The organism is Pseudomonas sp. SZ57, from assembly GCF_009495975.1.
Classification (GTDB): Bacteria; Pseudomonadota; Gammaproteobacteria; order Pseudomonadales; family Pseudomonadaceae; genus Aquipseudomonas; species Aquipseudomonas syringae.
This window is the reverse complement of the sequence record NZ_WIBD01000027.1, coordinates 55477-100080: the sequence shown is the minus strand read 5'-3', so window position 1 is coordinate 100080 and position 44604 is coordinate 55477. Positions and strand designations below refer to the sequence as shown.

Sequence of the window (44604 nt, the reverse complement as noted above, 5' to 3'; positions counted from 1 at the left end):
CCGTTCGGGACGCTCTGCGTCCGGTCTTCTTTGTTGCAGCCGGGTATCAGGACTGAATCGCGGTTTTTTCCGATGCGGCCGGCGTAGAAGGCTTGGGAGCAGGTTTGGCGGCCGGCTTTCTTGCCGCTGTTTTTTTCGCAGCGGCAGGCTTTTTGGCAGCCTCGACGGGCCTGGCCGCTGCTTTCTTGACAGCTGGCTTGGCCGCCACGCTCTTGTCCGCCGCTTTGGTGACAGGCTTGGCCGCCGCCTTGACCAACGGTTTCGCCGCGCTTTTCGGCGCTGCAGGTTTGGCCGCCAACGTGCGTGAGGCAGCCGGTTTGGCTTTCGCGCCCACCAACAGCTCGATCTGCCGGGTCAGCTGGTCGACCTTGCTGTGCAGCGCCTGTACTTCACTGCGGCTCGGCACACCCAGACGCGAGATGGCGCCATTCAGACGCTTGTCGAAAGCCTCTTCCAGCTCGTTCCACTTGCCAACCGCGAGGTCTTTGACATCGTCTACGCGAGACTTGGCCGACTTGCTGGTGTTCTTGACGTCATCGAGCTGCTTCTGCGCTTCGACCTTGGTCAGCTTCTCGGCCTTCTCGCCGTCCTTCACCAGGCTCTCGAAAAGCCTGCTGCCGTCATTGCTGACTTTGGAATACGCGCCCAAACCCGCCAGCCAGATCTGACGAGAGTACTTCTCAACCTCGCCCATCCAGGAGCTGCCATCTTTGTCGGTTTTTTTCTTGCCAGCCATCCTGTTCTCCTTATCGTCCAGACTTGGAACGCCCGAGTCGTTTCGGCACGCAGCGTTCGAGCTTTTATCGGCCCGACACGCTCAAGCAACGCCGTCAGCTCATCGAGCCTGGCAAAGAGCGTGTCTACATCATGTTTAGACGGGATACCGACCCGGTTCAAGGCCTTTGCGACTCGAACGTCGAAAGCACGCTCGATTCTGTCGATTTGCGCGCATAAAAGAGCGCATGGGCACACGGCGGCGAAGAAAAATCAGCAGGTCTGCATACGGCGTTCAGGCAGCGAGCGCCTTGTCGAGAACGCGCTCGACTTCTGTCTTGATCGAACCGCTCATGGCCGACAGGATGAAGTTCAGCTCGATGTTCACGCGGATCAAAGCCTCTTCGACCTCGACCTCGCCCTTGGCGCCCTTGCCCTCCAGTTTTACGGTATCGCCAGCCCATTCGTGAGCCAGTCCGTATCGGGTGGACAGCTTCTCGACCAGTTGCTCGGCCTTTTCGCGAGCCTTCTCGAGGCCCAGGGCGTGCGGGCGTTCAACGGTTATCTTGGCCATCGGAGGCTTCCTTGATCGTCATATGAAATGCGGCGCAACTATATACACCCGCCCGCATCCAAGAAAGCGTTGCAGGTGAGCCTTGTCAAGACAAAGCCGGCCTTGGCGATTAGAATGACCCGCACTCTATTCCGGTGAAGCGATATGAACGATCAGCGCAAAGGCAGCGATGCCGAACCTACGACTCACTTCGGTTACAAAAATGTACCGGAAAGCCAGAAGGCAGAAAAAGTCGCTGAGGTTTTCCATTCGGTGGCGGCCAAGTACGACCTGATGAACGACCTACTGTCCGGCGGCATGCATCGCCTGTGGAAGCGTTTCGCGATCGAGCTGTCCGGCGTCCGCACCGGTAACCGCGTGCTGGACATTGCTGGCGGCACGGGTGACCTGACCCGCAAATTCTCCAACCTGGTCGGCCCGACCGGCCAGGTGGTCCTGGCTGACATCAACGCTTCCATGCTCAAGGTCGGCCGTGATCGCCTGCTGGACCTGGGTGTGGCGGGCAACGTCGAGTTCGTCCAGGCCGACGCCGAAAAACTGCCATTCCCGGACAACCATTTCGACTGCGTGACCATCGCGTTCGGCCTGCGCAACGTGACGCACAAGGAAGACGCCCTGCGTTCCATGCTGCGCGTGCTCAAGCCGGGTGGTCGCCTGCTGGTGCTGGAGTTCTCCAAGCCGACCAACAAGCTGATGTCCAAGGCCTACGACGCCTACTCGTTCGCGTTCATGCCGTTGATGGGCAAGCTGGTCACCAATGACTCGGAAAGCTACCGCTATCTGGCCGAATCGATCCGCATGCACCCCAACCAGGAAACCCTCAAGTCGATGATGGTAGAAGCCGGTTTTGACCGCGTGACCTATCACAACATGACTGCCGGCGTCGTGGCCCTGCATCGCGGTATCAAACCCTGATGTTGCTCCGGGGGCTGCTCGCCAGTATCGAGCACGGCATCAATCGGGTGCTGCGCCTGGACAGCACCGCGCTGCCACGCATGGCGCGTCTGTCCGGGCGTGTCATTGCGGTGGACTGTCGCGATCCGTCCCTGAAGCTGTTCATCCTGCCCAGCGACGAAGGCTTGCTGCTCGCCGCTGACTGGGCTGCCGAGGCTGACTGCACCCTGCGCGCGCCGGCTTCCAGCCTGGTGCGCCTGGCCCTCAGCAAGGACAAGACCGCTGTGCTGCACGGCCCGGACGTCGAACTCGACGGTGACAGCGGCGCGCTGCTGGAACTGGTCGGCATTCTTCAGGACCTGGAGCTGGACTGGGAGCACGAGCTGTCCAACTGGATCGGCCCTGTGGCCAGCCAGTTGTTCAGCAACCAGCTGCGCAACAGTGGGCGCTGGACCTGGGAAAGCTTCAACAGCCTCAGCCAGAACGTTGCCGACTACCTCAGCGAAGAATCGCGCACCCTTGTAGGCAAGCACGAAGCCGAAGCACGATTTGCCGAACTCGATCAGATCAAGCTCGATCTGGAACGCCTCGAGGCGCGCTTTGCCCGCCTTGCCCACTCCCTCAATACCAGCGATAACGCATGAAGCTGCTTGCCGTCCGCCGTCTGTTTCGCATTCAACGTGTCGTTATCCGCTATCGCCTTGATGACCTGTTGTTCGCCCTGCCCCTGCCGTGGTGGATGCTCGCGCTGCGTTTCGTGCTGCCCTGGCGCTGGCTGCCACGGCGTAAATCCGAGCTGAGCCGGGGCGTACGCTTTCGTCTGGCGCTCCAGGACCTGGGGCCGATTTTCATCAAGTTCGGGCAACTGCTGTCTACACGGCGCGATCTGCTGCCCGAGGACATCGCCGACGAGCTGATGCTGCTGCAGGACCGCGTGCCGCCGTTCGATCAGCAACTGGCGATCAAGCTGATCGAAGAACAGCTCGGCGCGCGCATCTGTGACGTGTTCAGCCGCTTCGACGAGAAGCCGCTGGCGTCCGCTTCGGTCGCTCAGGTGCATGCCGCCTGCCTGAAGACCGGCGAAGAAGTCGTGGTCAAAGTGGTACGCCCCGGCCTCAAGCCGATCATCGGTCAGGACCTGGCGTGGCTGTTCATTCTGGCCCGCACCGCCGAGCGCGTGTCTGCCGATGCCCGCCTGCTGCACCCGGTGCAGGTGGTGATGGATTATGAAAAGACCATCTACGACGAACTCGACCTGCTGCGTGAAGCGGCCAACGCCAGCCAGTTGCGACGCAACTTCGAAGGCTCCGACCTGCTTTACGTGCCACAAGTCTACTGGGACTGGTGCCGCCCGAAAGTGCTGGTCATGGAGCGTATCTACGGCCTGCAGGTCACCGACATGGCCGGGCTGGCCGATCAGCGCACCGACATGAAACTGCTCGCCGAGCGCGGCGTGGAAATCTTCTTCACGCAGATTTTTCGCGACAGCTTCTTCCATGCCGACATGCACCCCGGCAACATTTTCGTCAGCACGGTCAACCCGTGGGCGCCGAAGTACATTGCCATCGACTGCGGCATCGTCGGCAGCCTGACCCCGGAAGATCAGGATTATCTGGCGCGTAACCTGTTTGCCTTTTTCAAACGTGATTATCGTCGCGTTGCGCAACTGCACATCGATTCGGGCTGGGTGCCGGCAGAGACCAAGCTCAATGAATTCGAAGCGGCCATCCGTACGGTCTGCGAGCCGATTTTCGAGAAGCCGCTCAAGGATATTTCCTTTGGTCAGGTGCTGATGCGCCTGTTCCAGACCGCACGCCGCTTCAATATGGAAGTCCAGCCGCAACTGGTTCTGCTGCAAAAGACCCTGCTCAACATCGAGGGGCTGGGTCGTCAGCTGTACCCTGAACTGGACCTGTGGAGCACCGCGCAGCCTTATCTGGAGCGCTGGATGCGTGAACGGGTCAGCCCGAAAACCCTGCTGGGCAATCTGCAATCACAGGTCGAGCAACTGCCGCATATCGCAGGCATGACCCGTGATCTGCTGGAGCGCATGTCCCGCCCGCACGCCTCTGATCCGCCGCGCCCATGGCACGATCGCAAGGACGAGCCGGTCCTGCGGCTGATCGGTGCGGCATTGCTGGTCGGCGGCGCGATACAGGGCTGGGTGATGAGCGAGGCTGCTACCCAGTTGCTGACGCTCACCGCGTGGCCGGCGGCGATCATGCTCATCGCCGGGCTGTATCTGATCGTTCGCCGATAGCCAGCAGCGGATGGCGCTGGCACACTGTTCAATCCGCCGGGCATGAAAGCCGGCTGCCGGAGTAGATATGAAAGACTGGCTGGACGAGATTCACTGGAACAGCGACGGTCTGGTGCCTGCAATCGCTCAGGATCACAAGACCGGCCGGGTGTTGATGATGGCCTGGATGAACCGCGAGGCCCTGAGCCTGACGGCGTCCGAGAACCGTGCCATCTATTGGTCGCGTTCGCGTGGCAAACTCTGGCGCAAAGGTGAAGAATCGGGTCATGTGCAAAAGCTGCATGAACTGCGCCTGGACTGTGACGCCGACGTCATTATCCTGATGGTCGAGCAGATCGGTGGCATCGCTTGCCATACCGGCCGCGAAAGTTGCTTCTACCGAGTGTATGAAAATTCAGGCTGGAAGACCGTAGACCCGGTTCTGAAAGATCCTGATGCTATTTACCAGGCAGGCCATTGAACATGACTGATACGTTGTCCCGTCTGGCCGATGTGCTGGAATCCCGCAAGGACGCCGCTGCCGACAGCTCCTATGTCGCAAGCCTGTATCACAAGGGCCTGAACAAGATTCTGGAAAAGCTCGGCGAAGAGTCGATCGAGACCATCATCGCTGCCAAGGACGCTGCGGTCAGCGGTGATTGCAGTGACGTGATTTATGAAACCGCTGACCTGTGGTTTCACAGCATGGTGATGCTCGCCGCGCTGGGTCAGCACCCGCAGGCCGTGCTCGATGAACTGGACCGCCGATTCGGCTTGTCCGGCCACGCGGAAAAAGCCGCTCGCTCGGCAGAGTAACGCTCTCCCCTTTCAAGCTTGAAATCTTTTACGAGGACTGTTTCATGGGTATTTTTGACTGGAAACACTGGATCGTCATCCTGATCGTCGTTGTACTGGTTTTCGGGACCAAGAAACTCAAGGGCCTGGGCAGCGACGTCGGCGAATCGATCAAAGGCTTTCGCAAGGCAATGAATGACGATGACAAGCCAACCGAACAGCCTGCACCTCAACCACAGCAGGCCCAGCCAGCCCCACAGGGCTCGCCGCTGAACCAGCCACACACCATCGACGCTCAGGCGCACAAAGTCGACGAGCCGATCCGCAAAGACCAGGTTTAAGCCCATGTTCGGTATCAGCTTCTCTGAACTGCTGCTTGTCGGCCTGGTTGCCTTGCTGGTACTGGGTCCCGAGCGCCTGCCGGGTGCTGCACGCACCGCAGGCTTATGGATCGGCCGGTTGAAGCGCAGCTTCAATGCGATCAAACAGGAAGTTGAACGTGAAATCGGGGCTGACGAGATTCGTCGGCAGCTACACAACGAGCACATTCTTTCGATGGAAGACGAAGCGCGCAAAATGTTCGCGCCCAATCAACCGCCCGAGAACAGCTCCGAGCCGGTGAATCCGTCGCCAGCACCGGCAGCGGACCAAGCTGCAAGCCCCGTGCACGACCAAGCCGCGCACCACGAAATCGGTCCTGCACAACCTGCGGCACCGAAGACCGAGCTGTCGCTGGAGAAAACCGCGAAACCGGCTGACGCCGGCACACCGGTCCCGACGCCTCCCGCCCACGATTCGTCATTGCCACCGCGAGCACCATGAGCGCTGATACCCCGGAAAACGATCAGCAAATGCCGCTGATCTCGCACCTCACCGAGTTGCGTACACGTCTGTTGCGCTGCGTTGCGGCAGTCTTCCTGATTTTCGCCGGCCTGTTCTACTTCACGCAGAAGATCTACACACTGGTCTCGGCGCCGCTGCGAGTCTATCTGCCTGAAGGCGCAACGATGATCGCCACCGATGTGGCTTCGCCGTTCATCACGCCGTTCAAGCTGACCATGATGGTCGCGCTGTTTCTGTCCATGCCGGTGATCCTGCATCAGATCTGGGGCTTCATCGCGCCGGGCCTGTACAAGCACGAGAAGCGTGTCGCGGTGCCACTGCTGGTGTCGAGCATCATCCTGTTCTACGCAGGTATGGCGTTTGCCTACTTTCTGGTCTTCCCGCTGATTTTCCACTTCTTCGCCAGCGTGACGCCGGAAGGCGTGTCGATGATGACCGACATCGCCAGCTATCTGGACTTCGTGATGACGTTGTTCTTCGCCTTTGGCGTGGCCTTCGAAATCCCGGTGGCCGTGGTGTTGCTGGTATGGATCGGCATCGTCGACGTCAAGTACCTGAAGAAGATCCGCCCTTACGTGATCATCGGCTGCTTCGTGGTCGGCATGATCCTCACCCCGCCGGACATCTTCTCGCAGACGCTGCTGGCGGTGCCGATGTGGCTGCTCTTCGAGCTGGGCGTACTGTGCAGCACGATGATCAAGAAGCGTGGCGAACATCCGGACGATGAGACCGAGGACGCTGACAAGCAAGACCAGCCGCCCGCGACCACACCGTGAACCTGCTGCTGCTTGAGGAAGCCGATTTCATTGCGGCTGACCGGGTGGTCCTGCGTGACCGCCGCCTGAAGCACATGCAGGAGGTGCATCGCGCAGAGGTCGGCGACAGCTTGCGGGTGGGCCGGGTCAATGGCCTGCTGGGCAATGCCGAACTGCTGCGCCTTGAACCCCATGAAGCAGAGCTGCGTGTCGAGCTGCAGAGTGCGCCGCCGGCCAAACTGCCGCTTACCCTGTTGCTGGCGTTGCCACGCCCCAAGATGTTACGCCGGGTGTTTCAGACCGTTGCGACCATGGGCGTGCCGAAAGTCATCCTGCTGAACAGTTACAGGGTGGAAAAAAGCTTCTGGCAAACGCCATTTCTCGAGCCTGAAGCCATCCGCGAGCAGCTGATTCTGGGCTTGGAACAGGCACGCGATTCGGTGCTGCCTGAAATCGTGATCGAAAAGCGCTTCAAGCCTTTCGTTGAAGATCGCTTGCCACAGATCGCGCTCGATACACTGGGCCTGGTTGGCCATCCCGGTGATTTCCCGGCCTGCCCGCGTGCGGTCACAGAGCCAGTCACACTGGCCATCGGCCCTGAAGGTGGCTGGATACCCTACGAAATCGATCTGTTGCGCCAGTCGGGTTTGCAACCCGTGCAACTGGGCGAACGCATCCTGCGCGTCGAAACCGCTGTAACGGCCCTTCTCGCTCGCTTGTTCTAAGCTGTCAGTGTCGACTCAATCGCTTCAGTTAACCGATAACTGGCCGATGCAGTCGGATACTTAGGACAAAAGACGTCAAGGAGTGATCATGTCTCGTGGGTTATCCAAAAGCCTCGCCAATGCGAGTGTCAGCCTGAAACTGGCGATAGGCTTTGGCCTGGTGCTGTTGATGACGCTGATGATTTCGGCCACCGGCTGGTTCAGCAATCAGGCCCTGATCGATCGTGGGGACCGTGTCACTGCGATTGCAGAGGTCAATGAGCTGACCCTTCAGTTGCGCATCAACCGTATGAGCTACGAGGCGCTGTACAACGCAGAGACCGCAGCGAAGGTCAGAAGTACACTCGATGAGCTCGACGCTGCACTGCAAACCGCCAGAAACCTGCTGCGATCCCCCGAGAACCTGCAATTGCTGGATGTTCAGATTCAGGCGACCCGCGACTACCGCCAGTCGTTCGAGGACATGAGCAAGGCGATCGAAACCCGCGAAGCGAGCCGCAGCCAGATGGGCGAAAACGCCGACAAAGCGGTGGATCAGGCCGACAGGATCGAAGCCGAACTGCTCAAGGAAGATAACATCCTGGCCTTCAATGGCATCGTCGGCGTCAGCAAGCTGATTCAGCAGGCGCGTTTTCAGGTACGTGGTTACACCTACAGCGGCCGTCCCGATTTCGAAAAAGACGCCAATAAGGCCATCGATGACGCGGTGACCGGGATCAACACGCTGGCTGGCGACATTTCTTCCACTTATTCGCCCATGCTGCAACAGGCCATCGCCGGGCTGAATGGCTACCGCGCGGCTGTGGGCCGCTACCGCGATGCCCAGGCCGCATCCAAGGCCGCACTGGATAAAATGACCACGCTGGGCGTCAGCATGCTCGCCACCAGCAACGACCTGATTACCCGACAGAACAAGAGCCGCGATGCAGACAGCGCCAAGTCGGTGACGATGATCGCCGCAGCGACTGCGTTGGCGCTGGTGCTGAGCATTCTCGCGGCCTGGGTCATCACTCGCCAGATCACCACCCCGCTGCAGGAGACCCTTGAGGTCGTAGAGCGGGTGGCCTCGGGCGACCTGAGCCGCAACCTCAAGGTCGATCGCAAGGACGAACTGGGCAAGCTGCAGGCCACGATTCAGCGCATGACGGTGAGCCTGCGCGAACTGGTCGGCGGGATTCGCGATGGTGTCACCCAGATTGCCAGTGCAGCCGAAGAGCTGTCGGCAGTTACTGAGCAGACCAGCGCCGGGGTCAACAGCCAGAAGGTCGAGACCGATCAGGTCGCCACTGCCATGCATGAAATGACGGCGACCGTTCAGGAGGTCGCACGCAACGCCGAGGAAGCTTCGGAAGCAGCGGTGACGGCAGACCGCCAGGCCCGCGATGGCGAACGAGTGGTCAACGAGGCCATTGCGCAAATCGAACGCCTCGCCTCTGCGGTGAGCAATTCCAGCGAAGCGATGGGCGCGCTGAAACAGGAAAGCGACAAGATCGGCAGCGTGCTGGACGTCATCAAATCGGTCGCCGAGCAGACCAACCTGCTGGCCTTGAACGCCGCTATCGAGGCAGCACGCGCCGGTGAGGCCGGTCGCGGCTTTGCGGTGGTTGCCGATGAAGTACGCAGCCTGGCGCAGCGCACGCAAAAATCCACCGAAGAGATCGAAGCGCTGATCGCCCGTCTGCAAAGCGGTACACAGCAGGCCACAACCGTCATGGACAGCAGCCGCGAACTGAGCACCAGCAGCGTGGAGCTGACCCGCAGGGCCGGTGGATCGCTGGAGAGCATCACCAAAACCGTCTCGGCAATCCAGGCGATGAACCAGCAGATTGCCGCTGCCGCTGAAGAACAGAGCGCGACCGCCGAAGAGATCAACCGCAGCATCATCAATGTCCGTGACGTGTCCGAACAGACCTCTGCGGCCAGTGAAGAAACCGCAGCGTCCAGCGTGGAACTGGCCAGACTGGGCAACCACCTTCAGGTCCTGGTGAGCCGCTTCACCGTCTGATCTGTCAGCGCACAGCCCGCGCCAGCAAACGGCGCGGGCCATTTTTTTCGACAAAATGTGACACCCTTCACCCCTCCTTCGTGCTCGGAAATCTCCTACGGCCTTCTCAGGTCACGCAATGAATCGCCACGCCGATGCGCTCACAACGCACGTCCCGACGAGTTGGGAACGTGCTTTTGTTCGCTCATTGCAGGAGATTCAAATGTTCCGACTGATCAATCAAGCGCTCGGCAACATGAACGTCAGATTCAAGCTGTCCCTGGGTTTCGGCCTGGTGCTGCTATTGACGCTGATCATCACACTGACGGGCTGGCATGGCCTGTACACCATGATCGACCGCTCGGAGTCGCTCTCGGACATCGCCCAGCTCAACGGTCTGACCAAAGACCTGCGCGCCGAGCGAATCACCGACCGCGTCCAGAAAACGCCGGAGAGCACGGCGCTGGTTACAGAAAAGCTCAATGAAATGAAAGCCCAGCTCACCCTGCTGCACAAACAGAGTGAGGAGCAGGCAACCATCAAGCTGCTCAACGGCCAGTTCGAGATGCTGAACAGGCTGGAAAAGACCTTTGCGGACGTTCGCATCAACCGACAAACCCGCAACCAGATACGCGCGCGCCTGGAGCAGACGTCCGAACAGGCCTTGCAGGCCATCGCGCAGGTTGAAGTAGAGGTACTCAAAAGCGTCAGCCAGGAACAGGACAGCAGCGAGCGGATGGAGGAGTTCACCAACATTTCGCAATTGAGACAGCAGGTCCAGACCGCTCGTTATCAGGTGCAGACGTATACCTTCACCACCCGTGACGCAGATGAAAGCGCAGCCATAGCAGCCATTGACGAAGCGCTCAAGGAAGTCGGACAGATCGCTCAGGATCAGGGCAACGAAAGCCTTCAGGGCCTGACAACCGCGACCGCCGCCCTGCAGAGTTATCGGGAACGGCTCGGCGAGTTCAAGCAGATCCAGACCAAGGCCGAAGCGGATCAGGAAATCATGGAGGGTCTTGGCGCAGCGCTGCTGGACTCCGTCGCGGCGCTGAACCGCCTGCAGACTGAGCAGCGCGACAGCGAGGCGGCCAACTCCAGCGCCATGCTGAGCAGTGTTGCAGGCCTGGCACTGCTGATCGGATTGCTTGCCGCCTGGATCATGACCCGACAGATCACCGTGCCGTTGCAACAGACACTCATTGCCGCAGCACGCGTCGCTCAGGGCGATCTGAGCCGGGATATATCGGTCACGCGCCGTGACGAAATGGGTCAGTTACAAGGAAGCATGCAGACCATGACCGTCAGCCTGCGCGAACTGGTCGGCGGCATCAGCGAGGGCGTATCGCAGATCGCCAGCGCGGCCGAGCAGTTGTCAGCGGTGACCAAGCAGACCTGCACCGGGGTCACCAGTCAGAAAGACGAAACAGACCAAGTGGCGACGGCCATGAATGAAATGGCCGCAACCGTGCAGGAAGTCGCGCGCAATGCGCAGGAAGCGTCGCAGGCGGCCGCTCAGGCGGATCAACAGGCGCGCAGTGGCGATGAAGTGGTCGGGCAGGCGATCATTCAGATCGAGCAGCTGGCTCGCGAGGTGCTGAACTCCACGCAGTCGATGAGCGCGCTCAAGCAGGAAAGCAACAAGATCGTCGGCGTTCTCGACGTGATCAAGTCTGTTTCACAGCAGACCAACCTGCTGGCCCTCAATGCGGCCATTGAAGCAGCCCGCGCGGGAGAGGCCGGGCGCGGTTTCGCGGTGGTTGCCGATGAAGTTCGGGGGCTGGCGCAACGCACGCAAAAGTCTACCGAGGAAATCGAAGAGCTGATCGCCGCCCTGCAAACCGGCACTCAACAGGTCGCAACCACGCTGGATAACAGCCGTACCCTGACCGACAACACGGTTGAACTGAGCCGTCGCGCGGGTGGCGCGCTGGAGCAGATCACCCGCACCGTGGCGACGATCCAGCACATGAACGAACAGATCGCCACCGCCAGCGAGGAACAGAGCGTGGTCGCCGAACAGATCAACCGTAACGTCATCAGCGTACGCGACATCTCCGAACAGACCGCCGCAGCCAGCGAACAAACCGCCGCCTCCAGCGTCGAACTCGCCAGACTGGGAACGCACCTGCAGACACTGGTGGGGAAATTCAGGGTGGGTTGATAGATCTGCGACGCAAGGATTCCGACGCTGGAACGCTTGGCGTTATACACCAGCCTGCTTTTGATTCTGCCCAACGGGCGTAGGAGCGGACTTGTCCGCGAAGGGGTCGCCAAGCTTTCCGAACATGCATCGCCTGAGCGAGCGTCTTCGCGAACAAGTTCGCTCCTACCCCTCAGGCAGAAGGCTGTTTTTGATTCTGCCCAACGGGCGTAGGAGCGGACTTGTCCACGAAGGGGCCGTTAAGGTTTCCAAAAATGTATCGCCTGAACAACCGTCTTCGCGGACAAGTTCGCTCCTACCCCTCGGGCAGAAGGCCGTTTTTGATTCTGCCCAACGGGCGTAGGAGCGGACTTGTCCGCGAAGGGGCTGTTAAGGTTTCCAAAAATGTATCGCCTGAGCGAATGTCTTCGCGAACAAGTTCGCTCCTACCCCTCGGGCAGAAGGCCGTTTTTGATTCTGCCCAACGGGCGTAGGAGCGGACTTGTCCGCGAAGGGGTCGCCAAGCCTTCCGAACATGCATCGCCTGAACGACCGTCTTCGCGAACAAGTTCGCTCCTACCCCTCGGGCAGGAGGCCGTTGATTCTGCCCAACGGGCGTAGGAGCGGACTTGTCCGCGAAGGGGCCGCCAAGCTTCCCGAACATGCATCGCCTGAGCGAGCGTCTTCGCGAACAAGTTCGCTCCTACCCCTCGCTTGCGCGGGTCTTTACCACTAGACGCAATAAAAAAGCCCCCGACGCGCTAAGCGTCGGGGGCTCTTTTCGTAGCCGGGCGGTTTAGACCGGGACCGGCTCCGATGCTTTACCTACAGGTTGCAAAGGCAGCAAAGGCGCATGCGGATCGGCTTCGATGGAAGCTCTCCACGCGGCCAGCCACTCTTCGTGACCTTCGCTCCAGACGCGCTCGTGCAAGCGGCCAAGGGCGACCGGGTCGCTCAGCAGCATCAGGCGTTCCTGATTGCCGAGTTTTGCCGGACCAACCTTGAGTGCCTGATCGACACGCTCCATACGCACCACTTCAATCGGTTGAGCCTGACGGTGACGCGACGTCGCCAGGGCGCAGGCCAGGGCGTTCTGTCGCGGGTCGACTACTGCGCGGATGAAGCCCTGTTTCAGCGCATGCCAGCGGTTCTCGTAGGTGTACTGATCCGTCGAGATCAGCTCTTGCGGCGGCTCGAACTCTTCAGGAATCAGGAAGAACTTCTCGTCACGCGCCTTGACGCCCAGATTGGTACGGCTGGAAATCACCGACACCGGAATCGACAGCATCAACGACACCACGATCGGTGCAAGCCACCACAGGAAGCTCGGGTTCAGCCAGAACACCAGCAAGGCCCAGCACGCGCCCAGCAGGGTTTGCGGACCGTGGCGCTTCACTGCTTCGATCCACGGCGTGGAGTCATCGTCGCGTTGCGGCGAGTTCCAGGTCGCGGCCCAGCCCAGGAAAGCGGCCAGTACGAAGCGGGTGTGGAACAGCATGCGCACCGGAGCCAGCAGCACCGAGAAGAGCATTTCCAGCAGCATCGAAATGGTGACCTTGAACTTGCCACCGAAGCCTTTCGCGCCCTTGGCCCAGATCAGAATGACGCTGAGCAGTTTAGGCAGGAACAGCAGGACAATGGTGGTCGAGAACAACGCAACGGCTTTTTCCGGGTGCCATTGTGGCCACAGCGGATACAGCTGACGCGGTTCCAGGAAGTAGGTCGGCTCCATCAGCGTGTTCACTGCCAGCAAGGCCGTGGACAGCACGAGGAAGAAGAACCACAACGGCGCCGACAGGTAAGACATCACGCCGGTCAGGAACACCGCACGGTGAACCGGGTGCATGCCCTTGACCAGGAACAGCCTGAAGTTCATCAGGTTGCCGTGGCACCAGCGACGGTCACGCTTGAGTTCGTCCAGCAGGTTGGGCGGCAACTCTTCGTAGCTGCCTGGCAGGTCGTAGGCAATCCACACGCCCCAGCCGGCACGGCGCATCAGCGCAGCTTCGACGAAGTCGTGGGAGAGGATCGCACCGGCGAACGCGCCTTTGCCGGGCAACGGCGCCAGGGCGCAGTGCTCGATGAAGGGTTTCATGCGGATGATCGCGTTGTGACCCCAATAGTGGGATTCACCCAACTGCCAGAAGTGCAGACCGGCGGTGAACAGCGGACCATAGACCCGGGTAGCGAACTGCTGCATGCGTGCATACAGCGTGTCCATGCCCGACGCACGTGGCGCGGTCTGGATGATACCGGCGTCCGGCGTGGCTTCCATCAGGCGAACCAGACTGGTCAGACACTCACCGCTCATGACGCTGTCGGCGTCCAGCACGACCATGTAGCGGTAGTCACCGCCCCAGCGACGGCAGAAGTCGTCGAGGTTGCCGCTTTTGCGTTTTACGCGGCGGCGACGGCGACGATAGAAGATCTTGCCGAAGCCTTTGGTCTCGCGGCACACGTCCAGCCACGCCTGTTGCTCGGCAACGGCGATGTCGGTTTCGTTGGTGTCACTGAGCACGAAGAAATCGAAACGATCCAGGTCACCCGTGGCAGCTACCGATTCGAACGTAGCACGCAGACCGGCGAAAACCCGTGGCACGTCTTCGTTGCAGATCGGCATGACCAGCGCAGTACGTGCGCCCTTTTCGATCGGCTCGTTGCCAGCACTGGCACCCGAGATGCGGTATTTGTCGCGACCGGTGAGCAGCTCGAGGAAGCCCATCAGCGCGGTCCAGAAACCGGCCGACACCCAACAGAACAGAATCCCGAACAACAACAGAATACTGGTCTGCAAGGCATAAGGCATGACCTGCAAGGCGGTCTGCACAAAGGTCTGACGGGTGATTTCGTCGAGCGAAACCAGCGACCAGCCCTGATACGGCAGGATGCCCTTCATGTACCAGCCAGCCACGATCGTCTGACCCAGCATGAGGATCAGCAGGATGTAGCGACGGATCGAACCGACGGTGCGCCAGCGCGCCTTCGGCAGATCCCGCGGCAGGTCATCATGCTCGGGCTTGGGCGGATTGCCCTTGCCGGTCAGACGACGCCAGCCGCGCACCAGGATGTTGGTGCGCCATGGCTCTGGCACGACCTTGGTCCGGCGAATCGGCGGTGTAGCCTTCAGGCACAGGCGACCACTGGCGTCGACGCCGAGCATCTCGGCGTCCTCCAGCTGATCTGCGGTGGTCAGCGTCAGACGGCGACCCACCGAAGCCTGAGCGGCCTCGGCAGGGTCAGTGACCGGCTGCGCGGACAGTCGCTCATGCAATTCGGCGAAGGTCGTGCAGCCGGCAAGTTCTGCCCGCTGCTCGTCGCTCATCGGTAAATGCGCCAGGTACTCGTTCAGAGACATTGGCACCGGTAGAGAATTACTCATCGCTCGGCAACTGATAGCTCCAGGTCTCGGTCATGACTTGCAACGTCTTGGCCGGTTCCGGATGGGTGGGCGCTGCCTCGGTTTCAGGCTGCTGAATTTCCTTACCGTCCTTGTCCTTGGCTACGTCAGCCTTGGATGCGTCGGCTTTGCCTGCATCGGCCTTGGCGACTTCGCCTTTGCCTTTGGCTGCGTCAGCTTTTGCTGCGTCAGCCTTGCCAGCTTCAGACTTGGCAGTCTCAGGCTTGGCAGCTTCAGGCTTCGGCGCGTCGGCCTTGGCGATTTCTACTTGGTCGTTGGCGGACTCCTTGGCGACTGCCGGCTTGGCAGCTTCCTTGGCGGCGGCCTTCTTCTCTTCGGCCTTGTCAGCCACGAGCAGCGCAGGTTCCTTGCCCGGTTCGGCAGGGATTTCACGCAACAGGTAAGCGCGCATTTCGGTCGGCTTGCTGGAGTCCTTGACCTTCACCCGCAGGGTCAGGCGGTAACCTTTGGTGACCGGGTTGTAGCGCAGGTTGTTTTCCACCAGCTCGACGTTGTCGTCAGTCGTCACCTGGCTGCGAATGGTCTTGTCTTCCGGCAGTGCGGCCAGCACCGGGCCCACGAAGTCGACCAGGAAGGCAAGGCTGCCGTCCGGCTGACGAATCAGGTTGGACTGACGCACGTCACCGATGGAGCGTTGAGTCTGCTTGACCCAGCCCAGATCCGGCGAGTGAATCGAGTTTTCCTGCATGGTCCAGTGCAGACGGTAATCGAACGCCATTTCCTGGCCAGGCTCTGCCAGCGTTTCAGGCTTCCAGTAGGCCACGATGTTGTCGTTGGTCTCGTCGGCAGTCGGAATTTCGACCAGCTCGACAGTCCCTTTGCCCCAATCGCCCTTCGGCTCGATCCAGGCACTTGGACGCTTGTCGTAACGGTCATCCAGGTCTTCGTACTGGCTGAAGTCGCGGCCACGTTGCAGCAGACCGAAACCACGCGGGTTCTCGACCGAGAAGCTGCTGATGGACAGATGTTTAGGGTTGTTCAGCGGACGCCACAGCCACTCACCGTTGGCCGCCTGAATCGACAGACCGCTGGAATCGTGCAGTTCACGACGGTAGTTAGGCACACGCGAAGGCTGGTTGGCGCCGAACAGGAACATGCTGGTCAGCGGAGCAACGCCCAGCTTGTTGACCTTATCACGCAGGAACATGCGCGACTTCACGTCAACCAGGGTGTTGGTACCCGGACGCAGGGTCAGCTGATAGGCACCGGTGGCACGCGGCGAGTCGAGCAGTGCGAAGATCACCAGATGGTTGTCATCCGGGCCTGGCTTCTCGATCCAGAATTCCTTGAAGCGCGGAAATTCTTCACCGGACGGCGAGGCAGTGTCGATCGCCATGCCGCGCGCGGAAAGGCCATAAACCTGACCCTTGCCGATCACGCGGAAGTAGCTCGCGCCCAGCATGGTCATGATTTCGTCCTGTTTGTCATCCTTGTTGATCGGATACAGGACACGGAAACCGGCATAACCCAGTTTCTCGGTGGATTTCGGGTCGATCTTCAGATCGCCGAAGTCAAAGCGATTCGGGTCGTATTTGATCTCGTCGACGCTGGTCGCGGTCACTTCGTTGATCTTGACCGGCGTATCGAAGTGCATGCCCTGGTGGTAGAAAGACACTTTGAACGGAGTCTTTTCACCCGCCCATTCGGCCTTGTCATCACGGAAGCGGATCTTCTGATAATCGGCAAACTTCATGTCGCGCAGCTCGTTCGGCAGATTGCTCCTCGGAGCCTCGAACTTCTGCCCGGCCATTTCTTTGGCCTTAGCCGCTACATCATCAAGGTTGAACGCCCACAGTTGACCTGCACTGAACAGGCATACAAGGGCCGAGCTTGCCAGAAGTGCACTACGCAACCGCTTGACAGGTGTCTTTGGAGCATCACAGGGACTAACAATCACGAGCAACCCTCGCCGAAAAACAGATGAAAAAACCAACGGCCAGCTATCAATGCCGGGTTGGCGAGCATTGTTCCGACTCCGAATGGGCTTAATGATTCCCCAACCAGGTGTCAGAACCGCTTTTGTCATACCAAATGGACCAACTGCGTCGATCCCCGTAGCGCGCGATTATCCAGTAGCGCGCGCCACAACGCATCAGGTATGACAAAGAAATTTATTCCCGCAAGACAGATGAATTCAGGGGGATAAAGTGAAATCGTAGCTTATGTATCAAATAAAAATGTCACGGGGCCATCATTTATCAGGTGCACCTGCATGTCTGCACCAAACTGGCCCGCCGCTACCGTGGGATGCGCGATTCTGGCCTGGCTCAACAGATAGTCGAACAACTCGGCACCCAGCGCCGGAGGAGCGGCTTTAGAGAAGCCCGCACGCAACCCGCTTTTGGTGTCCGCAGCCAGCGTGAACTGGGAAACCAGCAACAAGCCGCCACTCACCTCGCGCAAAGACAGATTCATCTTGCCCTCGGCATCGCTGAACACTCGATAATTGAGCAACTTGTGCAGCAACTTATCGGCACTGGCGCGGGTGTCTTGAGGCTCTATTCCCACCAACACCAATATGCCCTGTTCAATGGCACCCACGACCTCGGTGCCGACCTCGACGCGCGCACTTCGCACGCGCTGCAACAAACCTTTCATAGATGCCTTTCCAGACTCAAAACCAATACCGGATGACTGTCACGCTTCTTCGGGCGGCAGGTCTAGCAGGTTGCGTGCAACTTCTGCTGCGGCCCGCACCAGCGCATCGGCGATACCCGGTTCGGCTGCCGAATGCCCGGCCTCGCGAATCACCTGCAGCTCACTGCCAGGCCAGTTCTGGTGCAGCTCCCATGCATTATCCAGCGGACAGATGACATCGTAACGACCGTGGACAATGATTGCCGGCAGATGGGCGATCTTCGGCATGTCGCGAATCAACTGGTTGTCTTCGAGGAAGGCGTTGTTCGTGAAGTAGTGGCATTCGATGCGCGCGATAGACAGCGCACGGTGCGGCTCGGCGAAGCGATCGACCACTTGCGGATTGGGGCGCAAGGTTGCGCAGCGCCCTTCCCAGGTCGACCAGGCCTTGGCGGCGTGCATCTGGGCGATCTGATCCGGACCGGTGAGTCGCTTGTGGAAAGCGGCCAGAATATTGTCACGCTCGTCCAGCGGGATCGGCGCGACATAATCCTGCCAATAGTCGGGGAACAGACGACTGGCGCCCGCCTGATAGAACCAGTCGATTTCCTGCTGACGGGCAAGGAATACGCCACGCAGGATCATCGCGTGCACGCGGTCTGGATGGGTCTGTGCATAGGCCAGAGCGAGGGTCGAACCCCACGAGCCGCCGAACAATACCCATTTGTCGATGCCGAGGTGCTCGCGAATCGCTTCAAGGTCTTCTACGAGTTTCCAGGTGGTGTTGTTTTCAAGGCTCGCATGCGGTGTGGAACGACCGCAGCCGCGCTGGTCGAAGGTGACGATGCGGTACAGGTTGGGATCGAAATAGCAGCGGCTGTGCGCATCGCATCCCGAACCCGGGCCGCCATGGATGAACACCACTGGCAACCCTTCTGGCGAGCCACTTTCATCGACGTAAAGCACATGCGGTTGTTCCACGGCCAGATCGTGCCGGGCGTAGGGTTTGATCTGCGGGTACAAAGTCTGCATAAGTGCTCCATAAGTCCAGTTCAGAGGCTTCTATTATTCTGCCGTGGGGCATCATAAACCCGAAACGAAGAATCAGCATGCTGCACGTCATTGATCAGGATGGAACGAACGATGCAAGCGTTTTGCCAATTTCACCGGTGCGCGAACCAGAGCCGTCGCGCTGGGTCGAAGCGAGAGCTATGCCATGAATTATTTCGCTTTTTTTCAGGAAATAATTGACGACACGCCTACAGTCTAAGAATCCCGCTTTCCATTCGTCAGACTACTTGAGGTTTTACCGATGTCTCAGGAACCACTTGTTCGTGACGCTGATGTGGCCGCTTTTCGCGCCGCTGTGCTCGCCAAACTCACCTACTCGGTGGGCAAGGACCCCGACCATGCGTTTGAGCATGACTGGTTTGAAGCTGTCGCCCTTGCCGCCCGCGACCATATGGTCGAACACTGGATGGACCATACGCGGCAGATCTATCGCAAGGTTCAGAAACGCGTTTACTACCTGTCTCTCGAATTCCTGATAGGCAGGCTGCTGTACGACAGCCTGAGTAACCTGGGCCTGCTCGAAGTCGCTCGCGAGGCGCTGACCGAGCTGGGTGTGGACATCGAGCGTATCCGCCTGCTTGAACCGGATGCGGCGCTGGGTAACGGCGGCCTCGGTCGTCTGGCGGCGTGCTTCATGGAAAGCATGTCGACCCTGGGCATCGCGGGTCATGGTTACGGCATTCGTTACGAGCACGGCCTGTTTCGTCAGGGCATCGTCGATGGCTGGCAGCAGGAACAGACCGAGAACTGGCTGGACTTCGGTAACCCATGGGAATTCGAACGCCCTGAGGTGGTGTACTCCATCGGCTTCGGCGGCAGTGTCGACACCGTCCCGACCGAGGCGGGCGATTCGCGTCAGGTGTGGCGTCCGGGCGAGACCGTTCGGGCCATCGCCTATGACACCCCGGTGGTTGGCTGGCGCGGCAAGAGCGTCAACACCCTGCGTTTGTGGCGCGCCCGTGCAGTAGAAGACCTGCACCTGGAACGCTTCAACGCTGGCGATCACTTTGGCGCGGTGGCCGAAGTGGTGCGCGCCGAAAGCATTTCCCGCGTGCTTTACCCGAACGATGCGACCGAAGCCGGTCAGGAACTGCGTCTGCGCCAGGAATACTTTTTCGTTTCCGCATCGCTGCAGGACTTGCTGCGCCGCCATCTGAACCAGCACGCCACACTGACGGATCTGTCCGAGCACGCGGCGATTCAGATGAACGACACGCACCCCTCGATCGCCGTGGCCGAGCTGATGCGTCAGTTGATCGACAACCACAACATCCCATGGGACACCGCCTGGAAAATCACCGTCGGCACCCTCGGCTACACCAACCACACTCTGCTGCCTGAAGCACTGGAAACCTGGTCGGTCGGCCTGATGGAGCGGATGCTGCCGCGTCACATGCAGATCATCTACCTGATCAACGCGCAGCACATCGACACACTGCGCGCCAAGGGCGTCGACGACGTCAACGTGCTGCGTGCCGTGTCGCTGATCGAAGAAGACAACGGTCGTCGGGTACGCATGGGCAACCTGGCATTCCTCGGCTCGCACAGCGTCAACGGCGTTTCGGCGCTGCACACGCAACTGATGCGCAAGACCGTGTTCGCCGAGCTGCACAAGATCTATCCGGAGCGGATCAACAACAAGACCAACGGCATCACCTTCCGCCGCTGGCTGTTCCAGGCCAACCCGAAACTGACCGAGATGCTTGTCGAGTCGCTCGGCGAGGATGTTCTGGACAACGCCGAGACGCGCCTCAAGGAGCTCGAGCCGTTCGCCGAGAAATCGTCGTTCCGCAAGCAGATGGCCGATCAACGCCTGCACAGCAAGCGTGCGCTGGCGGCAATCATTCATGAACGCCTGGGCATCGCCGTCAATCCTGCCGCGATGTTCGACGTTCAGGTCAAGCGGATCCACGAGTACAAGCGCCAGCTGCTGAACCTGTTCCACACCGTCGCCCTGTATCAGGCCATTCGGGCCGAGCCGGGGACCGATTGGGTGCCACGGGTGAAGATCTTCGCCGGCAAGGCGGCGGCCAGCTATCACTCGGCCAAACTGATCATCAAGCTGACCAACGACATCGCGCGGACCGTGAACAACGATCCGACCGTACGCGGTCTGCTGAAAGTGGTGTTCATGCCCAACTACAACGTCAGCCTGGCGGAGAGCATCATTCCGGCGGCCGACCTGTCCGAGCAGATTTCCACCGCAGGCCTGGAAGCATCCGGGACCAGCAACATGAAGTTCGGCCTCAACGGCGCACTGACCATCGGTACGCTGGACGGTGCCAACGTAGAAATGAGCGAGCAGGTCGGGCTGGAGCACATGTTCATCTTCGGTATGTCTTCGCAACAGGTCGAAGCCCGCAAGCAGGCAGGTGAATTCAGCGCGCATGACGACGTGGCCGCTTCCGGACGCTTGAACGATGTGCTGCAGGCGATCCGTGGCGGTGTGTTCTCGCCGGATGATCCGAACCGTTATGTGGGTCTGATCGATCAGCTGCTGGCGTATGACCGGTTCCTGGTCTGCGCTGACTTCGACTCGTACTGGGCAGCCCAGGCCAAGGTCGAAGAGCGCTGGCACGACTCCAAGGAATGGTGGCGCTCGGCGGTCCTCAACACCGCACGCATGGGCTGGTTCTCCTCGGACCGGACCATCCGCGAGTACGCCGGAGACATCTGGAAGGCGCTGGAGTGACGTCATAGCCTGAACAGACTCACAACCCCAGTGGGAGCGAGCCGGGCGACGCTTCGCTTGCTCGCGAAGAGGCCATTAAGGTCTGCGCAAAGAAGGCGCTCGAAACGACGCCTTCGTGAGCAAGCTCACTCCCACAAGCGCCACAAGGATCTGCCTCAGTCCTGCAGAGACTCTGGTGCCCCCGGCTCAAAACATTACAAGCGATGTCCGCCCGCCCCTATATACTGCGCCTGATGAACCTTCACACATCGAAAAGGATGTCGTCGCGTGCTTTGGATTTGTCTGGTGGTGGGCGGTGCGCTATTGGGCTACTCGCTCAGTTATGACGAGTGGGCCGGTACGCTGATGGGTACAGTCATGGGCTGGGTTTTCTGGGCCGGCATTCGCGTGCGTCTGCTTGGCAGGCAATCCGCTGATCAGCTGCAGCAACTGCTCGCAACCCGCGAATCCCTCGATGCCCTTCAACAGCGCCTGAGCGCACTCGAACGTCAGTCCGCGCCCGGCGTGCCGCCTGCGCAGGCCCCTGCACCGCTTCCACTCGATGCGATCATTGTCGAAGCACCCACCGACGGCCCCGAACTGATCTGGGACCTGCCGGACGAAGCGCCGCAGGCAGCAACGCCTGTCGAGCCCGCCCCGCAGAACCTGCAGCCAACCAGGGCAGCAAAAGCCAATCCGCTGGACAGCGCGATCAACGCCGCAAAAGACTGGCTGCTGGGCGGTAATACCGTGCTGCGCGTGGGTGTCGTGGTGCTGTTCCTCGGCCTGGCGTTTCTGCTGCGCTATGCCACCGAAGGCATGGTCGTACCGATTGAAGCGCGCTACGCCGCAGTGGCCGCGAGCGCCATGGCTTTGCTCGGTCTGGGCTGGTGGCTGCGGATGCGCAACGGTCCTTACGCCTTGATGCTGCAAGGCGCCGGTGTGGGGGTGCTGTACCTGACTGTCTTCGCCGCGATGAAACTGCACACCCTGCTGGACCCGACGCTGGGCTTCGCGCTGCTGGTCGCAATCACCAGCTTCTCAGCCATTCTGGCGCTGACACAGAACTCGCTGGCCCTCGCCTGCGCCGGTGCGCTGGGCGGCTTTGCGGCACCGTTGCTGGCTTCGACCGGGCAAGGCAGCCATATCTCGCTGTTCAGTTACTTTGCCCTGCTCAATGCAGGCATCATCGCCATCGCCTGGTTCAAGGCCTGGCGCATTCTCAACCTGATCGGCTTCTTCGGCACCTTCGGCATCGGCTTCGCCTGGGGCCTGCAGGCTTACACACCGGCATTGTTCTGGAGCACCGAGCCCTTTCTGATGGTGTTCTTCCTGATGTATCTGGCCATCGGTCTGCTGTTTGCCCGCCGCAAACTGCTGGAGCTGGACAGCGCGCCATCCGACCACACTCGCGACGCCATGCTGCGCTGGGCTGCGCGCCAGGGCGATTACGTCGACGGCACGTTGTTGCTGGGCACGCCGATAGTCGGCTTCGGCCTGCAATATGCGCTGGTCGAGCATCTGGAGTTCGGCGCTGCGTTCAGCGCGCTTGCGTTGGGCTTGATCTACATGGCGCTGGCACGCTGGCTGGCAGCACGTGCGCCAGGCCAAACCGCTTTGCTGATGGAAACCTGCCTGGCGCTGGGCGTGGTGTTTGCCACGCTGGCGATCCCGCTGGGCCTGGGTTCGCAGTGGACAACCAGCGCGTGGGCCGTGGAAGGCGCGGCGATTTTCTGGCTGGGCTTGCGTCAGCAGCGCAGGCTGGCACAGGCTTTCGGCCTGCTGCTGCAACTGGGCGCCAGCGCGATTCTGATCAGCGGCGGCACCGACAGCTCGCCGCAAGCCTTTGCCAATGATTACTGGACGCCGATGATCCTGGCCATCGCAGCCATGGTCAGTGCCTGGTGCGTGTTCCGCCTCAATTCGCTGACCCTCATCGATCAGCGCACCGCTCGAACACTGCTGGTCATCTGGGGCGCGTTCTGGTGGATGGTCTCGCTGACCAGCGCTGTGATGCTGCACGCGCCAGAGGCCTATCTGGCTGCAGCGTTTTTGCTAGCCCTTGCGCTCAGCGTGGCGCTCTGGGCCGCACTCGCCATCCGCTTGCGCTGGGAGGATCTGGCCGCGCTGTGCAGCGCACTGACACCAATCAGCGCAGCCTTGCTGATGATCTCGATGGACCTGCGAAACAATCCGGCAGGCGACCTGGGCTGGCTGGCCTGGATGGCGGTGTTCGCCGTGCATCTGCTGACCCTGCGCCATTTGACCGGCATGCAATCCATCCTCGCCCGACGCGTCGCTCACACCGTGGGCTGCCTGCTGATCATCGCCGTGCTGGCACTGGAACTGCGCTTCGGCCTGCTGCAACTGTCCGAACATTACAACGCCTGGCGCTGGCTGGGCTGGGCGATTGTGCCGAGCCTGTTCCTCCTGGCGATGAGCTCGACGCGCCAATGGCCGTGGCCGGTAAAAGCCTGCCCCGAGGCCTATCACCTCGGGGCCGCTGCACCGCTGGCGGTGTTGATGCTGGCGTGGTTCTGGCTGGCGAATACCTTCAGCGACGGCGCGGCGGATCCACTGCCGTATATTCCGCTGCTCAACCCGCTGGAAATCGGTTTGCTGTTGTCACTGGCCGGGGTCTGCCTGTGGCTGCGCAAACACGTCATGCGCCTTGGTGACGCTGCCTTGCTGGTGGCTGGCGCGTCACTCTTCGCGCTGGTTACGGCAATGGTCATGCGCACGGCGCATCATTGGGCTGATGTGCCATGGAACACCGGGGCGCTGCTCGACTCGATGCGCGTCCAGGCCGGGTTGTCGATAGTCTGGACGCTGATGGCACTGGCCTTGATGATCGGCGGTCACATGCGCTCCAACCGCCAGCTGTGGCTGGGCGGCGCAGCGTTGATCGGGGTGGTGGTGGTCAAGCTGTTCTTCGTCGAGCTGAGCAACCGCGGCGGCATGGAGCGCATCGTCTCGTTCATCGGTGTTGGCATTTTGCTATTGGTGGTGGGATATTTCGCACCTTTACCGCCGAAACACTCTGTCACAGAGGTCGGCGAAGAACCCGGCCCAGGCCCGACTGCCGCACCGGACACGCTATGAGGAAACCGTTCTTGAGTCATCCTGCCATGAAGATCGCCGTGCTTGGCCTGGCCTTGTGCACGGCGATAACCGCCCTCGCCCAGGACAAACCGGCGGACTTCGCCAGCCAGACGCCGCTGAGCCTGAGCGGCGAAGGACCGTGGTATCGCATCGAGTTGCCGCTTGCCGTCCAGTTGAATGCCCGGCAGACCGATCTGAGCGATGTACGCGTGTTCAATGCCGAGGGCCAGCCGCAGGCTTACTCGATCACGCCGCGCCAGCCCGCGCCCGAACAGGAGCCGACGCCGATCGAAGTCAACTGGTTCGCCCTGTACAGCACACAGGAGGCGGGCGACACCGCACCGGTCATCCGTATCGAGCGCTCCAGCAACGGCAGCGTGATCGAGGTCCAGCCACAAAGCGATATCGAAGCAGGCGAAGAAGTGCTGCGCGGCTGGTTGCTGGACACCAGCGCAATCAAGGCACCGCTGGAACAACTGGTCATCGACTGGAGCACCGAGCGGGAGGGCTTCCAGAACTTCAGCATCGAAGCCAGTGACGACCTGCAGCACTGGCGCAACTGGGGCGAGGGGCAGGTTGCACGGCTGTCGTTTGCCGACGAAGTGGTCGAACAGCGCGAAGTCGGCCTGCCCGGCCAGAGCGCGCGCTATCTGCGCCTGCTGTGGCGCTCCCCGCACAGTGCGCCGCTGCTGATCTCTGCGCACCTGCTGAGTGCCAGCAGCGACACTCCGGCCACGCCGCTGACCTGGTCGCCACCGGTCAAGGGCAGCGTCGAAAGCCCCAACGAGTATGTCTGGCAACTGCCCACCGGCTTGCCGATAGGCCGCGTCAAGATCGACATCACCCAGCCCAACAGCCTGGCACCGGCGACGCTCTACGGCCGGCTCGATAGCGGACAGCCCTGGCAGCCGATCAGCAGCGGCCTGCTGTATCGCTTGTCGCAGAACAACAGCGACGTCTTGCAGGACCAGCTGCAACTGTCCGGACGCATCGTTCAGCAGCTCAAGCTGGTGGTGGATGATCGTGGCGGCGGACTGGGCAGTGAAGCGCCGCAGTTGAGTGTGGCTGTGCCTGCCACGGAGGTGGTGTTCCTGGCGCGCGGTAACGGGCCGTTCACCCTGGCGATCGGCAACCCGAGCGTCAAGGCTGCCAACCTGTCGCTGGCCACGCTGATTCCTGACCTGAGTGCGGAAAAGCTCGCGACTCTCGGCACAGCGAGCCCAGCCACAACGGCTGTGGCCAACATGTCCGCTGCGCCGATCGCCGTGCCACAAAGTACTGACTTCAAACGCCTGGGGCTTTGGGCCGTGCTGCTGCTTGGCGTGGTGTTTCTGGGCTGGATGGCGTTCAGCACGCTGCGCGCTGCAAAACGCTGAAACAGGCGGCCTGTCAGGCGCGGTTCGCCTGACATCTGAACTGAAACAGTCTTAAGCCAGTCTCATAGCAGTATTACGTCGCCACTCGCGTTAAACTGCGCGGGTTTTCATACCCCTATTTTCGGAGCTATCCATGTCCCGCGTCACACTAAGTCGTTACTTGATTGAGCAGACTCGCAGCAACAACACCCCTGCCGATCTGCGCTTCCTGATCGAAGTTGTGGCGCGCGCATGTAAGGAAATCAGTCACGCCGTCTCCAAAGGCGCGCTGGGCGGCGTACTGGGCAGCATGGGCACCGAAAACGTTCAGGGCGAAGTGCAGAAAAAACTCGATGTAATCTCCAACGAGATTCTGCTCGAAGCCAACGAGTGGGGCGGTCACCTGGCCGGCATGGCGTCCGAAGAAATGGACAATGCCTACCAGATCCCGGGCAAATACCCGAAGGGTGCCTACCTGCTGGTTTTCGACCCGCTGGACGGCTCGTCGAACATCGACATCAACGCACCGGTCGGCACCATCTTCTCGGTACTGCGCTGCCCGAACGAATACCTGAGCCAGAACGAAGCGCTGAATGAAAAGGCCTTCCTGCAGCCAGGCACCGAACAGGTCGCCGCCGGTTACGCCATCTATGGCCCGCAAACCATGCTGGTCCTGACCCTGGGCGATGGCGTGAAAGGCTTCACCCTGGACCGCGAGATGGGCAGCTTCGTGCTGACTCACGAAGACATCACCATCCCGGAGTCCACTCAGGAGTTCGCGGTCAACATGTCCAACCAGCGCCACTGGGAAGCCCCGGTACAGCGCTACGTGAGCGAGCTGCTGGCCGGTGAAGACGGTCCGCTGAAAAAGAACTACAACATGCGCTGGGTCGCGGCGATGGTGGCCGACGTGCACCGTATCCTGACCCGTGGCGGCCTGTTCATGTACCCGCGCGACAGCCGCGAGCCTTCCAAGCCGGGCAAACTGCGCCTGATGTACGAAGCCAACCCGATGTCCTTCCTGGTCGAACAGGCTGGCGGTGCGTCCACTGACGGCCATCAGCGCATTCTCGACATTCAGCCTGAAGGCCTGCACCAGCGCGTAGCGGTGTACCTGGGTTCCAAGGAAGAAGTCGAGCGCGCCACCGCGTATCACAAGGCGTAAGACGTCTTCTGCACCGCTGGTGATCGGGCCATGCTCGATCACCAGCGCGTGAGTCAATGCTCGGAAAAACGGGCAGCCCGCCCTTCGCCCAGCCCCTTCTGCGGGCCAACTATCTGATCCACGGCATAAATCCTTGCGCCGTCCGGGAACCAGATTCCCTTTTTCTCTTCTAAGCTTGCGGTACTGCGCCAGCGCCAGACTGCACCGGCTTGCACTGCGACGCGACCCCCTTCCGTTCAGGAGCTACATCCATGTCCTTGCGTTCTGTCGCGTTAATCTCGTTCTGCGTCCTGCTGGCTGCCTGCAGCAAGATCACTCAGGAAAACTACTCTAAACTGTCCGCTGGCATGCCTAAGGCTCAAGTCGAGTCCTTGCTGGGCAGCCCGACGGAATGTTCCGGTGCGCTGGGCATGTCGAGCTGCACCTGGGGCGACCAGAACACCTTTATCAGCGTGCAGTACGCAGCGGACAAGGTTGTGCTGTTTTCGGGCCAGGGTCTGAAATAACACATGATCAAGGTACTGGTACGTTTTGGAATTTGTGTCATGGCCAGCTTTTTGGCCATCGGTTTTGCCCACTCGGCTGACAACCTCGAGCCAAAGACCGTCGACAGCGTCGACCTCAAGCAGTATCAGGGCACCTGGTACGAGATCGCCCGCCTGCCGATGTTCTTCCAGCGCAAGTGCGCTCAGTCCGAGGCTCGTTACACGCTCAAGGATGACGGCAATATCGCGGTAACCAACCGCTGCCGCACGATTGAAGGCAAGTGGGAAGAAGCCACCGGGACCGCCTCGCCGCAGGTTCCGGGCAAGACCGACAAGCTGTGGGTCGTGTTCGACAACTGGTTCTCGCGCCTGCTGCCGAGCGTTGCCAAGGGTGATTACTGGATTCTGGACGTCAGCGAAGGCTACCGCACCGCGGTGGTCGGCAACCCGGATCGCAAATACCTGTGGCTGTTGTCGCGGACACCGACCGTGTCTGCCTCGGTCAGGGAAGACATGCTCAGCAAGGCCCGCCAGCAAGGCTACGACACCTCACGCCTGATCTGGCGCGAGGATGACTCGAAGATCGGCAAGGGCGAGAAGTAACCGAATCGGGATTCTGGCTAAGCCCGGCAGGAGCGAACTTGTTCGCGAAGACGGTCGTTCGAACGATAAATTTCAGAACGCTTTCCGGCCCCTTCGCGAACAAGTTCGCTCCCACGGCCTTCGGCCAGAAGCAGAAGCGGACTCGTGGATAACGCCGAGTGCTCCGCGTCCTCCCTTGCATCAGCCCAGCAACTCCCTCAACACCTGGGCGAACTCGCGGTTACTTTGTTCTTCTGCGGCGTGTCGCCCCTCGCGTATCACCCATCGTCCGTTGACCGCCACGTCGCGGATCTGCCGATCGCTACCGGCGAATAGCCAGCGGTTGAGGATGGCGTCGTCCGAAGCCGTGGCGATGTACGGGTCGTTGCCATCCAGCACCAGCCAGTCAGCGCGTTGACCCACTTGCAGCGTACCCATCTGCTGCCCCAATGCCTGCGCGCCACCGGCGAGTGCAGCGTCGTATAGCGTGCGGCCAACCATGGGCTGATCGCTGCGATACAGCCGGTTACGGCGCTGATCGCGCAGACGCTGGCCGTATTCCAGCCAGCGCAGTTCTTCGACCACGCTGAGCGAGACGTGACTGTCCGAACCGATCCCCCAGCGACCGCCCTGAGCAATGTAGTCCACCGCCGGAAAGATCCCGTCGCCGAGGTTGGCTTCAGTGGTCAGGCATAACCCGGCCACCGCGCCGCTTTGCGCCATCAGGGCCACTTCATCCGCCTCGGCATGGGTCGCATGCACCAGGCACCAGCGGTTATCCACAGGCGCGTTTTCATACAGCCATTGCAGCGGGCGTCGACCACTCCAGCTCAGGCAGTCATCGACTTCCTTCTGTTGCTCCGCGATATGAATATGCACCGGACACTGGCGGTCGCTGGCCGCCAGCACTTCACTGATCTGCTGCGGTGTCACCGCGCGTAATGAGTGGAAGCAAAGACCGAGTTGCTGCGCAGGCTGAGCCGCCAGAACCGGACGCAGACGAGCCTGCAGATCCAGATAGCTGTCGGTGCTATGGATAAAACGCCGCTGACCCTCGTTGGGAGCCTGCCCGCCAAAGCCGGAATGGCTGTACAGCACTGGCAGCAAGGTCAGGCCGATACCGACCGAACCGGCCGCCTGGCTGATCTGCAGCGCGAGCTCGGCAGGGTCGGCATAGGGCTTGCCATCGCTGTCCTGATGCACGTAATGAAATTCGGCAACCGAGGTGTAGCCGCCCTTAAGCATCTCGATGTACAGCTGACGAGCGATAACGCCCAGTTGCTGCGGGCTGATGCGCCCCACCAGGCGATACATCAGGTCGCGCCAGGTCCAGAAACTGTCGTTGGGGTTGCCCGCCACTTCCGCCAGCCCGGCCATTGCACGCTGGAACGCGTGGGAGTGCAGGTTCGGCATGCCAGGCAGTAAAGGCCCGTGAACCTTCTCGGCGCCCTGTTGATCGGCATTAGCCTCGACGCGGGTCAAAATACCGTCCTGACTGACCTCCAGACGCACATTGCTGGCCCAGCCGTCGGGGAGTAACGCGCGCTCGGCAAAGAAGGATGACATTGACTTCACACCTCATCACTGTAATTTGTATATACATATACAGACGTTTGAGCGACCGGTAAACCGCCTGCATGCTTGCCGAGCAGCAGGTTAATGGTTAGCGTGAGCGCTTTGCTGCGTCTGAATGCTCCCGAAAACACCGCCTCGAACAACAAGGACTCCCACGTGTCGACTCCGCCCGCCGCTTCTTCCCTGGCAGCCCAGATGGGCGAAAGTCCCGCACCCTTGTACGCCCGCGTGAAACAGATGATCGCCTTGCAAATCCAGAATGGCACCTGGCCGCCGCACCACCGTGTGCCGTCGGAAAGCGAACTGGTGACGCAGCTGGGTTTCAGCCGCATGACCATAAACCGGGCACTGCGCGAGCTGACCGCCGAGGGCCTGCTGGTGCGCATGCAGGGCGTCGGCACCTTTGTCGCCGAGCCCAAGAGCCAGTCGGCGCTGTTCGAAGTGCACAACATTGCCGACGAGATCGCCGCGCGTGGCCATCGCCATACCTGCAAGGTCATGGTCCTCAAGGAGGAAGCCGCTGGCTCCGAGCGCGCCCTGGCGCTGGACATGCGCGAAGGCCAGCGGGTCTTCCACTCGTTGATCGTGCATTACGAGAACGACATCCCGGTGCAGATCGAGGACCGCTTCGTGAACGCCCAGGTCGCTCCGGACTACCTCCGGCAGGACTTTACCCTGCAGACGCCTTACGCCTACCTCTCGCAGGTTGCGCCGCTCACCGAAGGCGAGCATGTGGTCGAGGCGATTCTCGCCGAAGCCGATGAATGCCGGCTGTTGCAGATAGAGGCGGGAGAACCCTGCCTGCTGATTCGCCGCCGTACCTGGTCAGGCCGTCAGCCGGTCACCGCCGCGCGCCTGATCCACCCCGGCTCCCGCCATCGCCTGGAAGGACGCTTTACCAAATGAGCCAGACCCGTATTTTGCGCGCCGCCGACTATCCGCGCATGCCGTGGAAGAACGGCGGAGGCAGCACGGAAGAAATCGCTCGCGACGCCGGCCAGGATCTGGACGGTTTCGGCTGGCGGCTGTCGATTGCCGACATCGAAACCTCGGGCGGCTTTTCGGTGTTCGCCGGTTATCAACGCATCATCACCGTCCTGCAGGGCGCGGGCATGGCGCTGGACGTGGATGGCCTCAGCAGTCGTCCGCTGCTGCCATCGGACCCGTTTGCATTCAGCGGTGACAGCCAGGTCGATTGCACCTTGCTGGACGGGCCGATTCGCGATTTCAACCTGATCTACGCCCCACACCGCTACACTGCACGCCTGCACTGGATAGACGTGCGTCACCCGCAACGCCTGTTCAGTTCAGCCAGCACCCTGGTGCTGTTCAGCATGGCCGAGCAAGTGGCGATCAGCGTCGACAGTCAGCCGTGGGAAATCCTAGGCAAACACGATTGCGCTCAGGTGGACAACGCTGGCGGTCTGCTTGAAGTCGAACTGGAATCACCTCGCGCCAGCCGTTGCTGCCTGATCGAGCTCACCGCCACAGGCCAGTAAGCGGCCTGTCTGCACACTTTATAAAACCCGCTTTTCGTTCAAGGACGACCATGACTCAAGTTCCGAACCGGGAAACGCCCAGAGGCATTGCCATCCTCGCCAGCTTCCTCGCCTCCGAATCAGCCGGCGGCATCGTGTTGATGGCCGCTGCGCTGGCGGCATTGATCGTTGCCAACTCGCCTCTGTCTGCCGGCTATTTCTCGATCCTGCACAGCGTCTGGCTGGGCCTGTCGGTCGAGCTGTGGATCAACGACGGGCTGATGGCGATCTTCTTCCTGATGGTCGGCCTGGAGATCAAACGTGAAGTCCTCGCCGGTGGTCTGGCGACCTGGGGGCAACGTGCCCTGCCCGGCTTTGCAGCGGCGGGTGGGATGCTGGTGCCTGCGCTGATCTACATCGCGATCAATTGGGGCAATCCGCAGACCATGAGCGGCTGGGCGATCCCGGCAGCCACCGACATCGCCTTTGCCCTCGGCGTGCTGTCGCTGCTGGGCAATCGGGTGCCGACCTCGCTGAAGGTGTTTCTGGCCGCGCTGGCGATCCTCGACGATCTGGGCGCCGTGACGATCATCGCCTTCTTCTACAGCTCCGGTCTGAACCTGCCGATGCTGGCCGCCGCCTTCGTGACGCTGGCGGTGCTGATCGTCATGAATCGTTTGAACGTGCGCCGTCTGCTGCCTTATCTGCTGCTCGGGGCGCTGCTGTGGTTCTTCGTCCTGCAATCGGGCGTACACGCCACACTGGCCGGTGTCGCCCTGGCGCTGTGCATCCCGATGGGCAAGCCCGAGGAAGAAGCCCGCTCGCCACTGCTGTTCCTCGAAGAAAAGATGCACTACTGGGTGGCCTTCGCCGTGGTGCCGATCTTTGGTTTTGCCAATGCGGGCGTGTCGCTGGCCGGTATTACCCTGGGCAACCTGGTCGATCCTGTGCCGCTGGGCGTTGCGCTGGGACTGTTCGTGGGCAAGCAGATCGGCGTGTTTCTCGCCGCCGTGCTGGCCATCCGCGCCGGGCTGGCGGTATTGCCGGAGGGCAGCAACTGGGTGCAACTGTACGGCGTGGCGATTCTGTGCGGCATCGGTTTCACCATGAGCCTGTTCATCGGCAACCTGGCGTTCCCCGGCTCGCAACACCTGATCGACGAGGTGAAGGTCGGCGTACTGATCGGCTCGGGTCTGGCCGCAATTGGCGGAATTGTGCTGCTGCGCAGCCGTTTCAGTCGGGCCTGAAAAAATATTTTCAAATCACTGCATCCAGATGGGTTTCTCACGGGTAGTACATTCAGCAGCCACTTCGAGTTGCTGAGCGCGGTTAAACCTTCTGGAGATTTCTGCATGAACGCAAAACGCTTGCTCTGCCTTGCTGGTACCACTCTGGCCTTCACTTGCCTGTCGTCTGTTGCCATGGCTCAGACCGACCTCCCCGAAAGCGTCCGTGTGCCGGCTGGCAACAAGGTCGGCATGCAAACCACCGGGGTTGGCGAGATCACCTACGAGTGCCGCGCCAAGGCCAACATGCCCAATGAAATGGAGTGGGCGTTCGTCGGCCCCAAAGCGGTGCTCAACGACAAGAGCGGCAAACAGGTCGGCACCTACTACGGCCCGCCCGCCACCTGGGAAGCCAAAGACGGTTCCAAAATAACCGGCACTCAAGTCGCTGTGGCCCCTTCGAGCGCTGGCAACCTGCCGTACCAGCTGGTCAAGGCCAACCCGGCCGAAGGCAAGGGCGCAATGACCGGCGTCACGTACATTCAGCGTGTAGCCCTGAAAGGCGGCGTTGCCCCGGCCAAAGCCTGCGCAGAGAGCAACAAGGGCGCGAAGGAAGTGGTCAAGTATCAGGCCGATTACCTGTTCTGGACTGCGAGCTGATAGCCATCACTTACCGGGTGACCGCTCAACAGTAAGCTATGCTGCTGGGCGGGAGCCTCGTGATGTCAACGAGGCAGTAGTCTTCCATCGATGGCGGATCATCTTGTCTTCGCACGAATCTCTCTTTGATTACGAAGCCACGTTGCAGGCCTGCGCTCGCGGTGAAAAGCAGGCCTTGCAGCGTCTCTATCAACAGGAAAGCGCCCGGTTGCTCGGCGTCGCTCAGCGATTGGTGCGTGACCGCGCGCTGGCCGAAGACATCGTGCATGACGCGTTCCTGAAAATCTGGTCCCACGCGGCCAGCTTCGATGCCTCGCGTGGTTCGGCACGTGGCTGGATCTTCAGCGTGACCCGCCACCTGGCGCTCAACACGTTGCGCAACACGGCTCGCGAGGTGCATGTCGAAGACGACGGCAGTGAAGATCATCAGGAACAGGCGACACTGGAAGGCTGGCAGGAAATCGGCGATGCCTTCGATTGGCGGGTCAATCCAGGACGGATTACTTCATGCATGGAGCAACTGGAACCAGTAAGACGAAACTGTATTTTTCACGCTTACGTAGACGGTTATTCGCATCAGGAAATCGCGCAGAAAATTGGCGCGCCATTGGGTACGGTCAAAGCCTGGATCAAGCGCAGCCTGACGGCTTTGCGGGAGTGCATGGGATGACCCGGCCTTTAGACGACAACATTCACGAGCTGGCTGGCGAGTATGTACTCGGAACCCTCTCGGTGCAGAAGCGGCTCGACGTACAGCGTCGCCTGTCGCGCGAGCCCGACCTGCAGGCTGCCGTCGATGCCTGGGAGCAGCGTCTGCTACCCCTGACCGAGCTGGCCGAACCGGTGACGCCATCGCCCGGCCTGTGGGGTCGCATCGAACGTAACCTGCTGGACATGACCGCGCCTGCCAACACGCCGCAACGACCGCGCGTGCGCTGGTGGGACAACCTGTCGATCTGGCGTGGCCTCGCCGGGGCAGGCCTGGCTGCTTCGCTGGTACTGGGCATGACGCTGCTGACCCGCGCACCGGCGCAACCGTCTTATCTGGTGGTCCTCGTAGGGCCGCAGGACAAGGCTCCCGGCTGGGTCGTGCAGGCCAGTAACTCGCAGGAAATACAGCTTATCCCGCTGGGCGTGTTCGAGGTTCCGACCGACAAGGCGCTGGAGTTCTGGACCAAGGGTGACGACTGGCAAGGCCCGGTTTCGCTTGGCTTGGTCAAGCCGGGAGAGAGCCTGCATGTGCCGCTGGATAAACTGCCGCCGCTGCAACCCAACCAGTTGTTCGAGCTGACGCTGGAGAAATCCACCGGCTCGCCAATCGGCAAACCCACCGGGCCGATTCAGTTCATCGGCCGGGCGGTGAAAGTGATCTGACGCGAAGGCAGCCTACTTGCGGCTGCAGTCGTCCTGCTGCAACAAGTTGGCCTGAGTCAGGTTGCAGTCTGCCGGTACGCTGCGCGTCAGCCAGACATTGCCGCCGATGGTCGAACCTTTACCTATGGTGATGCGCCCCAGAATCGTCGCGCCAGCGTAGATCACCACGTCGTCTTCAACGATCGGATGGCGTGCATGGCCCTTCTGCAGTTGACCGTCCTCGTCCGACGGGAAGCGCTTGGCGCCCAGGGTCACGGCCTGATAGATCCGCACCCGCTCGCCGATGATCGCAGTTTCGCCAATCACCACGCCTGTCCCGTGATCGATGAAGAAGCTCGGGCCGATCTGCGCACCCGGATGAATGTCGATACCGGTCGCGGAATGGGCGATCTCCGAGCTGATGCGCGCCAGCAACGGCAAACCGGCGCGATACAGATAATGCGCCAGACGATGGTGGATAACCGCCAGAATGCCGGGATAGCACAGCAGCACTTCATCGACACTGCGCGCCGCAGGGTCGCCGTGATAGGCGGCCAGCACGTCAGTGTCCAGCAACAGACGAATACCGGGCAGGGCCATGGCGAACCCCTGAATCAGCTCGAGCGCCCGCGCGTCGATGCTCTTCAGGTCACCACCCTGCTGATGGGCCACATAGCGCAATTCAAGCCGGGCCTGGGCCAGCAGCGCATTGAGCGCCACATCCAGCGTATGGCCGACATAGAAGTCCTCGCTTTCCTCGCGCAGGTCCACCGGGCCGAGGCGCATCGGGAACAGTGCGCCGCTCAAGGCTTCAAGAATCTCGCCCATGGCCGCACGCGAAGGCAGCTCACGTCCACCGTGCTCACCGCTCACTCGCCTGTTGCGAGCCCGCCAGTCTTCACGCGCGCCGCGCAACTGGCTGACGATGCGCTGCAACTGCCAGTGGCTGGAGCGGCCGTCGGCGGATGCTTCTGGAATATCGCTCACGCTTGACTCTCCTTGATGTGAAGGGTGGCGACCGACAGTTCGGGCCGCTGCTGTTGCCACTCTACGGCAAACATTCAGACGAAAAGAACAACAATTTCTGTCGGAATACGCGAAGAGAGCCGTGCGCACAGATAAGTTGCCGTGCGAGAAACGTCTGCCTATAGTCCGGTGACTCTTTACACGGCTTATCGACCACCATGATCAAACATCAGCTTGCCCGCTTCAATCGCCTGGACCTGATCAGCGCGCCAACGGCTCTGGAAAAGCTCGAGCGCCTGTCGATCTGGGCAGACCGTGATATCTACATCAAGCGGGATGACACCACCACGCTGGCGCTGGGCGGCAACAAGGTGCGCAAACTCGAGTACCTGGCCGCCGATGCGTTGGCTCAGGGTGCCGACACACTGATCACCGCCGGGGCCATCCAGTCCAACCATGTCCGCCAGACCGCGGCCCTGGCCGCGCGCCTGGGCCTTGGCTGTGTGGCGCTGCTGGAAAACCCCATCGGCACCGAAGACCCCAGTTACCTGAAAAACGGCAATCGCCTGCTGCTGGAGCTGTTCGATGCCAAGGTAGAGCTGGTGGAAAACCTCGACAACGCCGATGAGCAACTGCAAGCCCTGGCTGCACGCCTGCGTTCCAGCGGCAAAAAGCCTTATCTGGTGCCCATCGGCGGCTCAAGCCCGGTAGGTGCGCTGGGTTATGTGCGCGCCGGGCTGGAACTGGCCGAGCAGATCAAGCAGACCGGTATCGATTTTGCGGCTGTCGTTCTGGCCTCCGGCAGTGCCGGCACGCACAGCGGACTGGCGTTGGCACTGGCTCACGAACTGCCGCAATTGCCGGTCATCGGCGTGACCGTGTCGCGCAGTGAAGAAGCACAGCTGCCCAAGGTTCAGGGCCTGGCCGAGCGCACCGCAGAGTTGCTCGGCGTTGCGCTGCCTGAGCACTTCAAGGTCGAACTGTGGGATGAGTATTTCGCGCCACGGTACGGCGAACCGAACGCCGGCACGCTGTCAGCTATCAAGCTGGTGGCCAGTCACGAAGGGCTGTTGCTCGACCCGGTCTACACCGGCAAGGCCATGTCCGGTCTGCTCGATGGCATCGGCCGTCAACGTTTCAACGACGGCCCGCTGATCTTCCTGCACACCGGCGGTGCGCCAGCGCTGTTTGCCTATCCGGATGCGTTCGACCAGTGACGTTCCGGCCCACGTGGCTGTTATGCCTTTCCAGAGGGGAAATAACTTTTTTTGTTATTTTTCCTCATAAGCAGATGGCTATATAGTCGCGCCCGGCAGACCACAACGCTTAACCTTACACCTGACGTAACTGCCTGAAAAAAAAGCTGAATAATCAGCACGAAGTTGCTTGAGTCGGGTCAGAAAATGGCCAGACACTTCCATACCAACAAGGGGCTCGCATGAACATTTCCGCTATTCGTCGTACGTTTCTTTTCTCGGCAATGGGCTTGATGCTCAGCGCCGGTATCGCCGGGCAAGCCATGGCTGGCGAGCAACTGCAGAAAATCAAGGACAGCGGTACGCTCAATGTCGGCCTGGAAGGTACTTACCCACCGTTCAGCTTTGTGGATGAGAGCGGCAAGCTCACCGGCTTCGAAGTCGAGTTTTCCGAAGCGCTGGCCAAGGAACTGGGTGTGAAGGCCAAGATCCAGCCGTCGAAATGGGATGGCATCCTGGCAGCTCTGGACTCCAAGCGTCTGGACGTGGTGATCAACCAGGTGACCATCTCCGACGAGCGCAAGAAGAAGTACGACTTCTCCGAACCCTACACCGTGTCCGGCATTCAGGCGCTGGTTCTGAAGAAGAACGAAGACGCGATCAAGTCCGCCAAAGACCTGACGGGTAAAAAGGTCGGTGTAGGTTTGGGCACCAACTACGAAGAATGGCTCAAGGCGAACGTTCCGGGTGCAATCGTCAAAACCTATGACGATGACCCGAGCAAGATCCAGGACCTGAGCGTAGGTCGTATCGATGCGATCCTCGTTGACCGTCTGGCCGCCCTGGAAATGGCTGCCAAGACCAAAGGCACCAGGAAAGAACTTGCGCCGGCAGGCGAAGCTTTCTCCCGCCAGGAATCGGGAATTGCCCTGCGTAAAGGCGAGCCTGAATTGCTGGCGGCCATCGACAAGGCAATCGACAAGATGCGTGCCGACGGTACGCTGAAGAAGTTGTCGGAAAAGTACTTCGACGCTGACGTCACCAAATGATTGAAGAGAGCCTTCAGCTCGCGCTGGACTCCGCGCCCTTCCTGCTCAAGGGCGCGTACTACACCGTCTTCCTCAGTATTGGCGGGATGTTTTTCGGTTTGCTGCTGGGCTTTGGCCTGGCATTGATGCGCCTGTCGCGCTTCAAGCTGGTGAACTGGATAGCACGCATCTACGTGTCGTTCTTTCGCGGCACGCCCTTGCTGGTGCAGCTGTTCGTGATTTATTACGGGCTGCCGGAGCTGGGTATCCAGCTCGAGCCGCTGAGCGCCGCACTGATCGGTTTTTCCCTGAACATGGCCGCCTATGCCTGCGAGATTCTGCGCGCAGCCATTGGCTCTGTGGAGCGTGGGCAGTGGGAAGCCGCTGCCAGTATCGGCATGACCCGCTGGCAGACCATGCGCCGTGCAATCCTCCCGCAGGCCGCACGCACCGCATTGCCGCCACTGGGCAACAGCTTCATCTCGCTGGTCAAAGACACGGCGCTGGCAGCCACTATCCAGGTGCCGGAGCTGTTCCGTCAGGCGCAGTTGATCACCGCACGCACCTTCGAAATTTTTACCATGTACCTGGCCGCTGCACTGATCTACTGGATCCTTGCCACGGCGCTTTCGCACCTGCAAAACAAGCTGGAAGCCAGGGTCAACCGGCACGATCTGGAGACCTGACACATGATAGTGGTTGAAAAACTCACCAAGGCATTCAAGGGCAATGAGGTGCTCAAGGGCATCGATCTGCGTATCGAAGCCGGGGAAGTGGTGGCCATCATCGGGCCCAGCGGCTCGGGCAAGACCACCCTGCTGCGCTGCCTGAATCTGCTGGAAACGCCTGACAGTGGCAGGATCAAGGTCGGTGACATCGAGATTGATGGCACCCGTTCCATGAACCAGCAACAGGGGTTGATCCGCCAGTTGCGTCAGCAGGTCGGGTTCGTGTTTCAGAACTTCAATCTGTTTCCGCATCGCACCGCACTGGAAAACGTCATCGAAGGCCCGGTGGTGGTCAAGAAGATTGCCCGCGAAGCCGCCGAGGCGCTGGGCAGAAAGCTGCTCGCCAAGGTCGGCCTGAGCGGCAAGGAAGACGCTTACCCGCGACGCCTCTCCGGCGGGCAGCAACAGCGCGTGGCGATTGCGCGGGCGCTGGCGATGGAGCCGCAAGTGATCCTGTTCGACGAGCCGACCTCGGCCCTGGACCCGGAGCTGGTCGGCGAGGTGCTGACCACCATTCGCGCTCTGGCTGAAGAGAACCGCACCATGGTCATCGTCACTCACGAGATGAGCTTTGCCCGGGACGTCGCCAACCGGGTGATCTTCATCGACAAGGGGGTGATCGTGGAGCAAGGCGAAGCCAAAGCGCTGTTCGCCAACCCGAAAGAAGAACGCACAAGGCAGTTTCTCGAGCGTACCCGCTCCTGATCAGGACGATCAGCCTGCGCAAAAAAGCAGCGTGCATTCCGTGGCGCTGCTTTTTTCTTACATTTCTGGAAGGATTAATCGTTCAATATCCTTGCTGAATTCCCGCGTAATTTTCCGAAAAATCATCGAAATAATAAAATTAGCATCCGTCCGTTTTGCGCCTGGATTTGTAGCCGGCTGCGCCGCTGTGTGCCCGTCTTTCCAGACTTTCCCTTCCGTGCATTGTCCTGTCGGTTACGGCCTGCTGCCATTGATACTTTGTGGTAGGACAGTTGTTTAGTGAGGAGTCAACGGTTCCAAACATACAGCGTAGGAAGTCTCCGGTTTTCAAGTAAACAATCCTCAAATGCACTTCGCACATTGACAAGTGCCCGCAAAGCCCATTAGCTCACTGACGTCGCTCATTCCAGTGAGACCGCAAAGTTTCAAGCACGCATTTCATACCGTTTGTAATGTTTGCCATAACTTGGATATTTAAGGTACTTATCCCCCTGCCTGAACCGCACATTTTATTACTTGAACATGACAACTTATGACGAATCTTTACTTGAACTATTGATTACCAGGAGCACCCCCGACATGAGTCAAAACACTTGCAAAGCCAGCCCTATGAGCTTGCCGATCCCTGCTGTTCCGCTGGCCAGCCGACATGGCATAGGCGTGAGGAACGCCTCTCAACTCGTCGTTCATGTGGACCCCTACGGCAGCATGGAAGAAGGCGATCTGATCGAACTGTTTTGGGACGGCTGTTACGTCGCGTCAACAATTTTGAAGGCATCTGACGTCGGCAAGCCTGTCGTCCTACGTGTGCCGGAAAGCTTTCTGCAGAATGGCAAGGCGAGAACCTACTACCGGGTCATGAAGATCGGCGGAGTGCCCGTCACCTCGCCCTGCCGCAAGCTATGGGTCAAGCTCAACGCACCGGGAGGGCAACTGGTCAGCGCCAATACGGAAGAAAACCAGGGGCTGGCACCGCTCTATGTGGCGCCATCGGTCATACGCCACGGCCTGTCGCGCAGACACCTGGAAGGCGGCTTGCCGATGACCATCGAGCCTTATCTGAACATGGCTGTTCACGATGAGATCACCATACGTTGGGGCGATCTGCGCATGGACCTGCCGCCGCTCACCGCCGACGATATCGGTGAGCCGGTCGATTTGGTTGTACCGCCTGAGTTGATACGCGAAGGCGGAGATGAGCAACGGCTGGAAGTGAGTTACTGTGTGATCGACCGGGTGGGCAACAACTCGCTCTGGGCACCACCCCGTATAATAAGGATCCAACCGCTGGGACATTGAATGCCTGAGGACGGTAAGTCGAATACACCGCTTCGCTAACGATACTGTTTGATAGACAGCACCGCACGGATCACTCTAAAAACGAAGCGTTATTCATTCACGCTCATTACCTGTATTAAACATTGGCCAGGCGTGTAAGAAAGTTCAACGTCGCTCAGGCATTCGTCGTGTTTCATCCGTACTTGGTTCTGCGCGGGCGCCTAACATCCTGCGTGACGCAAGGTGAGTACACGAACGGGCAGTGGCAATTGACAATAACTGTCTATGCTTATTCCAAAAAGCACGTTTTAAAAACTTTTATACACGCTTAGGGTATATACACCGGACCACCGGACATCGTGATGTTTTCCAGCCGCATCTGATGCGGCCTACTGCTACGAGGTTCCGATGGTCCCTTTCACAACTACCCCTGTGGATAAACCCAGGGTCGTATCGATTGACGGTGAGCGACGCGAGTCTGATCCGGCGCCGGTAACGCCCCACAGCGTCGAGGCTCCACAAGAGCCTGACGTTGCACCCCGCCTGCTGAAGGCCACCGTGTTGCAAAACGACGCGCAAGCCATTGCAGCAGCCCACGACCTGGCAGCGGCCGCGCAGGTCAATGCCGCCAATCGCGACAGACAACGCGCCTTGCCATGGGCTGAAATCGAGCAGTTCACCCGTAGCGGACTGGGCAGTATTTCCATCCCGCGCGCGTACGGCGGCCCGCAAGTGTCGTTCGTCACGGTGGCCGAAGTCTTCCGGATCATTTCTGCTGCCGACCCGGCACTGGGACAGATCCCGCAAAACCAGTTCGGCATTCTGCACCTGCTGCAGGGCAGCGCCACCGAGCAGCAGAAGAAAACGCTGTTCCAGAGCGTGCTGGACGGTTGGCGCATCGGCAACGCAGGCCCTGAGCGTGGCACCAAAAACACCCTGGAACTCAAGGCACGGATCACCGCCAATGGCGACCGCCTGAGCATCAGCGGACAGAAGTTCTATTCCACTGGTGCGCTGTTCGCGCACTGGGTTGCGGTCAAGGCGCTGGATGACCAGGGGCGGCAGATCATGGCCTTCGTCCAGCGTGGCAAACCGGGCCTGCGCATCGTTGATGACTGGTCGGGCTTTGGTCAGCGCACTACCGCCAGCGGCACGGTGCTGCTCGACAACGTGCCGGTGGACGCCGCGCTGGTGGTCGATAACTGGCGCCTGTCACTGACGCCGAACATTCAGGGCGCGGTTTCGCAGCTGATCCAGGCCGCGATCGACGCGGGTATCGCACGCGGCGCCATCGACGACGCGGTTGCCTTTGTACGCGAGAAATCCCGTCCGTGGATCGACGCCAACGTCGAGCGCGCCAGCGATGACCTCTACGTGATCGCCGATATCGGCAAGCTGAAACTCGAACTGCACGCGGCAGAAGCCCTGCTGCGCAAGGCCGGCCAGGAGCTCGACGAGATCAGCGCTGCGCCTATCGATGAGCACTCGGCAGCCCGCGCCTCCATCGCGGTGGCGCGAGCCAAGGTACTGACCACCGAGATCTCGTTACTGGCCAGCGAGAAGCTGTTCGAACTGGCCGGCAGCCGCGCGACCCTGGCCGAGTTCAATCTCGATCGCCACTGGCGCAACGCACGCGTCCACACCCTGCATGACCCGGTGCGCTGGAAATACCACGCGGTCGGCACCTGGCATTTGAACGGCACCCTGCCTGCTCGCCATTCCTGGATCTGAACCAGACCACTGGAGAACACCCTTCATGAGTTTCAACCCGAAAGCGCGCGTTAACGCAGCGCTGATCACCAGTGACGCTCAGGCCCTGCACGCAGCCCGCGAACTGGCCCTGCAATTGAAAACCGACAGCGCGCAACGCGATCGCGAGCGCCGTTTGCCGCATGCCGAACTCGACCTGTTCAGCCAGTCCGGTCTGTGGGGCATCAGTGTGCCGCAAGCCTTCGGCGGCGCAGGTGTTTCCAATGTCACGCTGGCCAGGGTGATCCAGCTGATTTCCGAAGCCGATGGCTCGCTGGGCCAAATTCCACAAAACCACTTTTACGCCCTGGAAGTGCTGCGTGTGAACGGCAGTCCGCAACAACAGGCGCGCTTGTACGCCGAGGCACTGGCGGGCGTACGCTTCGGCAATGCGCTGGCCGAACTGGGCACCAGAACCGCACATGACCGCACCACTCGCCTGAGCCGCGACGGGGACGGTTATCGCATCAACGGCCGCAAGTTCTACGCCACCGGCGCGCTCTACGCGCAACGTATTCCCACCTCGGTGATTGACGACGAGGGTGTGCAGCAATTGGTGTTCGTGGCGCATGACAGCGAGGGGCTGAGCGTCATCGACGACTGGAGCGGTTTCGGGCAGCGCACCACGGGCAGCGGCTCGGTGGTATTCGACAATGTGTATGTCAGCGCCCGCGATGTCGTGCCGTTCCAGAGCGCCTTCCAGCGCCCCACCACGGTCGGGCCGCTGGCGCAGATTCTCCACGCCGCGATCGACACCGGCATTGCCCGCGCGGCCTTCGAGGACGCCCTGACGTTCGTGCGGACGCGTACCCGGCCGTGGATCGATTCGGGCATCGAAAAGGCTGTGGACGACCCGCTGACGCTGCACAGCTTCGGCAGGTTGGGTATTCGCCTGCATGCCGCCGAAGCACTGCTCGAGCGCGCCGGTGAGTTTCTGGATGTCGCTCAGGCCGACAGCAATGCCGAGAAGGTCGCCGCCGCATCGATCGCCGTGGCCGAAGCACGCGCCATCAGCACGGAGATTTCCCTGGCAGCCGGCAGCACGCTGTTCGAACTGGCGGGCAGCCAATCGACGCTGGCGGAACACGGTCTGGATCGCCACTGGCGCAATGCGCGCGTTCATACGCTGCACGACCCGGTACGCTGGAAGTTTTATGCCATCGGCAATTACTACCTCAACGACACTCATCCTCCCTTGCGAGGGACGATCTGATGGCGCGTAAAAAGATCCTCCTCAACGCGTTCAACATGAACTGCATCGGCCATATCAACCATGGCCTGTGGACCCATCCACGGGACACCTCGACGCAATTCAACAGCCTGGAATACTGGACTGAGCTGGCGAAACTGCTGGAACGCGGACTGTTCGACGGCCTGTTCATCGCCGACATCGTGGGCGTGTATGACGTCTATCAGAACTCGGTGGACGTCACCCTCAAGGAGGCGATCCAGTTGCCGGTCAACGATCCGCTGCTGCTGGTCTCGGCCATGGCCGGGGTCACCCAACATCTGGGCTTCGGCCTGACCGCCAACCTGACCTACGACGCGCCCTATCTGTTCGCCAGGCGCATGTCGACGCTGGATCACCTGAGCCGTGGCCGGGTGGGCTGGAACATCGTCACCGGCTACCTCGACAGCGCGGCGCGGGCCATGGGCCTCAGCGAGCAGAACGAGCACGACCGTCGTTACGATCAGGCCGACGAGTACCTGGAGGTGCTGTACAAGCTCTGGGAAGGCAGCTGGGAAGACGATGCCGTGATCAACGACCGCGAGCAACGCGTCTACGCCCAGCCGGGCAAGGTGCACAAGGTTCGGCACCAGGGCGAGTTCTATCAGGTCGAGGGTTATCACCTCTGCGAACCGTCGCCGCAACGCACGCCGGTGCTGTTTCAGGCCGGCAGTTCGGAGCGCGGCCTGCAGTTTGCCGGACAGAACGCCGAATGCGTGTTCATCAGCGGGCAGAACAAGGCAGCGACCCGCGAGCAGGTCGACAAGGTGCGCGCCAGTGCCGTGCAGGCCGGGCGCAACCCGGAGGACATCAAGGTGTTCATGGGCCTGAACGTGATCGTCGCGGCCACCGAAGCACTGGCTCGGGAGAAGCACGCCGAATACCGCCGCCATGCCAGCGCCGAAGCCGGCGTGGCGCACTTCGCAGCGTCTACAGGCATCGATTTTTCCCGGTACGAACTGGACGAGCCCATTCAGTACGTGAAAAACAACGCCATTCAGTCCGCGACCAAAAACCTGAAAAACAACGACTGGACGCGCCAGAAACTGCTCGACCAACACGCCTTGGGCGGCCGTTACATCACCCTGATCGGCTCGCCCGAACAGGTCGCCGACGAACTGGAGTCCTGGATCGAGGAAACCGGCCTGGACGGCTTCAACCTGACCCGCATCGTCACCCCGGAAAGTTACGAGGACTTCATTGACCTGGTGATCCCGGAACTGCAACGCCGCGGGTCATACAAAACCGCTTACGAAGACGGCACCTTGCGCAAAAAACTGTTTCAGCAAGGCACCGACCGTTTACCGCAACGGCATGCGGGGGCGGCACACCGACATAT

Annotated in this window: 39 protein-coding genes and 2 pseudogenes; 32 read left to right on the top strand and 9 right to left on the bottom strand. The window is 60.6% G+C overall.

The window, feature by feature from the left end:
- Positions 1-46 precede the first annotated feature (46 nt).
- The 3 genes and pseudogenes from GE543_RS22305 to GE543_RS22295 form a co-directional block, all read right to left on the bottom strand.
- Complete coding sequence (locus GE543_RS22305) at positions 47-736, bottom strand: phasin family protein (RefSeq protein WP_153222396.1); 690 nt, start codon at positions 734-736, stop codon at positions 47-49.
- 10 nt (positions 737-746) lie between these two features.
- Positions 747-945, bottom strand: a pseudogene (locus GE543_RS22300) (phasin family protein); the annotation flags it as partial.
- 64 nt (positions 946-1009) lie between these two features.
- On the bottom strand, positions 1010-1288 hold the full coding sequence (locus tag GE543_RS22295; RefSeq protein WP_003316638.1) for a polyhydroxyalkanoic acid system family protein: 279 nt from the start codon (positions 1286-1288) through the stop codon (positions 1010-1012).
- Between the two features lie 144 nt (positions 1289-1432).
- Between GE543_RS22295 and ubiE the strand changes: the two genes are divergently transcribed.
- The 12 genes and pseudogenes from ubiE to GE543_RS28020 all read left to right on the top strand — a co-directional run bounded on the left by ubiE (position 1433) and on the right by GE543_RS28020 (position 11690).
- Positions 1433-2203 carry a bifunctional demethylmenaquinone methyltransferase/2-methoxy-6-polyprenyl-1,4-benzoquinol methylase UbiE gene (gene ubiE / locus GE543_RS22290; protein ID WP_003341410.1) on the top strand — a complete coding sequence of 257 codons (771 nt, stop codon included), beginning with the start codon at positions 1433-1435 and terminating at the stop codon, positions 2201-2203.
- Entirely contained in the window at positions 2203-2826 is a 624-nt protein-coding gene (locus tag GE543_RS22285; protein ID WP_153222395.1) for an SCP2 domain-containing protein, read from the top strand. The genes ubiE and GE543_RS22285 overlap by 1 nt, the downstream gene beginning before the upstream one ends.
- Positions 2823-4442, top strand: a complete 1620-nt coding sequence (ubiB, locus tag GE543_RS22280; RefSeq protein ID WP_003316635.1) for a ubiquinone biosynthesis regulatory protein kinase UbiB — start codon at positions 2823-2825, stop codon at positions 4440-4442. The genes GE543_RS22285 and ubiB overlap by 4 nt, the downstream gene beginning before the upstream one ends.
- Before the next feature lie 67 nt (positions 4443-4509).
- Entirely contained in the window at positions 4510-4902 is a 393-nt protein-coding gene (gene hisI / locus GE543_RS22275) for a phosphoribosyl-AMP cyclohydrolase (RefSeq protein WP_003432368.1), read from the top strand.
- A 2-nt stretch (positions 4903-4904) separates the two neighbouring features.
- Positions 4905-5237: a phosphoribosyl-ATP diphosphatase gene (locus GE543_RS22270; protein ID WP_153222394.1), complete on the top strand. Its 333-nt coding sequence runs from the start codon at positions 4905-4907 to the stop codon at positions 5235-5237.
- Between the two features lie 44 nt (positions 5238-5281).
- A complete protein-coding gene (locus GE543_RS22265) occupies positions 5282-5557 on the top strand; it encodes a twin-arginine translocase TatA/TatE family subunit (RefSeq protein WP_153222393.1) in 276 nt (91 codons plus the stop codon).
- A gap of 4 nt (positions 5558-5561) precedes the next feature.
- Positions 5562-6038 (top strand): Sec-independent protein translocase protein TatB, encoded by a 477-nt coding sequence (gene tatB, locus GE543_RS22260; RefSeq protein ID WP_153222392.1) that lies wholly within the window; start codon positions 5562-5564, stop codon positions 6036-6038.
- Positions 6035-6835 carry a twin-arginine translocase subunit TatC gene (tatC, locus tag GE543_RS22255; protein ID WP_004409199.1) on the top strand — a complete coding sequence of 267 codons (801 nt, stop codon included), beginning with the start codon at positions 6035-6037 and terminating at the stop codon, positions 6833-6835. The genes tatB and tatC overlap by 4 nt, the downstream gene beginning before the upstream one ends.
- The gene (locus tag GE543_RS22250) at positions 6832-7539 is read left to right on the top strand and encodes a 16S rRNA (uracil(1498)-N(3))-methyltransferase (RefSeq protein WP_004409197.1); all 708 of its coding nucleotides are present in this window, start codon (positions 6832-6834) and stop codon (positions 7537-7539) included. Before tatC ends, GE543_RS22250 begins: the two co-directional genes overlap by 4 nt.
- Before the next feature lie 88 nt (positions 7540-7627).
- Entirely contained in the window at positions 7628-9544 is a 1917-nt protein-coding gene (locus GE543_RS22245) for a methyl-accepting chemotaxis protein (protein WP_153222391.1), read from the top strand.
- A gap of 118 nt (positions 9545-9662) precedes the next feature.
- Positions 9663-10832 (top strand): annotated as a pseudogene (locus GE543_RS28025) (methyl-accepting chemotaxis protein); the annotation flags it as partial.
- Positions 10815-11690, top strand: coding sequence for a methyl-accepting chemotaxis protein (locus tag GE543_RS28020; protein WP_371927229.1), 876 nt, complete (start codon positions 10815-10817; stop codon positions 11688-11690). The pseudogene GE543_RS28025 and the gene GE543_RS28020, both read left to right, overlap by 18 nt.
- Before the next feature lie 775 nt (positions 11691-12465).
- On the opposite strand, the gene mdoH is transcribed toward GE543_RS28020, so the two are convergent.
- The 4 genes from mdoH to pip form a co-directional block, all read right to left on the bottom strand.
- Positions 12466-15048: a glucans biosynthesis glucosyltransferase MdoH gene (gene mdoH / locus GE543_RS22225; RefSeq protein WP_060400360.1), complete on the bottom strand. Its 2583-nt coding sequence runs from the start codon at positions 15046-15048 to the stop codon at positions 12466-12468.
- A complete protein-coding gene (locus GE543_RS22220; protein ID WP_024649753.1) occupies positions 15041-16984 on the bottom strand; it encodes a glucan biosynthesis protein G in 1944 nt (647 codons plus the stop codon). Before GE543_RS22220 ends, mdoH begins: the two co-directional genes overlap by 8 nt.
- Before the next feature lie 263 nt (positions 16985-17247).
- Positions 17248-17685: a D-aminoacyl-tRNA deacylase gene (gene dtd, locus GE543_RS22215; RefSeq protein WP_024662891.1), complete on the bottom strand. Its 438-nt coding sequence runs from the start codon at positions 17683-17685 to the stop codon at positions 17248-17250.
- A 39-nt stretch (positions 17686-17724) separates the two neighbouring features.
- Positions 17725-18696, bottom strand: a complete 972-nt coding sequence (gene pip / locus GE543_RS22210) for a prolyl aminopeptidase (RefSeq protein WP_153222387.1) — start codon at positions 18694-18696, stop codon at positions 17725-17727.
- A gap of 280 nt (positions 18697-18976) precedes the next feature.
- On the opposite strand from pip, the gene GE543_RS22205 reads away from it, so the two are divergent.
- The 6 genes from GE543_RS22205 to GE543_RS22180 all read left to right on the top strand — a co-directional run bounded on the left by GE543_RS22205 (position 18977) and on the right by GE543_RS22180 (position 28116).
- Positions 18977-21427, top strand: a complete 2451-nt coding sequence (locus tag GE543_RS22205; RefSeq protein ID WP_003403097.1) for a glycogen/starch/alpha-glucan phosphorylase — start codon at positions 18977-18979, stop codon at positions 21425-21427.
- Between the two features lie 267 nt (positions 21428-21694).
- Positions 21695-24508: a DUF2339 domain-containing protein gene (locus GE543_RS22200; protein WP_371927227.1), complete on the top strand. Its 2814-nt coding sequence runs from the start codon at positions 21695-21697 to the stop codon at positions 24506-24508.
- A gap of 26 nt (positions 24509-24534) precedes the next feature.
- Positions 24535-25884 (top strand): DUF3999 domain-containing protein, encoded by a 1350-nt coding sequence (locus GE543_RS22195; RefSeq protein ID WP_178118657.1) that lies wholly within the window; start codon positions 24535-24537, stop codon positions 25882-25884.
- A gap of 133 nt (positions 25885-26017) precedes the next feature.
- On the top strand, positions 26018-27028 hold the full coding sequence (locus tag GE543_RS22190; RefSeq protein ID WP_003341445.1) for a class 1 fructose-bisphosphatase: 1011 nt from the start codon (positions 26018-26020) through the stop codon (positions 27026-27028).
- Positions 27029-27279: 251 nt separating this feature from the next.
- Positions 27280-27534 carry an outer membrane protein assembly factor BamE gene (gene bamE, locus GE543_RS22185; RefSeq protein WP_003304592.1) on the top strand — a complete coding sequence of 85 codons (255 nt, stop codon included), beginning with the start codon at positions 27280-27282 and terminating at the stop codon, positions 27532-27534.
- Positions 27535-27537: 3 nt separating this feature from the next.
- The gene (locus GE543_RS22180; RefSeq protein ID WP_003304589.1) at positions 27538-28116 is read left to right on the top strand and encodes a lipocalin family protein; all 579 of its coding nucleotides are present in this window, start codon (positions 27538-27540) and stop codon (positions 28114-28116) included.
- Positions 28117-28296: 180 nt separating this feature from the next.
- Here GE543_RS22180 and GE543_RS22175 read toward each other — a convergent pair whose 3' ends face one another.
- A complete protein-coding gene (locus tag GE543_RS22175; protein ID WP_153222385.1) occupies positions 28297-29661 on the bottom strand; it encodes a formimidoylglutamate deiminase in 1365 nt (454 codons plus the stop codon).
- 204 nt (positions 29662-29865) lie between these two features.
- On the opposite strand from GE543_RS22175, the gene hutC reads away from it, so the two are divergent.
- The 6 genes from hutC (at position 29866) to GE543_RS22145 (ending at position 34408) form a co-directional block, all read left to right on the top strand.
- Positions 29866-30576: a histidine utilization repressor gene (gene hutC / locus GE543_RS22170; protein ID WP_161420743.1), complete on the top strand. Its 711-nt coding sequence runs from the start codon at positions 29866-29868 to the stop codon at positions 30574-30576.
- Positions 30573-31169 carry a HutD family protein gene (locus GE543_RS22165; RefSeq protein WP_153222383.1) on the top strand — a complete coding sequence of 199 codons (597 nt, stop codon included), beginning with the start codon at positions 30573-30575 and terminating at the stop codon, positions 31167-31169. Before hutC ends, GE543_RS22165 begins: the two co-directional genes overlap by 4 nt.
- 50 nt (positions 31170-31219) lie before the next feature.
- The gene (gene nhaA / locus GE543_RS22160; protein ID WP_103689070.1) at positions 31220-32395 is read left to right on the top strand and encodes a Na+/H+ antiporter NhaA; all 1176 of its coding nucleotides are present in this window, start codon (positions 31220-31222) and stop codon (positions 32393-32395) included.
- Positions 32396-32500: 105 nt separating this feature from the next.
- Positions 32501-33034: a DUF3455 domain-containing protein gene (locus GE543_RS22155; RefSeq protein ID WP_003365928.1), complete on the top strand. Its 534-nt coding sequence runs from the start codon at positions 32501-32503 to the stop codon at positions 33032-33034.
- Between the two features lie 103 nt (positions 33035-33137).
- Positions 33138-33704 carry a sigma-70 family RNA polymerase sigma factor gene (locus tag GE543_RS22150; protein ID WP_003341462.1) on the top strand — a complete coding sequence of 189 codons (567 nt, stop codon included), beginning with the start codon at positions 33138-33140 and terminating at the stop codon, positions 33702-33704.
- Complete coding sequence (locus GE543_RS22145) at positions 33701-34408, top strand: anti-sigma factor domain-containing protein (RefSeq protein ID WP_153222382.1); 708 nt, start codon at positions 33701-33703, stop codon at positions 34406-34408. Before GE543_RS22150 ends, GE543_RS22145 begins: the two co-directional genes overlap by 4 nt.
- 12 nt (positions 34409-34420) lie before the next feature.
- On the opposite strand, the gene epsC is transcribed toward GE543_RS22145, so the two are convergent.
- Positions 34421-35374 carry a serine O-acetyltransferase EpsC gene (gene epsC / locus GE543_RS22140; protein ID WP_003414200.1) on the bottom strand — a complete coding sequence of 318 codons (954 nt, stop codon included), beginning with the start codon at positions 35372-35374 and terminating at the stop codon, positions 34421-34423.
- 197 nt (positions 35375-35571) lie between these two features.
- Between epsC and GE543_RS22135 the strand changes: the two genes are divergently transcribed.
- From GE543_RS22135 to GE543_RS22100, 8 genes are all read left to right on the top strand, one after another.
- Positions 35572-36570, top strand: a complete 999-nt coding sequence (locus tag GE543_RS22135; protein ID WP_004409161.1) for a D-cysteine desulfhydrase — start codon at positions 35572-35574, stop codon at positions 36568-36570.
- 221 nt (positions 36571-36791) lie between these two features.
- Positions 36792-37598, top strand: coding sequence for a cystine ABC transporter substrate-binding protein (gene tcyJ / locus GE543_RS22130; RefSeq protein ID WP_046236782.1), 807 nt, complete (start codon positions 36792-36794; stop codon positions 37596-37598).
- The gene (gene tcyL / locus GE543_RS22125) at positions 37595-38263 is read left to right on the top strand and encodes a cystine ABC transporter permease (RefSeq protein WP_080343999.1); all 669 of its coding nucleotides are present in this window, start codon (positions 37595-37597) and stop codon (positions 38261-38263) included. Before tcyJ ends, tcyL begins: the two co-directional genes overlap by 4 nt.
- A gap of 3 nt (positions 38264-38266) precedes the next feature.
- A complete protein-coding gene (gene tcyN / locus GE543_RS22120; protein ID WP_046236781.1) occupies positions 38267-39010 on the top strand; it encodes an L-cystine ABC transporter ATP-binding protein TcyN in 744 nt (247 codons plus the stop codon).
- A 579-nt stretch (positions 39011-39589) separates the two neighbouring features.
- Entirely contained in the window at positions 39590-40309 is a 720-nt protein-coding gene (locus GE543_RS22115; RefSeq protein ID WP_003414192.1) for a hypothetical protein, read from the top strand.
- A 537-nt stretch (positions 40310-40846) separates the two neighbouring features.
- The gene (locus GE543_RS22110) at positions 40847-42019 is read left to right on the top strand and encodes an SfnB family sulfur acquisition oxidoreductase (RefSeq protein ID WP_371927228.1); all 1173 of its coding nucleotides are present in this window, start codon (positions 40847-40849) and stop codon (positions 42017-42019) included.
- Between the two features lie 25 nt (positions 42020-42044).
- Entirely contained in the window at positions 42045-43250 is a 1206-nt protein-coding gene (locus GE543_RS22105; RefSeq protein ID WP_153222380.1) for an SfnB family sulfur acquisition oxidoreductase, read from the top strand.
- On the top strand, positions 43250-44604 hold a 1355-nt coding region (locus GE543_RS22100; protein ID WP_153222400.1), incomplete at its 3' end, for an LLM class flavin-dependent oxidoreductase. The genes GE543_RS22105 and GE543_RS22100, both read left to right, overlap by 1 nt.

Coding starts and splice junctions, on each gene's coding strand:
- GE543_RS22305 (WP_153222396.1), bottom strand. CDS start 736: ATGGCTGGCAAGAAAAAAACCGACAAAGATGGCAGCTCCTGGATGGGC.
- GE543_RS22295 (WP_003316638.1), bottom strand. CDS start 1,288: ATGGCCAAGATAACCGTTGAACGCCCGCACGCCCTGGGCCTCGAGAAG.
- ubiE (WP_003341410.1), top strand. CDS start 1,433: ATGAACGATCAGCGCAAAGGCAGCGATGCCGAACCTACGACTCACTTC.
- GE543_RS22285 (WP_153222395.1), top strand. CDS start 2,203: ATGTTGCTCCGGGGGCTGCTCGCCAGTATCGAGCACGGCATCAATCGG.
- ubiB (WP_003316635.1), top strand. CDS start 2,823: ATGAAGCTGCTTGCCGTCCGCCGTCTGTTTCGCATTCAACGTGTCGTT.
- hisI (WP_003432368.1), top strand. CDS start 4,510: ATGAAAGACTGGCTGGACGAGATTCACTGGAACAGCGACGGTCTGGTG.
- GE543_RS22270 (WP_153222394.1), top strand. CDS start 4,905: ATGACTGATACGTTGTCCCGTCTGGCCGATGTGCTGGAATCCCGCAAG.
- GE543_RS22265 (WP_153222393.1), top strand. CDS start 5,282: ATGGGTATTTTTGACTGGAAACACTGGATCGTCATCCTGATCGTCGTT.
- tatB (WP_153222392.1), top strand. CDS start 5,562: ATGTTCGGTATCAGCTTCTCTGAACTGCTGCTTGTCGGCCTGGTTGCC.
- tatC (WP_004409199.1), top strand. CDS start 6,035: ATGAGCGCTGATACCCCGGAAAACGATCAGCAAATGCCGCTGATCTCG.
- GE543_RS22245 (WP_153222391.1), top strand. CDS start 7,628: ATGTCTCGTGGGTTATCCAAAAGCCTCGCCAATGCGAGTGTCAGCCTG.
- GE543_RS28020 (WP_371927229.1), top strand. CDS start 10,815: ATGCAGACCATGACCGTCAGCCTGCGCGAACTGGTCGGCGGCATCAGC.
- mdoH (WP_060400360.1), bottom strand. CDS start 15,048: ATGAGTAATTCTCTACCGGTGCCAATGTCTCTGAACGAGTACCTGGCG.
- dtd (WP_024662891.1), bottom strand. CDS start 17,685: ATGAAAGGTTTGTTGCAGCGCGTGCGAAGTGCGCGCGTCGAGGTCGGC.
- pip (WP_153222387.1), bottom strand. CDS start 18,696: ATGCAGACTTTGTACCCGCAGATCAAACCCTACGCCCGGCACGATCTG.
- GE543_RS22205 (WP_003403097.1), top strand. CDS start 18,977: ATGTCTCAGGAACCACTTGTTCGTGACGCTGATGTGGCCGCTTTTCGC.
- GE543_RS22195 (WP_178118657.1), top strand. CDS start 24,535: ATGAAGATCGCCGTGCTTGGCCTGGCCTTGTGCACGGCGATAACCGCC.
- GE543_RS22190 (WP_003341445.1), top strand. CDS start 26,018: ATGTCCCGCGTCACACTAAGTCGTTACTTGATTGAGCAGACTCGCAGC.
- bamE (WP_003304592.1), top strand. CDS start 27,280: ATGTCCTTGCGTTCTGTCGCGTTAATCTCGTTCTGCGTCCTGCTGGCT.
- GE543_RS22180 (WP_003304589.1), top strand. CDS start 27,538: ATGATCAAGGTACTGGTACGTTTTGGAATTTGTGTCATGGCCAGCTTT.
- GE543_RS22175 (WP_153222385.1), bottom strand. CDS start 29,661: ATGTCATCCTTCTTTGCCGAGCGCGCGTTACTCCCCGACGGCTGGGCC.
- hutC (WP_161420743.1), top strand. CDS start 29,866: ATGGGCGAAAGTCCCGCACCCTTGTACGCCCGCGTGAAACAGATGATC.
- GE543_RS22165 (WP_153222383.1), top strand. CDS start 30,573: ATGAGCCAGACCCGTATTTTGCGCGCCGCCGACTATCCGCGCATGCCG.
- nhaA (WP_103689070.1), top strand. CDS start 31,220: ATGACTCAAGTTCCGAACCGGGAAACGCCCAGAGGCATTGCCATCCTC.
- GE543_RS22155 (WP_003365928.1), top strand. CDS start 32,501: ATGAACGCAAAACGCTTGCTCTGCCTTGCTGGTACCACTCTGGCCTTC.
- GE543_RS22145 (WP_153222382.1), top strand. CDS start 33,701: ATGACCCGGCCTTTAGACGACAACATTCACGAGCTGGCTGGCGAGTAT.
- GE543_RS22135 (WP_004409161.1), top strand. CDS start 35,572: ATGATCAAACATCAGCTTGCCCGCTTCAATCGCCTGGACCTGATCAGC.
- tcyJ (WP_046236782.1), top strand. CDS start 36,792: ATGAACATTTCCGCTATTCGTCGTACGTTTCTTTTCTCGGCAATGGGC.
- tcyL (WP_080343999.1), top strand. CDS start 37,595: ATGATTGAAGAGAGCCTTCAGCTCGCGCTGGACTCCGCGCCCTTCCTG.
- tcyN (WP_046236781.1), top strand. CDS start 38,267: ATGATAGTGGTTGAAAAACTCACCAAGGCATTCAAGGGCAATGAGGTG.
- GE543_RS22115 (WP_003414192.1), top strand. CDS start 39,590: ATGAGTCAAAACACTTGCAAAGCCAGCCCTATGAGCTTGCCGATCCCT.
- GE543_RS22105 (WP_153222380.1), top strand. CDS start 42,045: ATGAGTTTCAACCCGAAAGCGCGCGTTAACGCAGCGCTGATCACCAGT.